Annotated in this window: 51 protein-coding genes, 1 tRNA gene and 3 pseudogenes (1 of these 55 only partly in view); 25 read left to right on the forward strand and 30 right to left on the reverse strand. The window is 70.5% G+C overall.

What is annotated here, in order from left to right; all coding sequences use genetic code 11:
• Positions 1-95: 95 nt before the first annotated feature.
• Both otsB and AB0N06_RS14835 read right to left on the reverse strand, forming a co-directional pair.
• Entirely contained in the window at positions 96-992 is an 897-nt protein-coding gene (otsB, locus tag AB0N06_RS14830) for a trehalose-phosphatase (RefSeq protein WP_366135081.1), read from the reverse strand.
• Between the two features lie 83 nt (positions 993-1,075).
• Entirely contained in the window at positions 1,076-1,369 is a 294-nt protein-coding gene (locus tag AB0N06_RS14835; protein ID WP_366135082.1) for a DUF3263 domain-containing protein, read from the reverse strand.
• Positions 1,370-1,614: 245 nt separating this feature from the next.
• Here AB0N06_RS14835 and AB0N06_RS14840 point away from each other — a divergent pair, with 245 nt between their 5' ends.
• The 4 genes from AB0N06_RS14840 (at position 1,615) to AB0N06_RS14855 (ending at position 5,801) form a co-directional block, all read left to right on the forward strand.
• Complete coding sequence (locus AB0N06_RS14840) at positions 1,615-2,547, forward strand: ROK family protein (protein ID WP_366135083.1); 933 nt, start codon at positions 1,615-1,617, stop codon at positions 2,545-2,547.
• Entirely contained in the window at positions 2,547-3,779 is a 1,233-nt protein-coding gene (gene nagA, locus AB0N06_RS14845) for an N-acetylglucosamine-6-phosphate deacetylase (protein WP_366135084.1), read from the forward strand. Before AB0N06_RS14840 ends, nagA begins: the two co-directional genes overlap by 1 nt.
• A gap of 167 nt (positions 3,780-3,946) precedes the next feature.
• Positions 3,947-4,873: a 1-phosphofructokinase family hexose kinase gene (locus AB0N06_RS14850; RefSeq protein ID WP_366135171.1), complete on the forward strand. Its 927-nt coding sequence runs from the start codon at positions 3,947-3,949 to the stop codon at positions 4,871-4,873.
• 79 nt (positions 4,874-4,952) lie between these two features.
• Positions 4,953-5,801, forward strand: coding sequence for a class II fructose-bisphosphate aldolase (locus tag AB0N06_RS14855; protein WP_366135085.1), 849 nt, complete (start codon positions 4,953-4,955; stop codon positions 5,799-5,801).
• 274 nt (positions 5,802-6,075) lie between these two features.
• Here the strand turns inward: AB0N06_RS14855 and AB0N06_RS14860 are convergent, their stop codons facing one another.
• Positions 6,076-7,056 (reverse strand): carbohydrate-binding protein, encoded by a 981-nt coding sequence (locus AB0N06_RS14860; protein ID WP_366135086.1) that lies wholly within the window; start codon positions 7,054-7,056, stop codon positions 6,076-6,078.
• 153 nt (positions 7,057-7,209) lie between these two features.
• Positions 7,210-8,871, reverse strand: coding sequence for a diguanylate cyclase CdgB (gene cdgB / locus AB0N06_RS14865; protein WP_366135087.1), 1,662 nt, complete (start codon positions 8,869-8,871; stop codon positions 7,210-7,212).
• Between the two features lie 415 nt (positions 8,872-9,286).
• On the opposite strand from cdgB, the gene AB0N06_RS14870 reads away from it, so the two are divergent.
• Positions 9,287-9,799, forward strand: a complete 513-nt coding sequence (locus AB0N06_RS14870; RefSeq protein WP_366135088.1) for a flavin reductase family protein — start codon at positions 9,287-9,289, stop codon at positions 9,797-9,799.
• 103 nt (positions 9,800-9,902) lie between these two features.
• Here the strand turns inward: AB0N06_RS14870 and arfB are convergent, their stop codons facing one another.
• Positions 9,903-10,328, reverse strand: a complete 426-nt coding sequence (arfB, locus tag AB0N06_RS14875) for an alternative ribosome rescue aminoacyl-tRNA hydrolase ArfB (protein ID WP_266983071.1) — start codon at positions 10,326-10,328, stop codon at positions 9,903-9,905.
• Between the two features lie 191 nt (positions 10,329-10,519).
• Here arfB and AB0N06_RS14880 point away from each other — a divergent pair, with 191 nt between their 5' ends.
• A complete protein-coding gene (locus AB0N06_RS14880) occupies positions 10,520-11,095 on the forward strand; it encodes a TerD family protein (RefSeq protein ID WP_366135089.1) in 576 nt (191 codons plus the stop codon).
• 304 nt (positions 11,096-11,399) lie between these two features.
• Positions 11,400-12,902, forward strand: a complete 1,503-nt coding sequence (locus AB0N06_RS14885; RefSeq protein WP_366135172.1) for a M4 family metallopeptidase — start codon at positions 11,400-11,402, stop codon at positions 12,900-12,902.
• Between the two features lie 27 nt (positions 12,903-12,929).
• On the opposite strand, the gene AB0N06_RS14890 is transcribed toward AB0N06_RS14885, so the two are convergent.
• The 3 genes from AB0N06_RS14890 to AB0N06_RS14900 form a co-directional block, all read right to left on the reverse strand.
• Positions 12,930-14,315, reverse strand: a complete 1,386-nt coding sequence (locus AB0N06_RS14890) for a M1 family metallopeptidase (protein WP_366135173.1) — start codon at positions 14,313-14,315, stop codon at positions 12,930-12,932.
• A 66-nt stretch (positions 14,316-14,381) separates the two neighbouring features.
• Entirely contained in the window at positions 14,382-14,984 is a 603-nt protein-coding gene (locus tag AB0N06_RS14895; RefSeq protein ID WP_366135090.1) for an ankyrin repeat domain-containing protein, read from the reverse strand.
• A 32-nt stretch (positions 14,985-15,016) separates the two neighbouring features.
• Positions 15,017-15,574, reverse strand: coding sequence for a heme-binding protein (locus AB0N06_RS14900; protein WP_366135091.1), 558 nt, complete (start codon positions 15,572-15,574; stop codon positions 15,017-15,019).
• Between the two features lie 300 nt (positions 15,575-15,874).
• Here AB0N06_RS14900 and AB0N06_RS14905 point away from each other — a divergent pair, with 300 nt between their 5' ends.
• From AB0N06_RS14905 to AB0N06_RS14915, 3 genes are all read left to right on the forward strand, one after another.
• Positions 15,875-17,044, forward strand: coding sequence for a sensor histidine kinase (locus AB0N06_RS14905; protein ID WP_366135174.1), 1,170 nt, complete (start codon positions 15,875-15,877; stop codon positions 17,042-17,044).
• Positions 17,041-17,667, forward strand: a complete 627-nt coding sequence (locus AB0N06_RS14910) for a response regulator transcription factor (RefSeq protein WP_366135092.1) — start codon at positions 17,041-17,043, stop codon at positions 17,665-17,667. Before AB0N06_RS14905 ends, AB0N06_RS14910 begins: the two co-directional genes overlap by 4 nt.
• Before the next feature lie 114 nt (positions 17,668-17,781).
• The gene (locus AB0N06_RS14915) at positions 17,782-18,279 is read left to right on the forward strand and encodes a hypothetical protein (protein WP_037692856.1); all 498 of its coding nucleotides are present in this window, start codon (positions 17,782-17,784) and stop codon (positions 18,277-18,279) included.
• Positions 18,280-18,301: 22 nt separating this feature from the next.
• Here AB0N06_RS14915 and AB0N06_RS14920 read toward each other — a convergent pair whose 3' ends face one another.
• A complete protein-coding gene (locus AB0N06_RS14920) occupies positions 18,302-18,988 on the reverse strand; it encodes a pentapeptide repeat-containing protein (RefSeq protein WP_366135094.1) in 687 nt (228 codons plus the stop codon).
• A 112-nt stretch (positions 18,989-19,100) separates the two neighbouring features.
• Between AB0N06_RS14920 and AB0N06_RS14925 the strand changes: the two genes are divergently transcribed.
• Both AB0N06_RS14925 and AB0N06_RS14930 read left to right on the forward strand, forming a co-directional pair.
• The gene (locus tag AB0N06_RS14925) at positions 19,101-20,327 is read left to right on the forward strand and encodes an NAD(P)-binding protein (protein ID WP_366135096.1); all 1,227 of its coding nucleotides are present in this window, start codon (positions 19,101-19,103) and stop codon (positions 20,325-20,327) included.
• 46 nt (positions 20,328-20,373) lie between these two features.
• Complete coding sequence (locus tag AB0N06_RS14930) at positions 20,374-21,375, forward strand: zinc-binding dehydrogenase (protein WP_366135097.1); 1,002 nt, start codon at positions 20,374-20,376, stop codon at positions 21,373-21,375.
• 25 nt (positions 21,376-21,400) lie between these two features.
• Here the strand turns inward: AB0N06_RS14930 and AB0N06_RS14935 are convergent, their stop codons facing one another.
• Together AB0N06_RS14935 and AB0N06_RS14940 are read right to left on the reverse strand one after the other, a co-directional pair.
• Positions 21,401-21,874: a GNAT family N-acetyltransferase gene (locus AB0N06_RS14935; protein ID WP_366135098.1), complete on the reverse strand. Its 474-nt coding sequence runs from the start codon at positions 21,872-21,874 to the stop codon at positions 21,401-21,403.
• Positions 21,875-21,912: 38 nt separating this feature from the next.
• Positions 21,913-22,433: pseudogene (locus tag AB0N06_RS14940) on the reverse strand (hypothetical protein).
• Between the two features lie 33 nt (positions 22,434-22,466).
• Between AB0N06_RS14940 and AB0N06_RS14945 the strand changes: the two are divergent.
• The 4 genes and pseudogenes from AB0N06_RS14945 to AB0N06_RS14960 all read left to right on the forward strand — a co-directional run.
• A complete protein-coding gene (locus tag AB0N06_RS14945) occupies positions 22,467-23,186 on the forward strand; it encodes a rhomboid-like protein (RefSeq protein WP_366135175.1) in 720 nt (239 codons plus the stop codon).
• On the forward strand, positions 23,183-24,583 hold the full coding sequence (locus tag AB0N06_RS14950; protein ID WP_366135099.1) for an FAD-dependent oxidoreductase: 1,401 nt from the start codon (positions 23,183-23,185) through the stop codon (positions 24,581-24,583). Before AB0N06_RS14945 ends, AB0N06_RS14950 begins: the two co-directional genes overlap by 4 nt.
• A 164-nt stretch (positions 24,584-24,747) precedes the next feature.
• A complete protein-coding gene (locus AB0N06_RS14955) occupies positions 24,748-26,016 on the forward strand; it encodes an immunity 49 family protein (protein ID WP_366135100.1) in 1,269 nt (422 codons plus the stop codon).
• A 337-nt stretch (positions 26,017-26,353) separates the two neighbouring features.
• Positions 26,354-26,602 (forward strand): annotated as a pseudogene (locus tag AB0N06_RS14960) (DUF6177 family protein); the annotation flags it as partial.
• A gap of 142 nt (positions 26,603-26,744) precedes the next feature.
• Here AB0N06_RS14960 and AB0N06_RS14965 read toward each other — a convergent pair.
• The 5 genes from AB0N06_RS14965 to AB0N06_RS14985 form a co-directional block, all read right to left on the reverse strand.
• A complete protein-coding gene (locus AB0N06_RS14965) occupies positions 26,745-27,494 on the reverse strand; it encodes a nicotinamide mononucleotide transporter family protein (RefSeq protein ID WP_366135101.1) in 750 nt (249 codons plus the stop codon).
• A gap of 115 nt (positions 27,495-27,609) precedes the next feature.
• The gene (locus AB0N06_RS14970) at positions 27,610-28,068 is read right to left on the reverse strand and encodes a riboflavin kinase (RefSeq protein WP_366135102.1); all 459 of its coding nucleotides are present in this window, start codon (positions 28,066-28,068) and stop codon (positions 27,610-27,612) included.
• Complete coding sequence (locus tag AB0N06_RS14975) at positions 28,061-28,585, reverse strand: flavin reductase family protein (protein WP_366135103.1); 525 nt, start codon at positions 28,583-28,585, stop codon at positions 28,061-28,063. The genes AB0N06_RS14970 and AB0N06_RS14975 overlap by 8 nt, the downstream gene beginning before the upstream one ends.
• 34 nt (positions 28,586-28,619) lie before the next feature.
• Entirely contained in the window at positions 28,620-29,966 is a 1,347-nt protein-coding gene (locus AB0N06_RS14980) for an NtaA/DmoA family FMN-dependent monooxygenase (protein ID WP_366135104.1), read from the reverse strand.
• 40 nt (positions 29,967-30,006) lie between these two features.
• Positions 30,007-30,927, reverse strand: a complete 921-nt coding sequence (locus AB0N06_RS14985) for a ribokinase (RefSeq protein ID WP_366135105.1) — start codon at positions 30,925-30,927, stop codon at positions 30,007-30,009.
• A gap of 128 nt (positions 30,928-31,055) precedes the next feature.
• Between AB0N06_RS14985 and AB0N06_RS14990 the strand changes: the two genes are divergently transcribed.
• On the forward strand, positions 31,056-32,090 hold the full coding sequence (locus tag AB0N06_RS14990; RefSeq protein ID WP_366135106.1) for a LacI family DNA-binding transcriptional regulator: 1,035 nt from the start codon (positions 31,056-31,058) through the stop codon (positions 32,088-32,090).
• A 213-nt stretch (positions 32,091-32,303) separates the two neighbouring features.
• Here the strand turns inward: AB0N06_RS14990 and AB0N06_RS14995 are convergent.
• Positions 32,304-32,531: pseudogene (locus AB0N06_RS14995) on the reverse strand (XRE family transcriptional regulator); the annotation flags it as partial.
• A gap of 980 nt (positions 32,532-33,511) precedes the next feature.
• Between AB0N06_RS14995 and AB0N06_RS15000 the strand changes: the two are divergent.
• Together AB0N06_RS15000 and AB0N06_RS15005 are read left to right on the forward strand one after the other, a co-directional pair.
• A complete protein-coding gene (locus AB0N06_RS15000; RefSeq protein WP_366135107.1) occupies positions 33,512-34,927 on the forward strand; it encodes an AMP-binding protein in 1,416 nt (471 codons plus the stop codon).
• Positions 34,924-35,892, forward strand: a complete 969-nt coding sequence (locus tag AB0N06_RS15005; protein ID WP_366135108.1) for a hypothetical protein — start codon at positions 34,924-34,926, stop codon at positions 35,890-35,892. Before AB0N06_RS15000 ends, AB0N06_RS15005 begins: the two co-directional genes overlap by 4 nt.
• 29 nt (positions 35,893-35,921) lie before the next feature.
• Here the strand turns inward: AB0N06_RS15005 and AB0N06_RS15010 are convergent, their stop codons facing one another.
• Both AB0N06_RS15010 and AB0N06_RS15015 read right to left on the reverse strand, forming a co-directional pair.
• A complete protein-coding gene (locus tag AB0N06_RS15010; protein ID WP_366135109.1) occupies positions 35,922-36,161 on the reverse strand; it encodes a hypothetical protein in 240 nt (79 codons plus the stop codon).
• 136 nt (positions 36,162-36,297) lie between these two features.
• Positions 36,298-36,370 (reverse strand) — tRNA-Thr (locus AB0N06_RS15015).
• 163 nt (positions 36,371-36,533) lie between these two features.
• On the opposite strand from AB0N06_RS15015, the gene AB0N06_RS15020 reads away from it, so the two are divergent.
• The 4 genes from AB0N06_RS15020 (at position 36,534) to AB0N06_RS15035 (ending at position 39,771) form a co-directional block, all read left to right on the forward strand.
• Positions 36,534-37,133: a helix-turn-helix domain-containing protein gene (locus AB0N06_RS15020; protein ID WP_366135110.1), complete on the forward strand. Its 600-nt coding sequence runs from the start codon at positions 36,534-36,536 to the stop codon at positions 37,131-37,133.
• Between the two features lie 110 nt (positions 37,134-37,243).
• Complete coding sequence (gene ugpC / locus AB0N06_RS15025) at positions 37,244-38,380, forward strand: sn-glycerol-3-phosphate ABC transporter ATP-binding protein UgpC (protein WP_366135111.1); 1,137 nt, start codon at positions 37,244-37,246, stop codon at positions 38,378-38,380.
• Positions 38,381-38,611: 231 nt separating this feature from the next.
• Positions 38,612-39,025 (forward strand): hypothetical protein, encoded by a 414-nt coding sequence (locus AB0N06_RS15030; RefSeq protein WP_366135112.1) that lies wholly within the window; start codon positions 38,612-38,614, stop codon positions 39,023-39,025.
• 35 nt (positions 39,026-39,060) lie between these two features.
• Positions 39,061-39,771: a nucleotidyltransferase family protein gene (locus AB0N06_RS15035; protein WP_366135113.1), complete on the forward strand. Its 711-nt coding sequence runs from the start codon at positions 39,061-39,063 to the stop codon at positions 39,769-39,771.
• Between the two features lie 105 nt (positions 39,772-39,876).
• Here AB0N06_RS15035 and AB0N06_RS15040 read toward each other — a convergent pair whose 3' ends face one another.
• The 10 genes from AB0N06_RS15040 to mshD form a co-directional block, all read right to left on the reverse strand.
• Entirely contained in the window at positions 39,877-41,502 is a 1,626-nt protein-coding gene (locus AB0N06_RS15040; RefSeq protein ID WP_366135114.1) for a DoxX family membrane protein, read from the reverse strand.
• A 203-nt stretch (positions 41,503-41,705) separates the two neighbouring features.
• Positions 41,706-42,662 (reverse strand): 23S rRNA (guanosine(2251)-2'-O)-methyltransferase RlmB, encoded by a 957-nt coding sequence (gene rlmB / locus AB0N06_RS15045; protein ID WP_366135115.1) that lies wholly within the window; start codon positions 42,660-42,662, stop codon positions 41,706-41,708.
• Between the two features lie 80 nt (positions 42,663-42,742).
• Positions 42,743-44,146, reverse strand: a complete 1,404-nt coding sequence (gene cysS / locus AB0N06_RS15050; RefSeq protein WP_366135116.1) for a cysteine--tRNA ligase — start codon at positions 44,144-44,146, stop codon at positions 42,743-42,745.
• 819 nt (positions 44,147-44,965) lie between these two features.
• Positions 44,966-45,370, reverse strand: a complete 405-nt coding sequence (locus tag AB0N06_RS15055) for an NUDIX hydrolase (RefSeq protein WP_366135117.1) — start codon at positions 45,368-45,370, stop codon at positions 44,966-44,968.
• A complete protein-coding gene (locus AB0N06_RS15060; RefSeq protein ID WP_366135118.1) occupies positions 45,367-46,392 on the reverse strand; it encodes a CHAD domain-containing protein in 1,026 nt (341 codons plus the stop codon). Before AB0N06_RS15060 ends, AB0N06_RS15055 begins: the two co-directional genes overlap by 4 nt.
• Entirely contained in the window at positions 46,379-48,634 is a 2,256-nt protein-coding gene (locus AB0N06_RS15065) for an RNA degradosome polyphosphate kinase (RefSeq protein ID WP_366135119.1), read from the reverse strand. Before AB0N06_RS15065 ends, AB0N06_RS15060 begins: the two co-directional genes overlap by 14 nt.
• A 268-nt stretch (positions 48,635-48,902) precedes the next feature.
• Positions 48,903-49,877: an ABC transporter permease subunit gene (locus AB0N06_RS15070; RefSeq protein ID WP_366135120.1), complete on the reverse strand. Its 975-nt coding sequence runs from the start codon at positions 49,875-49,877 to the stop codon at positions 48,903-48,905.
• On the reverse strand, positions 49,874-50,770 hold the full coding sequence (locus tag AB0N06_RS15075; RefSeq protein ID WP_366135121.1) for an ABC transporter ATP-binding protein: 897 nt from the start codon (positions 50,768-50,770) through the stop codon (positions 49,874-49,876). Before AB0N06_RS15075 ends, AB0N06_RS15070 begins: the two co-directional genes overlap by 4 nt.
• Positions 50,767-51,174 carry a GntR family transcriptional regulator gene (locus tag AB0N06_RS15080; protein ID WP_037695823.1) on the reverse strand — a complete coding sequence of 136 codons (408 nt, stop codon included), beginning with the start codon at positions 51,172-51,174 and terminating at the stop codon, positions 50,767-50,769. Before AB0N06_RS15080 ends, AB0N06_RS15075 begins: the two co-directional genes overlap by 4 nt.
• Positions 51,175-51,264: 90 nt before the next feature.
• A complete protein-coding gene (gene mshD, locus AB0N06_RS15085; protein WP_366135122.1) occupies positions 51,265-52,200 on the reverse strand; it encodes a mycothiol synthase in 936 nt (311 codons plus the stop codon).
• Positions 52,201-52,521: 321 nt separating this feature from the next.
• Between mshD and AB0N06_RS15090 the strand changes: the two genes are divergently transcribed.
• Both AB0N06_RS15090 and AB0N06_RS15095 read left to right on the forward strand, forming a co-directional pair.
• A complete protein-coding gene (locus tag AB0N06_RS15090) occupies positions 52,522-54,357 on the forward strand; it encodes a bifunctional metallophosphatase/5'-nucleotidase (RefSeq protein ID WP_366135123.1) in 1,836 nt (611 codons plus the stop codon).
• Between the two features lie 116 nt (positions 54,358-54,473).
• Positions 54,474-54,905 carry a DUF302 domain-containing protein gene (locus AB0N06_RS15095; RefSeq protein WP_366135124.1) on the forward strand — a complete coding sequence of 144 codons (432 nt, stop codon included), beginning with the start codon at positions 54,474-54,476 and terminating at the stop codon, positions 54,903-54,905.
• Positions 54,906-54,923: 18 nt separating this feature from the next.
• On the opposite strand, the gene AB0N06_RS15100 is transcribed toward AB0N06_RS15095, so the two are convergent.
• Positions 54,924-55,125, reverse strand: the end of a protein-coding gene (locus AB0N06_RS15100; RefSeq protein WP_366135125.1) for a HAMP domain-containing sensor histidine kinase. The gene runs 1,220 nt beyond the window's last position; 202 of the gene's 1,422 nt are visible here — the last part of the coding sequence; its start codon lies off the right edge, out of view; it ends in the stop codon at positions 54,924-54,926.

Raw genomic sequence — 55,125 nt, forward strand, 5'->3', positions numbered from 1 at the left:
CCCGAGGATGACGACGTAGCCGTCGCCTTGTCCGGCATTTGCCCATGTGGGGGACTCGAACACCTTCTTGGGCGAGCCAGAGGTTTTATCTCAAGCTAAGCGCTGTCCCGGCACTGGACCTGTCGCGCCAGGGTCGCCAGGAAGTCGACGACGGCTCCTGGGCCGTTCAGCAGCAGATCGGCCCGCTCGGCCAGTTCGGGCACTTCCGCGCTGCCGCTGCAGACGAGCAGGCCCGGGATGCCGTCGGGGCTCTCGGTGCGGAGCTTCTCCACGGCGGCGTACGCGGCGAGGTCGCCCAGGTCGTCACCCGCGTACAGAACGGACTCGGCGCCCAACTCCCGTACGTACTGGGTGAGCGCCATACCCTTGTCCATGCCCGGCGGGCGCAACTCCAGGACCAGACGGCCCGGTTCGACGATCAGCCCGTGCCGGGCGGCGAGCGCACCGAGCGGTCCGCGCAGCGCGTCGAACGCGGCCTGCGGGTCGGCGGCGCGGCGGGTGTGGACGGCGAGCGCCCGGCCCTTCTCCTCGATCCAGATACCGCGCCAGGAGTCGAACCGTTCGAGCAGGCCGGGGAGTTCGGCGCGGACCGCGGCGACGCCCGGGTGCGGGGCGGGCGCGTGGACGGTGCCGGAGACGGCGTCCCAGCGTTCGGCGCCGTAGTGGCCGAGAACGACGAGGTGGTCGAGGCCGGGGACCCCGGCGAAGCCGCCGTGCCGGACCGCGACGTCGGCCGGGCGGCCGGTGATCACGGCGACGGAGGCGACCTTCGGCGCGAGCGCGGCCAGGGCCGGGACGGCGCCGGGGTGGGCGCGGGCCTGTTCCGGGTCCGGGACGATCTCGGCGAGGGTGCCGTCGAAATCGAGCGCGACGACGGCACGGTCCGGGCGCGCGAGGATCGCGGCCAAGGCTTCTCGGCCGGGTGGGGTGGTGGGGGTCGGGAGCCCGGACGGGATCTCGCTCGGCGCGGGTACGTGCGGATTGCTGCCCATGGGTCGAGCCTATCGGCGTACCGCCGGGCACAGCATGGGGCGACGTGGCATACCGGCGGTGTCCGAGCGTGACGGCTGCCGGTTCAGCGACGTCCCCGCCGAGCCTCCCGGATCCGTCGCAGCCGGTTCACCGTCACCGGGTCCTCTTCCAGCGCCCGCCGGTCGTCCAGGAGCGCATTGAGCAGCTGGTAATAACGCGTCGGCGAGATGCCCAGGCCCTCCCGGATCTCCCGCTCCTTCGCCCCCGGACCGGGCCACGAGCGCCGTTCCACGGTCAGGACCGCACGCTCCCGGTCGGAGAGCCCGGAGCCAGGGCGGTCGGCGGGGCTGTCGGCAGGAGGCTCCGCTTCGGCGGAGCCGTCGTCGGGGGCGGTCATATGAGCCAACCTATCGCCCGCCCCCGAACCCGCTACCCGGCCACCCGCCACTGCGCGTGCTCCGCCTTCGACGGCGAACGCCTTGTCGAGACGGCGAAGCGTAGCCTGCTGAGCTCGGCAGAAGGCCTGGTCGAAGGCGCGGTCCAGGGCGCGCTCCAGGGCTTTGCCACCCTTTTGTATGGATCCTCAACAAACAGGAAAAGTGGACTAGACCTATTGGGGGTCCTCGGGCGAAACTGTCTCCCGTGAAACACGTCATCGCCCTCGATGTGGGCGGCACCGGAATGAAGGCCGCACTGGTCGGGGCCGACGGCACCCTGCTGCACGAGGCTCGGCGCGCAACCGGCAGGGAGCGCGGACCCGACGCCGTCGTGGAGTCGATCCTCGCCTTTGCCGCGGAACTGCGCGCCCACGGGGAGCAACACCTCGGCGAGAGCGCCGTCGCGGCCGGTGTCGCCGTGCCCGGCATCATCGACGCGGAGAACGGGATCGCCGTCTACGCCTCGAACCTGGGCTGGCGCGACGTCCCCATGCGCACCCTGCTCGGCGAACGGCTCGGCGGCGTACCGGTCGCGCTCGGCCACGACGTCAGGACCGGCGGCCTCGCCGAGGGCAGGATCGGCGCGGGCAAGGGCGCCGACCGCTTCCTGTTCGTCCCGCTCGGAACCGGCATAGCCGGGGCCATCGGCATCACGGGCACCATCGAGGCGGGCGCGCACGGGTATGCCGGCGAGATCGGGCACATCGTGGTCCGGCCGGACGGGCCGGCTTGCGGGTGCGGACAGCGCGGCTGCCTGGAGGCCCTCGCGTCCGCCTCCGCCGTCAGCCGCGCCTGGGCCGCCGCGTCGGGGGACCCGGAGGCCGACGCCGCGGACTGCGCGAAGGCCGTCGAATCGGGTGACCCCGCGGCCGTACGGGTATGGCAGGACGCGGTCGACGCGCTCGCCGCCGGGCTGGTCACCGCGCTGACCCTGCTGGACCCCCGCGCGCTCATCATCGGTGGCGGCCTCGCCGAGGCAGGGGAAACCTTGTTCGTACCACTCCGTGCGGCCGTCAAGGAGCGTGTCACGTTCCAGAAGCTGCCCGACATCGTCCCGGCGGCCCTCGGGGACACCGCCGGATGCCTGGGTGCAGGGCTGCTCGCCTGGGATCTTCTCTCCACGGAGGTATCCGCCTGATGGCCGGACGCTCAGACAGCACAGTTCTCGCCGGGGCCCGGGTGGTCCTTCCCACCGGCACCGTCGAGAACGGCCGGGTGATCGTCGAGGGCACTCGGATCGCCGGGAGTCCGGCGGAGGGCGTCGGCACCCCGTGGAAACCACCCACCGACAGCAACCGCCCACGCCCCCCGGCTGCGTCCACACCGTATCCGGATGCCCCCCGGACCATCGATCTGACCGGCCACTGGGTCGTCCCCGGCTTCGTCGACATGCACAACCATGGCGGTGGCGGTGCGTCCTTCACCTCCGGCACCGTGGACGAAGTCCTCACCGGCGTCCGCACCCACCGCGAGCACGGCACCACCACCCTGGTCGCCTCCACCGTCACCGGCGAGATGGACTTCCTCGCCGAGCGGGCCGGGATCCTCTCCGAACTGGTCGAGCAGGGCGACCTGGCCGGGATCCACTTCGAGGGCCCGTTCATCTCGCCGTGCCGCAAGGGCGCGCACAGCGAGACGCTGCTGCGCCACCCGGACCCGGCCGAGGTCCGCAAGCTGATGGACGCGGCGCGCGGCACCGCGAAGATGTTCACGCTCGCCACCGAACTGCCGGGCGGCATCGAGTCGGTGCGGCTGCTCGCCGAGCACGGGGTGATCGCCGCGATCGGGCACACCGACGCGACGTACGAGCAGACCGTCGAGGCGATCGACGCGGGCGCCACCGTCGCCACCCACCTGTTCAACGCGATGCCGCCGTTCGCCCACCGCGATCCCGGTCCGATCGCCGCGCTCCTGGAGGACGAGAGGATCACCGTCGAGCTGATCAACGACGGTACGCATCTGCACCCGGCCGCCCTGGAGCTGGCCTACCACCACGCGGGCGCCGCCCGCGTGGCGCTGATCACGGACGCGATGGACGCGGCCGGGTTCGGTGACGGCCGGTACCAGCTGGGTCCGCTCGCCGTCGAGGTCAAGGACGGCGTCGCCCGGCTCGTCGAGGGCAACTCGATCGCGGGTTCCACGCTCACCCTGGACACCGCGTTCCGCCGGGCCGTCACGCTCGACCGGATCCCGGTCGAGGACGTCGTGCGGTCCATCTCCGCCAACCCGGCACGGCTGCTCGGCGTGTACGACAAGGTCGGCTCGCTCGACCCGGGCAAGGACGCGGACCTGGTGGTCCTGGACGCGGACTTCGCGCTCAAGGGCGTCATGCGCAAGGGCGAATGGGTCATTGAGCCCGAACTCGCATGATTTCAGCCATTCTTGACAGAGAGCCGAATACGTAACGAAGAGGCAGCGGTTGACCCGGAGGTCTGGGCCGACCGCTTTCTCTTTGGCATGATCGCTTCGTCAACAGCAGGGAAAGCGCGTTCTGGCAAGGGATCCGCGCTCCGGCACGGATCGAAGGGGTGACCGAGGTGATCCTCACGGTCACGCTGAACACGGCACTCGACCTGACGTACGGCGTCCCGGCGCTGGTCCCGCACACCAGCCACCGCGTCGGTGACATATCCGAACGCCCCGGCGGCAAAGGGCTCAACGTCGCCCGGGTGCTCTCCGCACTCGGCCACGAGACCGTGGTCACGGGCTTCGCCGGAGGGGCCACCGGAGCCGTACTCCGCGAGCTCCTGGCAGACCTCCCGCCGCGCGACGCACTCGTACCCGTCGCCGGGAACACCCGCCGCACCATCGCGGTCGTCGACGCGTCCACCGGCGACACCACCCAGCTCAACGAACCCGGCCCACTCGTCAGCGCCGACGAGTGGACCACCTTCCTCACCACGTACGAGAAGCTCCTCGCCGACACGGACGCGGTCGCACTCTGCGGCAGCCTGCCGCCCGGCATCCACGTCGGCGCCTACGCCGAACTGGTCCGCATCGCCCGCGCCGCCGAGGTCCCCGTTCTCCTCGACACCAGCGGCGAACCGCTGCGCCGGGGCATAGCCGCCCGCCCCGACCTGATCAAGCCGAACGCCGACGAGCTCGCCCAGCTCACCGGCTCCCGCGACCCGCTGCGCGCCACCCATGACGCCCGCCGCCGGGGCGCGCACGGCGTGATCGCCTCGCTCGGCGCGGACGGCATGCTCGCCGTCACACCCGAGGGCACCTGGCGGGCGGCGCCGCCGGACCGGGTCGCGGGCAACCCCACCGGAGCGGGCGACTCCGCGGTGGCCGGTCTGCTGTCCGGTCTCGTCGAGGGCCTGAGCTGGCCGGACCGGCTGCGCAGGGCGGTGGCACTGTCGACGGCGACGGTGCTGGCACCGGCGGCCGGGGAGTTCGACCGGGCGGCGTACGAGGAGCTGCTGCCGCGCGTCGGCATCGAGGAACAAGCACCAGCGGTCTGAGTGGCGCGGAACCAGCCCGCATCGCGCGCCCGGCACCGTCCCGGATCATCCCGCACCACACGAAGTCCCAGGGGGCAGCATGCCGCTCGTCAGCACCGGTGAACTCGTCTCGGCCGCCCAGGCCGACGGACGCTCAGTCGCCGCCTTCAACGTCATCACACTGGAGCACGCGGAGGCCATCGCCGCGGGCGCGGAACGCGCCGGGGCACCCGCCATCCTGCAGATCTCCGAGAACGCCGTGAAGTTCCATGGCGGTCGGCTCTCCGCCATCGCCGCCGCGACCGCCGCCGTCGCCCGCGCCTCCCACGCGCCGCTCGCGCTCCACCTCGACCACGTCGAGTCCGTGGAACTGCTGCACCAGGCGCACGACGAGGGCTTCGGCTCGGTGATGTTCGACGCCTCGAAGCTGACCTACGAGGAGAACGTGCGGGCCACGGCCGACGCCGTCGCCTGGGGCCACGAGCGCGGGATCTGGATCGAGGCGGAGCTCGGCAAGGTGGGCGGCAAGGAGGGCGAGGCCCCGCTCGACGCCCACGCCCCCGGCGTCCGGACCGACCCTGCCGAGGCCGCCGCCTACGTCGCGGCGACCGGCGTCGACGCGCTGGCCGTCGCGGTCGGCTCCTCGCACGCGATGACGGAGCGCACCGCCGCCCTGGACCACGCCCTGATCGGCCTGCTGCGCGACGCGGTCCCGGTCCCGCTGGTGCTGCACGGCTCCAGCGGCGTCCCGGACGAGGAGATCCGCCAGGCGGTCGCCTCCGGCATGCGCAAGATCAATGTGGGGACGGCGCTGAACACGGCGTTCACCGGCGCGGTGCGCGCGTACCTGGCCGAGAACGCGACGGGTGTCGACCCGCGCAAGTACATCGTCCCGGGCCGCGAGGCGATGGCCACGACGGTGGCGGGGTTCCTGAGCCTGATGGGCTGAGAGGCGGTCGGGCTACCTTCGATCGGGAAGCGGGCGGGGCCTGGTGCGTGCGATCGCAAGGCGCCGGAAGGTCCTCGGATGGGGCCTCCCCTGCTCGAACGAAGCTGAGAGCTCGGGGAAGGAGCTACTAGGGCGTTTCGGCAACGCCGCGAGCGTGCGTGCCAGGGCACGACCGCCCGATCAGAGGTAGCCCGACCGCCTCTGACCGCCCGGCACAGACGGAACCGGCCCCACCGCCCTCGTCGGGTGGTGGGGCCGGACTGCGTTCCCGGGTTCAGCGCGTCTGGTGGCCGGCCTTCAGCGACAGCTGGTCCAGGTTGGCGTCGCACTGGTCGCCCTCGTTGCACGAGATCATCAGCGTGTTCGAGCCCTTGTTGAGGTTGACGTAGGCGTACGTCGTCGTCCAGCCCTTCTCCAGGTCGCCCTCCGGGGCGTGCGCGAAGTTCGTCATGTTGATCGAACGGGGGGCCTCGGCGTTCACCGTCAGCGACGTCTTGGCGTCCTTTCCGGGCACGCCGTACGTCACGAACAGCGTGTACTCGCCGGCCGCGGGCACGTCGACCGACCAGGTCGCGGACCTGCCGACCTCGTTCAGGTTGATGTACTGGCCGTTCGCGCTCTTCGCGCCCTTGACCGAGTTGTCGAGCGTGGCCGTGCCGCCGAGCTTCAGCGTCGCGGCGTCCTGCTTCGGCAGCTCCGCCGGGGCCTCGGAGGACGTCTCGGACTGCTTCGGCTTCGGGGACTCCTCGACCTGACCGGCGGGACCGGACGAGGTGGCAGCCTCGTCCTTCTTGTTGCTGTCCTTGCCGTCGTTCGTGATCATCGCGACGCCGATGCCGACGAGGACGACCGCGACGACCGCGAGCGCACCGATCAGCAGGCCCTTGGTGTTCGGACCGCCGTTGCCGGGACCGCCGCCGCGGCCGCGGCCGCCCTGCACCGGGACGTTCGCGGTGGGACCGCCGCCGGGGTACGTCTCCGGGGCGGCGTACTGGGCGTTCGGCCCGCCGTACTGCGCCTGCTGCTGCCCGCCGTACGGCTGCTGCGGCGGCACCTGCTGCCCGTACTGGCGCTCGCCGACCGTCCGCACCTGGTTGTACGAGGTCCGGGGCACGCCGGGCTGCGAGACAGGACCCGGATAGCCGTAGCCGCCCTGCCGTGGCGACTGGGCGCCGGACGCCTGCCCGTCCTCGTACAGGTAGCCGAACGGATCGTCGTCCTCGGGTGTGCTTGCGCCGTTGTTCCCGGCCGTCATCCCTGGGTCACTCCTCACCATGTCGCCAGCCGTCGCCGAATATCGCCAGCCGGCCGAGCCTACCTCGAACGGAGCACACGCAGAATTGCCGTCGGCCTTCGGGGTGCCGTGCCGGAACCGGGGCGGGTTACCGGAACGGACCTGCCGTGAACGTCAACCGGCCCTGCGGTGAACCTTCGACCGCGACCGCTTCTCCACATACATCCGCTGGTCGGCGGAGCGCAGCACCTCTTCGGCGGTCATGCCGCAGCCGGCCCAGCCGATCCCGAAACTCGCCCCGACCCGCACCGCACGGCCATCCACCCGAATGGGCGGAATGATGGCGTTGCGCAACCGTACGGCCAGGTCTGCGGCGTCCGCGGCACCGAGCCCGTCCGCGAGGACGACGAATTCGTCACCCCCGAGCCGGGCGACGGTGTCGCCGTCGCGCACACAGGTGGTGAGCCGCCGGGCGACCTCGATCAGGACGGCATCGCCGGTGTGGTGCCCGAAGCGGTCATTGATGGACTTGAAGCCGTCGAGGTCGCAGAAGAGGACCGCGAGCCCCTTCGTCCCGTCGTCCTGCTCGCTGTCGGGCGCCACCGCGTGCACATGGTGGTCGTACGGGCCGCCACCCGCCACCGCGTCCGCCTCGAAGCCGTCGGCCCGGAAGCCGTGCATCCGGGCGTCCATGTCCTCGGCGTCGCCGTACGCCGCGTCCAGCGCCTCCACGGCGGTGGTCGCCGCCGAGTACGGGCGCTCGCAGAGCCGGGCACCGAGCCGGGCGCGCAGCTCGGCGCTGTTGGGCAGGCCGGTGAGCGCGTCGTGCGAGGCGCGGTGCGCGAGGTGCAGCTCGTGGCGCTTGCGCTCCTCGATGTCCTCCACATGGGTGAGGAGGAAGCGGGGGCCGTCGGCGGTGTCCGCGACGACGGAGTTGCGCAGCGAGACCCAGAGGTAGGTGCCGTCCCGGCGCCCGAGCCGCAGCTCGGCGCGGCCGCCCTCGGCGGACGTACGCAGCAGGGTGCCGACGTCCTCGGGGTGCACGAGGTCGGCGAAGGAGTGGCGGCGCAGGACGGAGGCGGGGCGGCCGAGGAGCCGGCACAGTGCGTCGTTGGTGCGCAGCAGCCGGCCGTGCTGGTCGCCGCCCATCTCGGCGATGGCCATACCGCTGGGGGCGTACTCGAAGGCCTGGCGGAAGGATTCCTCGCTGGCCCGCAGCGCCTGCTGCTCCCGTTCGAGCCGGACCAGGGCACGCTGCATGTTTGCTCGGAGCCGGGCGTTGCTGATCGCAATGGCTGACTGGGACGCGTACATCTGGAGGGCCTCGCGACCCCAGGCACCGGGGCGGCGGCCGTTGCGCGGGCGGTCGACGGATATGACACCGAGGAGGTCCCGGCCGCCGCCGGACGCGTACATCGGGGCATAGAGCCGGTCCTGCGGATGCCACTCGTCCTCGAAGCGGGGCTCGGGACCCTCGGTGTGCCACTGCGGTACGTCGTCGTCGAGGAGGACCCAGCCGTCGGTGTGCGGTATGAAACAGAGCTCGTCCCAGCACTCACCCATGGAGAGCCTGCGCTCCCAGGAGCTGCGCGAGCCGACGCGGCCGGTGATCAGCGCTTCGGCGGCGGAGTTGCCCGCGAACGCGGCGACGACGAGGTCGCCGTCGGGGCGGACGAGATTGACGCAGGCCAGCTCGTACCCAAGACCGGTGACGATTCCGTCGGCCACGGTCTGCAGTGTGTCGGCCAGGCTCCGCGCCGTGTTGAGATCGGCGACGGCCTGATGCAGCTGCCGCATCGTCGCTAGACGAACGTACGGCTCCGACTCGGCCTCCATTGTTCGCACTCCCCGAGACCTCGACAGCACTCCAGGTTTCATATCGACGTACTTGTTCGCAGTGTCACCGCCACTGAATCACAGTGAGCTGTGCACCCGGTACACAGGGTCAACAAATATTGCCCTCTGTGACTCAAGTCACAACAGATGATAAAGGGGACCGAGTGGCCTCCGGGAGAGGCCCTTGCTTTTCTTGAACGCAAATCTGTACGTTGCGCGGCGTCGCGCCTCGTCGCATTGTGCCGTGGCGGTGCGGCCCCATGGGGCCGGAGTCCTAGGACCCGGCTGGTCCCCTGGCCCGATGCGACCGCGCGCGGGCTACGGCTAGCGTGCCGGTGTGTTGCAGACGAAACCCCCCACCCCGCGATCCGAGCCCATCCCCCACGCCTCCGAGCCCATCCCCCATGCTGAAGGGGTGAGCAACGAGGAGTTCCGCGGCGCCCTCGCCCGGCTGGCCGCAGGCGTGGTTCTGATCACCGCCCAGGAGCCGCCGCTCGACGAGAACGGGCGCGGCGAGGACGTGGGGATGACGGCAACCGCCTTCATGTCCGTGTCACTGGACCCGCCCCTGGTCCTGGTGAGCCTGCGCAACGGCTCCCGGATGGACGACCTGCTGGGCGAGCAGCCGTTGTGGGCGGTCTCCGTGCTCGCGGAGAGCCAGCGGCACATTGCGGGACGGTTCGCGATGAAGGGCCGGATCAGCGATCGGCTGCTGTTCGACGACATCCCCTATGTACGGGGAGAGGTGTCCGGCGCACCTCTGATCGGCGGCGCCCTCGCCACTCTGGAGTGCCGCACGGAGCAGCGGGTGCTCGCGGGCGACCACACCCTGGTGATCGGGCGGGTGGTGAGCGCGGCGCTGCCGAGCGCGGACGGCGGGCCGCTGACGTACTTCCGGGGGCGCTACCGGCAGCTGAGCCGACCCTGAGTTCCTCCAAGAGGAGCTGACAGAACGGCGCCCGGCTGGCCCGGGCCGGAACGGATCGCGGGCGCGGCCCGTCCGCCACCGCCGGAGCGGCCGCGGACGCCTCCTACCAGTCGCGGCCGGAGCGGCCGCGCTTCGTGTCGCCGCGCTGCTTCTTCTCGCGCAGCCGCCGCTCGTTGATCCCGCGCGGGATCCTGGTCTTGCGGCGCGGCTTGGGGGGCGGCGCGGTGGCTTCGGCCAGCAGCGCGGCGAGGCGGACGAGTGCGGTCTCACGGTTGCGCCACTGGGAGCGGTGCTCCGACGCCCGTACGGTGACCACGCCGCCCACCAGCCGGCTCTCCAGCCGCTGGAGCGCCCGCTCCTTCCACACCTCGGGAAGCGACTCGGTCGCCGCGAGGTCGAAGCGCAGCTCCACCTGGGAGTCGCTGGTGTTGACGTGCTGACCGCCGGGCCCGGAGGACCGCGAGAAACGCCACATGAGTTCGGCCTCCGGCAAGGAGACCGAACCGCGGATGACATAGGGCCCGGACATGACACCCATGTTCCCCGGCTGGAGACCCGTTCGTCACCTCCTTTTGCCGCACCGGACCGTCGGCCCGGCTGCGAATTCGGTAAAGAAAGCAAAGAGACCAGGAACCTCTCGGTCCTCCGCCTGCGTTATGACGGGTGACGGTAGCTTCGTGAACGCATGAAGCCCGCACACGACGAGGAAAGGGACTTCCCATGGCAGTAAGCCTGTCCAAGGGCGGCAACGTCTCGCTCACCAAGGAGGCCCCGGGCCTGACCGCCGTCACGGTCGGCCTCGGCTGGGACGTCCGTACCACCACCGGCACCGACTTCGACCTCGACGCCTCGGCGATCGCGGTGAACGCGGCGGGGAAGGTCGTCTCCGACGGCCACTTCGTCTTCTTCAACAACAAGTCGACGCCGGACCAGACCATCGTCCACACCGGTGACAACGTCACGGGCCAGGGCGAGGGCGACGACGAGCAGATCAACGTCAACCTGGCGGGCCTCACACCCGACGTCGACAAGATCGTCTTCCCGGTCTCCATCTACGACGCCGAGACGCGCAGCCAGAACTTCGGTCAGGTGCGCAACGCGTTCATCCGCATCCTCAACCAGGCCGGCGGCGCCGAGATCGCCCGCTACGACCTGAGTGAGGACGCCGCCACCGAGACCGCGATGGTCTTCGGCGAGCTGTACCGCAACGGCGCGGACTGGAAGTTCCGCGCGGTGGGCCAGGGATACGCCTCGGGTCTGCGCGGCATCGCGCAGGACTTCGGCGTCAACCTCTGACGCAGAGCCCAGGGGCCTGAAGGCCCGAACAACGGGAGCCCCCGGCCGATTGTTTTCGGCCAGGGGCTCCCGTTCGTGCGCCTGCCGCCGGCCACTCGCCAAGGCGCCGATGACCTTATGCCGCATATCGGATGACGTTCCCTCACAGACGGACAAGATCCGGTCAAATCCTTGACGCGCCCCTGCCAATAGCGCTGCGTCGGTGCCACTCTCACCGCAGCCCCCTCACGGAGCTCATGGATCGAGTGAAGGAGAACGAGTGAGAACCACTCTGCGTGCCGCCGCTCTTGCCGCAACCGCCGCCATGGTCGTCATCGGTGTACAAGCAGGTCCGGCCGGTGCGGCCCAGGACCGCGAGTCCGGGGCCACCGCCCTGCCTCTCAGCGCGTCCCAGCGGGTCTCGGCCCTCAAGGAGGCCCAGGCCCAGGCTGCCTCGACCGCCGCGAAGATCAAGCTCGGCAGCAAGGAAAAGCTCGTCGTCCGCGATGTGATCAAGGACGCCGACGGCACGGTTCACACCCGATACGAGCGCACCTACGACGGACTGCCGGTCCTCGGCGGCGACCTCGTCACCCACACCCGTAAGGACGGTTCGCTCAAGGGGGTCTCCAAGGCCACCGCCGCCGACATCGCCGTCCCGTCGACGACCGCCGCACTCGCCGCCAAGACCGGTGCGCGGAAGGTGATCTGGGCCGCCACCGGCAAGCCGGCGCTCGCGTACGAGAACGTGGTCAAGGGCGTCCAGGACGACGGGACTCCCAGCGAACGCCACGTCATCACCGACGCCGCGAGCGGCAAGGAGCTCTACGCGTACGAGGCCATCGACACGGGGTCCGGCACCAGCCAGTACAGCGGCACGGTGAACCTGGGCACGACGGCCTCCGGGTCCGGCTACAACCTGACCGACGGGGGTCGCGGCGGCCACAACACGTACGACCTGAACGGCGGCACCGCCGGCACCGGGACCCTCTTCACCGACGCCGACGACATCTGGGGCGACGGTCTCGCGACCAACCGCCAGACCGCCGCCGTCGACGCCCACTACGGCGCCGCCGTGACCTGGGACTTCTACAAGAACGTCCTGTCACGCAACGGCATCGCGGGCGACGGAAAGGCCGCGTACTCCCGGGTCCACTACGGCAACGCGTACGTCAACGCGTTCTGGTCGGACAGCTGCTTCTGCATGACGTACGGCGACGGCTCGGGCAACATGAAGCCGCTCACCTCGCTGGACGTCGCCGGACACGAGATGAGCCACGGTCTGACCGCGGCCACCGCGAGGCTCAACTACAGCCGCGAGTCCGGCGGTCTCAACGAGGCGACCAGCGACATCTTCGGCACCTCGGTCGAGTTCTACGCGGGCAACAGCAGCGACGTCGGCGACTACCTCATCGGCGAGAAGATCGACATCCGCGGCAACGGCACCCCGCTGCGCTACATGGACAAGCCGAGCAAGGACGGCCTCTCCGCCGACTCCTGGTCGAAGACCGTCGGCCGGCTCGACGTCCACTACTCGTCCGGGCCCGCCAACCACTTCTTCTACCTGCTGTCCGAGGGCAGCGGCGCGAAGACCATCAACGGGGTCTCCTACAACTCGCCGACCTCCAACAACTCCACGGTCACGGGGATCGGGCGCGACAAGGCCATTCAGATCTGGTACCGGGCCCTGTCCACCTACATGACGTCGACCACCGACTACGCCGGGGCGCGGACCGCGACCCTGAAGGCGGCGACCGATCTGTACGGGGCGGGGGGCGCGGAGTACGCGGCCGTCGCCGCCGCCTGGTCCGGAATCAACGTGAAGTAGCTCTGCCTCTGCGGTTCCAGGAGCCGGTCAGCCCTTCGCGGCGGGCCGGCTCCTGCCGTACAGCCAGGTGTTCCACAGGTCTGTCAGATGCAGGCCGGTCGTCTTCTCCACATAGGCGGTGAAGTCGGCCGTCGACGCGTTGCCGTGCCGGTGCGCCTTCGTCCAGCCCCTGACGAGGGCGAAGAACCGCTTGTCGTCGCCCACCGCCTGCCGGATTTTGTGGATCACCATCGCCCCGCGCCCGTACACCGGCCCCTGCGAGATGTCCGCGGCCGTCGGCGGATCGGCCGGCGGGAACGCCCAGTTGGCATCGCTCGCGAAGGCGCGGTCGAAGCTGTCCTGGACGGGGACGCCCTCCTTGTCCGCCTGCCACAGCCACTCCGCGTACGTCGCGAAGCCCTCGTTGAGCCACATGTCCCGCCAGCTCTCGGGCGTGACGGAGTTCCCGAACCACTGGTGGGACATCTCGTGGACGAGGAGCCCGACGTCCGGCGGGCCGGGGAAGAACGGCCGGTTCTGGGTCTCCAGCGCATACCCGGCGTCGTTCGCGCGGTCGACGATCGCGCCGGTCGAGGAGAACGGATACGGGCCGAAGCGCTCGGCCTCCCACCGCACGATCTCGGGGATCCGGGCCAGGGCCCGGGCGCTCGCCGCCGCCGACTTCGGGTCCACGGCCGTGAACACCTTGATGCCGTCGGGGGTCGTCGACGCCTTCGTGTCGAAGTGCCCGATGGCGAGCGTCGCGAGATAGGTCGCCATCGGGGCGGCGGTGTGCCAGTGGAACGTGGTGGTGCCACCGGAGGTCCTACGGGACGTCAGCTCGCCGTTGGACACGGCGGTCAGGCCCTTGGGCACGGTGACCGTGAGGTCGTAGGACGCCTTGTCGCTCGGGTGGTTGCTGCCGGGGAACCAGGCCATCGCCCCGACCGGCTCACCGAGCGCCACCGATCCGTCCGCCGTCCTCAGCCAGCCCTCCTTCGACCTGTCGGGGTCGGTGAGGGTCTGCGGGGAACCGGAGTAGCGGACGACCGTACGGAACGTCCTGCCCTTGTGGAGGTGGCTCTCCACCTCGGCATCGGGGCGCAGCGTCAGTTCGTGGGCCGCCCGGTTGACGGCGGCCGGCCGGCCCTCGACCGTCGCGGACTCGACGGTCAGCCCGGCCAGGTCGAGATTGAAGGCGCTGAGGTCCTGGGTGGCGCGCGCGGTGATCACGGCAGTGCCGCGCAGGTGCTGGGCGGCCGGGTCGACGTCGAGGGTGAGGTCGTAATGGATGACGTCGTACCCGCCGTTGCCGGCCTTCGGAAAGTACGGGTCGCGCAGACCGGCGGCGCCGGGGGTGCCCTCCACACCGCCGATCCCGGCGGAGCAGGCGGTACCGAGAGAAACGACGGTGGTCGTGACGAGGACCAGGATCAGAGCGGTGGGGCGCACGCAGATAATCCTATGTGCGGAATGTCGGTTTGGCGGATCGGCGAATGCTCACCTCGAATCCCGGTTCCGCAGCAGCGCCGCGATCTCCGCGAACCCGCGCCGCTCCGCGTGTTCCAGCGCCGTCACCCCGTCGCCGTCCGGCAGACCGGGGGTCGCACCCGCCGCCAGCAGCAGTTCGACGATCTCCTGGTGCGCCCGGCCACCGTCGCCCAGGATCACGGCCTCCAGCAGGGCGGTCCAGCCGAGCCGGTTGACGTGGTCGACGTCGATGTCCGTGACGCGGAGCAGCTCCCGCACGTAACCGACATGGCCGCGCTCGCTCGCCGGGATCAGCGCGATGCCGCCGAACCGGTTACGGAGCTTCAGGTCGGGACCGGCCGGCAGCAGGGTGTGCAGCATCGCGACGCTGCCGGTGACGCCGGTCGCCAGCCAGGGACTCTCCTCGCGCCGGTCCTGCGCATCGGGGTCCGCACCCGCCTCGACGAGCAGCCGGGCGAGCTCGACGTGGTCGCCGTGGACGGCGAGGAGCAGCGGGGTGCGCCGCTCCTCGTCGCGGACGTCGACGCGGGCGCCGCCCTCGATCGCGGTGCGTGCGGCATCGGTGTCACCGGTGCGCGCGGCTCGGAGCAGGTCGTGATCGAGGGCGTTCATCCGTGGTCTCTCCCGGGCTGTGGTCGGCTGTCCTACTTGGCGAGTGCGGCGACGCCCGCCTGGGCGAACTTCTCGTCGAGGTCGCCGCTGGGGGCACCGGCCACTCCGATACCGGCCACCGGTGCACCCTTGACCTGCACCGGGGCGCCGCCCGCGAGGAACAGGGTGCCAGGGATGTCCTTCAGGTTCGGAGTCTGCGCCAGACGGCCGGCGAGCACGGAGGTGGGGGCGTTCCAGGAGACGGCGGTGTACGCCTTCTTCTCGGCGGACTCGTACGCCTGCGGGCCGGAGCCGTCGCCGCGCAGCGTCACGACGGTGTTGCCGTTCCGGTCGACGACGGCGACCGCCACACGCTGGTTCTCCTTCTCTGCGGCGTCGAGGGCGGCGCGTGCGGCCTCGGTGGCGGCGGCGACGGTCAGATGGGTGGTCTGCTGGAGGTTCCGGTTCGCCGTGTCGGCCGTGACGGCGGCGGCAGGGGCAGCGGCCGGGGCGGAGGCGCTCGCGGACATGGCACCGAAGGTTCCGGCACCGAGCGCGGCGGCGGCGACGGCACCGGTGAGGACACGGGTGCGCAGCGACATCTTCTTCATGGTGGGGCTCCTCGACGATTCGATTCGACGGTGTTCCGCTCGGGCGGTGTTCGGCTCTGTGATCGATCCTCCGGCCGGATCCGGCCCCGTAACGTCGACGTACCGGCTCGACCCCGCACGCGGGACGGCTGACGGCCCCATCGGCCGATCGGTTGATGCGGAGGTGGCCCCACCGGGTCACCATGGACGTATCCACGCAGGTCAGCAGCAGCCCTTCGGCAGTCGGCAGGGAGTACGAGGTACGAGGTGGAGCACCGAACCGAAGCCGCCGACCCGGATGCCCGGTGGCTCGCTCTGCTCATGCACGCCGCGTTCTTCCTGCTGCTCGGTGCCTCCCTGGCCCGCTTCCTGCTCCGCCACCCGGGCGAGGACCGCACCCCGTGGATCATCGCGCTGTCCGGCACGCTCGCCGCGCTGTATCTGCTGGGCCCGGCGCTCGGCTCACGCCCCACCCCGCGCCGGCTGGCCCGGCTCGGCGTGCTCGTGGCCGTGTGGATGGTGCTCGTCGTCCTCGCGCCGAGCTTCGCCTGGTGCGCGGTGCCACTCTTCTACACCGGGCTGCGGCTGCTCCCACCGCGCGCCGCACTCGCCCTCGTCGCCCTGCTCACCGTGCTCGTCGTGGCCGCGCAGCTGCGGCTGGCCCACGGCTTCGACCCGAATCTGGTGCTCGCGCCCCCCGCCGTGGCGGCCATCGCGACCGCGGTCTTCGTCCACATGCAGCGCCAGGCCGTGCGCCAGCGCGAACTGATCGACGATCTGCTGCGTACCCGCCGCGAACTCGCCGCCACCGAACGCCGCGAAGGCACCCTCGCCGAACGCCAGCGGCTCTCCATGGAGATCCACGACACCCTCGCGCAGGGCCTGTCCAGCCAGCAGATGCTGCTCCAGGCCGCGGACCGCACCTGGGACGCAGACCGGGCGACCGCCCGCCGCCATGTCCGTACGGCCACAGGCATCGCCGAACGCAACCTCGCCGAAGCCCGCCGCTTCGTCCACGACCTGGCACCGGCGGATCTCGCGGAGGGCGGCGGCCTGGAAGCGGCGCTGCACGCACTGGCCGCCCGCGAAACGGTGCAGTCCCAGGGGCTGCTCACGGTCCGCTGCCATGTGGAGGGGGCACCGCACACGGCACTGCCCGACCGGGTGCAATCCGCACTGCTGCGCATCGCCCAGGGCGCGCTGGCCAATGTGAAGGAGCACGCGGACGCCACGGAGGCCGCGCTGACACTGACCCACCTGGACGACCGGACCGTCCTGGACATCGCCGACAACGGCCGTGGCTTCACCCCGCCCGCCCCGCGTCCGGCAGCGGGCGTACGCGGCCACGGGCTGCCCGCGATGCGCGCCCGGCTGCACCAGCTCGGCGGCACACTCACGATCGAATCGGTACCGGGCGAGGGAACCGTCGTCTCCGCCGCGGTCCCCATGCCCGCCCCTGCCCCGTCGCCCTCGCCGGAGGAACCCTCATGACCTCGCCCGCCGTACGGATCCTGCTCTGCGACGACCACGCCGTCGTACGCGCCGGGCTGCTCGCTCTCCTGGGCAGCGAACCGGACATCGAGGTCGTCGGCGAGGCGGGCAGCGGAGAGGAGGCCGTCGCCCTGGCCGCCCGGCTCACCCCCGACGTCGTCCTGATGGACCTCCAACTGGGCGAAGGAATCGACGGCGTCGAAGCCACCCGTCGCATCGCGGCCACCGGCGTCCACGTCCTCGTCCTCACGACGTACGACACCGACGCCGACATCACCCGCGCCATCGAGACGGGCGCCACCGGCTATCTGCTGAAGGCGGAACGCCCGGAGGAACTGTTCGCCGCGATCCGCTCGGCGTCCCAGGGCCGCACCACGCTCTCCCCACCCGTCGCCGGCCGTGTCATGGCCCGCATGCGCAGCCCCCTGCCGACGCTCACCGACCGCGAACGCGACATCCTGGGCCAGCTGTCCCAGGGCCTGGGCAACCGGGACATCGCCCGGGCCCTGTTCATCAGCGAGGCCACGGTCAAGACGCACCTGGGCCGCATCTACGACAAACTCGGCGTCGACACCCGCGCGGGCGCCGTGGCCGTGGCGAAGGAGCAACGGCTGCTGCCGTGAGCCGGAACGCCTGCGGCGAGGACCACCGCAGCGCCAGGCACTCACGGTCCCGGGGCCGTGGGGCGACTCGCCGCTCCGGCGTCGGTGCACCCCCGGGCATGACACCATCGAACCGTGCTCGACATCGGCTACTCCCTCTCCCGACGCTTCCCCGATCCCCCGCAGACCGACTACCGCCGCGCGGACGTCCACGCCCTGCGGCACGACCTGTTCTCCGGGGACGTCTACCTCGCGGACACCAAGGCGGACCGCGAGGTATCCACAGCCTGGGGATGGGTGCCCGTGCTCGACTTCGCCTGGGCGCTCTGCGACATCGTCGAGCAGATCGACCAGGACCCCCGCGGCAGCCGCTCGCACCGACGTCAGTTCGCCGAGCTGGACTTCACCGAGTCGTCCGACCGCATGCTCTTCGAACGCCGATTCGGCTGGGTCGATGTCGAAGCCGACTGGATGCCCGGCGACGAGCCCCCGCTCACCTTCAGCCACTCCCTGCTGCGCCGCGAGGCCCGCGACTTCCTGCACGACCTGATCGCGGACCTCGCCGACATGCACGAGGGGCTCGCCGACAACCCCGTGATCTGGGACCTCCAGGCCCGCTTCCCCCGGGTCTGACGAGCGGATCCCGGACAACCGGCTACGCCTCCACCCGCACCCCGATCTGCGCCGCGAACGCCGGGGCCAGTTCCATCAGCTGCACCGGACTGATCACCGCCCCCGCCAGCCGCTCCACGCCACGGGCGATGTCCAGCTCGGCGGCCGTCCGCAGGTCCACCGACTCCATCCGTACGGAACTGAAGTCGGCACGCTTCAGCACACAGTCCCGAAACTCCACCCGCACCAGCTGCGCGTCCCCGAAGTCCGGCTCGGACAGCACGCAGCCCTCGAAGACCACGTCCTTCAGCCGCGCCTTGCGCAGGTTCAGATAGTCGATCTTCCCGCCGCGCACATGGACCCGCTCCAGCACCGCGCCGTGCAGCTGCACCCCGCCCAGCCGCGCGTCCGCCACCTCCACGTCACGCAGCGACGCCCCCGCGAGATCGGTGCCCACCCCCCGCACCCCCGTCAGGACCGAGTCGATGAAGCGGGCCCTGATCAGCTCCGTACGGTCGAGCGCGCATCCCTCCAGCGCGCAGTCCATGAACCGGGCGCCCGGCCCCGACTCGTCCGAGAGGTCCGTCCCCTCGAACCGCACACCGTCGTAGTCCCCGTCCGGCTCCAGCCCCACCCCGTCGTACGGAACGAGCGGCGGCAACCGCACCTCCGGCCGTCGCGCCGCCGCCACGGCGTCCTTCCCGCCACCACTCCTGCTGTTACGCGCCATGGCCCCATCGTGACCCACACCACTGACAACGCCCCCGCACCGATGTCACACCCGGGCCCCGGCGGACGTCACCTCTTTGTCATCGTTCACGACGACGAGGAGACAGGGACGCATGCAGCGCATCCACATCATCGGCGGCGGACTCGCCGGGTTCACCGCAGCGATCACAGCCGCCGAGTCCGGCGCCCGGGTGACCGTCCACGAGGCCCACCACACGCTCGGCGGCCGCGCCAGGACCGCCGAGGGTCCGTACCCCACCAACGAAGGACCCCACGCCCTCTACCGCCACGGACCGCACTGGGCCTGGCTCGCACAGCGCGATCTCCTCGGCCCGGTCGCCACGGTGTCGCTCCTCCAAGCCACCCGGCTCCGTTTCCGGCTGGACGGCACCCTGCGCCGCACCCCGCCCCCCGGCCTCCTCCGGCTCACCCGCCGCGCCGGACACGCGCCCGTCGACACCGACTTCCGTACCTGGGCCACCGGCCAGGCCGGCGAGGAGACCGCCCGCGCGGCAGCGCACTACGCCGCCATCGCGCTCTTCCACCACGACCCCGGTTCGCTCTCCGCCGCGTTCGTCCAGGAACGACTGCGCCGCGCCGCCGCACTGCCGCCCGAGGCGCGCTACCCGGTCGGCGGCTGGGCGCAGCTCATCGACCGGATGGCCGCCCGCGCCTGGAACATGAGCGTCCGGATCGAGACGGCGACCCGGATCGACCCGGGCACCCTCGACACCCTGGCCCGGACCGGCCCGGTCGTCGTCGCCACCTCCCTCGACGCCGCCCGCAGCCTGCTCAACGACCCCACCCTGGCCTGGGACAGCGGCAGGACCGCCCTCATCGACCTCGCCCTGCGCACCCGGCGCGGCGACGCGTTCGCCGTCTCCGACCTGGACGCCCCCGGCTGGATCGAACAGGAGGTCCGGCAGCGTCCACCGGAACAACTCAGCGGCGCCCAGGACCACACCCCCGCCCCGGCAGGGGTACGGCTCTTCCAGGGCCAGTTCCCCGTCGCCCCCGGCGAGTCGAAGGCCGCCGGAATCGCCCGCGCCGAAGAGCTCCTCAACCTCGGCCACCCGGGCTGGCGCGACCGCACCGAGTGGCGGCGCGAGGCCCTTGCCGCCGGCCGTACGGGCGCGGTCGACCGGCCCGGCACCACCTGGCGGGACCGTCCCGCCATCGACCGCGGCAACGGCATCTACCTCGCGGGCGACCAGGTCGCGGCGCCCGGACTGCTCAGCGAGGTGTCGTTCAACAGCGGGCTGGAAGCGGCCCTGCTCGCCGTCGGAGCAAGCCAACGGCCCCGGACGTCCCGACCCGTCCTTGACCTCGAGCACGGTTGAGGTCGCAGGGTGATCCCCGAAAGCCAACCGACCCGGGGAGCCCACCATGCATGCCGTCCGCCTCCACACCTTCGGACCCGCCGAGAACCTCACGTACGAGACGACCGACGACCCGGTACCCGGCCCCGGCCAGGTCCGGATCGCCGTCGCCGCAGCCGGTGTACACCTCCTCGACGCCGCCCTGCGCGAGGGCATGACAGGGCCGTTCCCGGCCCCCGCCGAGCTGCCCACCATCCCCGGCCGCGAAGTCGCCGGAACGGTCGACACACTCGGTGAGGGCACCGACCCCAGCTGGCTGGGCAGGCGCGTCGTCGCCCACCTCGGCATGGCCCCCGGCGGCTACGCCGAACTCGCCGTCACCGACGCCGACAAGCTCCACCCGATCCCGCCCGGCCTCGACGACGCCGAGGCCGTCGCCATGATCGGCACCGGCCGCACCGCCCTGGGCATCCTGCAGTTCACCGAGCTCGGCCCCGACTCGGTGGCCGTCGTCCCCGCCGCGGCGGGCGGCATCGGCACCCTGCTCGTCCAGTACGCCACACACGCCGGAGCCACCGTCATCGGCCTCGCCGGCGGACCCGCCAAGGTCGCAGCAGTGAAGGCCAACGGCGCCGACCTCGCCGTCGACTACACCCTCCCCGACTGGCCGGCCCAGGTCCTCACCTACCTCGACGGCCTCGGCCGCCGCGCCACCGTCGTCTACGACTCCGTCGGCGGCGTCACCGCGCGCGCCGCCGTCGACCTCCTCGGCAAGGACGGGCAGCACATCGTCTTCGGCTGGTCCGGCGAAGGACTTCACAACGGGTCCCCGCTCACCTTCACCGACGAGGAACTCGCCGAACGCGGCATCACCTCCCAGAGCGTCCTCGGCCCGGCAATGATGCAGAAGGCGGGCGGCCTGCGCGCCCTCGAAGAACGCTCGCTCGCCGAAGCCGCCGCGGGCCGCCTGCGTCCCGCCGTCCAGCGCTTCCCGCTCGCCGAGGCGGCCGCCGCCCACCGCGCCCTGGAGACGCGCGGCACGATGGGCAAGGTCGTCCTCGTCCCCTAGGCCCTGTCCGGCCGATCTTCGTGGGTCAGCCGCCGAGCTTCACCAGCGCCCCGTCCGTCAGCCGGTACACCGTCCACTCGTCCTGCGGCCGCGCACCCAGCGACTCGTAGAACGCGATGGACGGGGCGTTCCAGTTCAGCACCGACCACTCCAGACGCTCGTACCCCCGCTCCACACAGATCCGCGCCAGCTCCGTCAGCAGCGCCTTGCCGTGCCCGCCGCCACGCCGGTCGGGCCGTACGTACAGGTCCTCCAGGTAAATGCCGTGCACCCCGCGCCACGTCGAGAAATTCAGGAACCAGAGCGCGAAGCCCACGATCTCCCCGTCCTCGTCCGACTCGGCGATGTGCGCATACGCGGCCGGCCGCTCGCCGAACAACGCCTCGTGCAGCTGCTCCTCGGTGGCGTGCACCTCGTGGAGCGCCTTCTCGTACTCCGCGAGATCGCGGACCATGGAATGGATGACAGGGACATCGGCAGCAGTAGCGGTACGAATCATGGGGGCAGCGTAAGCAGCCGCCGCCCACCGGCTTCCCTCTACCCCCGGCCCAGCAGCTGCCGGGCGATCTCCGCCTGCTCCAGCCCCAAACGGCTCTCCCCGTCCGTCACGTCCCAGATGCTGTTCTGCAGCGCCCGCCCCAGCGTCCAGGCACACGCCCGCTCCCGGTCAAGACCGAGGACCTCCGTCATCAGATCGAACCGCCACCGCACCATCGACGCGTCGAACCGGTTGTGCAGGGCGGGCATCAGATCGAAGCCGGGGTCCCCGGCCAGCGGTTCCCGGCGCCCGCCTCGCCCCACGCACGCAGAGCGACCGGCTCCCCCGCACTCTCCTCGTCCGCTGCCTGGAGCTTCAGCGCCGCGCGCCGCCCGTCCGACGCGCGGACCACCGGCAGCACCAGCGCGCACATCCCGTGCATCGCAGCCCCGTCCAGCCGCAGCCCCCACTCGCCCAGGAACCGGTCCGCGAGCCCCGGGAGCGCGGCCAGGAACGCCCGCCCGGTCTCGTCGTTGTACTTGGACCGGGTGGCGATCAGCGCGTCCGGAATGTCAATCACGCACCCGATCGTAGGCCCGTGCGTCAATCGGTTATGCCCCCCAGCAGCCCGGCCCCGCCCACGAACCCGCGCTCCCTCCCGACGCGCACCCTGCGCGCCGTCCGCTCCTGGATCCGCAGCGCGCCCGGCACGTACATCTGGCTGACGGCCCTCTTCATCACCACGGTCGTGGTGCATCAGATGTCCCCCGACTTCGAGGAGGACTTCCTGCGTCAGCACTCGACCAACATCCACGAGCTCATCCGCGACCCGGCACGTGTCCTCATCTCCAGCGCCTTCTGGATCGACAGCGGCAAGTGGCTCCCGTACGCCTTCCTCTTCACGGTCTTCCACGCCCCCGCCGAACGCTGGCTCGGCACGCTGCGCTGGCTCGCGGTTGCGGCGCTCGCCCACATCCTGGCCACCCTCGTCAGCGAGGGCGTCCTCGCCTGGGCCATCCGGCACGGAGAGGCACCCCCGTCAGCGGTCCACACCCTGGACGTCGGGGTCAGTTACGCACTCGCGGGCGTCGTCGCCGTCCTCACGTACCACGTCCCCCGGCCCTTGCGGTACGTGTACCTCTTCGCCGTCCTGGTCGTCTACGGCATCCCCCTCGCCACCGGCCCCACCTTCACCGACCTCGGCCACGCCACCGCCGTCCTCATCGGTCTCGCCTGCTATCCGCTCACCCGGGGGAGGACGAAACCGCCCCCGCGCAGTAACCTCCCGTCGCACAAGAACTCGGCTTCACACGGACAAGCAGGGGCAACATGAGCACCGTCAGCACGGTCAACGGCGGAATATCGTTCTGGTACGCGGACCACGGCACGCCCGTCCCGCGCGAGCCCCTGCCCGGCGACACCACCACGGACGTCTGCATCGTCGGCGGCGGATACACCGGACTCTGGACGGCGTACTACCTCAAGAAGGCCGTCCCCTTCCTGAACATCACCGTCCTCGAGGCGAAGTTCTGCGGTTACGGCGCCTCCGGCCGCAACGGCGGCTGGCTCTACAACGGCATCGCAGGCCGTGACCGCTACGCGAAACTCCACGGCCACGACGCAGCCGTCCGCCTCCAGAAGGCGATGAACGACACCGTCGACGAGGTCGTACGCGTCGCCGCCGAAGAGAACATCGACGCCGACATCCACCAGGGCGGCGTCCTCGAAGTGGCCTACACGCCGGCCCAGCTGGCGCGCCTCAAGGACTTCCACTCCGTCGAGATCGCCTTCGGTGAGACCGGCCGGGTCCTGCGCGGCGCCCGCGAGACCGCCGAACGCATCCGCGTCACCGGAGCCGTCGGCTCCTCCTGGACGCCGCACGGCGCCCGCCTGCACCCGGTCAAACTCGTCAAGGGGCTCGCCGACGCCGTCGAGGCGCTCGGCGTCACCATCCACGAGTCGACCCCCGTCACCGAGATCAAGCCCAAGCACGCCCACACCCCGTACGGCACAGTCCGCGCCCCGTACATCCTGCGCTGCACCGAGGGCTTCACGGCCAACCTCAAGGGCCAGAAGCGCACCTGGCTCCCGATGAACTCCTCGATGATCGCCACCGAACCGCTCCCGAAGTCGGTCTGGGACACCATCGGCTGGGACGGCCGCGAGACGCTCGGCGACATGGCCCACGCCTACATGTACGCCCAGCGCACCGCCGACGACCGCATCGCACTCGGCGGCCGGGGCGTCCCGTACCGCTTCGGCTCCGGCACCGACAACGACGGGCGCACCCAGCCCGCCACCATCGAGGCCCTCCGCGAGATCCTGGTCCGCTTCTTCCCCACCACCGCGGGCGCCCGCATCGACCACGCCTGGTCCGGCGTCCTCGGCGTCCCCCGCGACTGGTGCGCCACGGTCACCCTCGACCGCTCCACCGGACTCGGCTGGGCCGGCGGCTACGTCGGCTCCGGCGTCGCCACCACCAACCTCGCCGCCCGCACCCTGCGCGACCTGATCCAGCAGGACTCCGGCCAGTCGGGCCCCACCGACCTGACCACCCTCCCCTGGGTCAACCACAAGGTCCGCCGCTGGGAACCTGAACCCTTCCGCTGGATCGGCGTCCACGGCATGTACGCGGCCTACCGCACCGCGGACCGCCGTGAACTCACCTCGGCCGAAGCCACCACCGACCCGATCGCCAAGGCGGCGGACCGGCTGGCTGGACGGCACTGAAAACACTCGTTCGCCGATGTCCCTGTTCGGGCGCCTTGGATCCCCCGCAGATCGGTCATGTGCTGGTCACAGCGGGGCCCCTCGGTTGCACCGCCGGGCCAGGATTCGCAAGGGTGGCGCCCCACGGCGAAGTTCTTCCCGGGACGTAGCAGAGGACAGGGGCGATGAGTAACGGGGACCGGCGCAATCCGCGCTTCGAAGAAGACATGCGGTTCAAGCGCATCGCCGGGCCGCTCCGCTACAACCGTGTCGCACAAGGGCCTGTTCAGTACGTGCGGGTGGCCGCCGACAACGGTGTGGTGATCGGGTACGTCTGGGCCAACGACGAGGGAGAAGCCGCCGGCTGGGTGGTACCGCCGGGACTCGGCGCCGCCGAGATCAACGCCGGTGCCGCATGGATTCGGAAGCTGCGGGACGCGAAGGCGCGCGACATCGTCCCCACCGCCCTGCTCGCCGAGCTGATCCGGGACACGAGCGACATCCAGGGAAGCCGCGTCGTGCCCGGTTCGCCGGCCGAGTGCACGACCCTCGACGAACTCAAGGAACTGGCGGACAAGGGCGGGCAAGTGGTCACGCACGTTCCCCGCCATGACTTCCGCACGGACAACGCGGCTGAAGTCATGGCACCGGTCATCAAGGCCGGCGAAGAGGTGCTCGACGACCTTGAGTCGTCCGAGTTCGACCGCTTCGATGCCTTGGGGTACACCCTGGCTACAGCGAAATGGCGCTGCTTGACGGACCCCATGGCCACAGAGTTCCCGACATGGGAGGCGTGGGTCACGGCCATGCAGGTCGGCTCCGCCCTGTTCATCTCGGGCGCGGCTGCCGAAGGGCCCGTGCCGTGCCGTATCGGGAGCAGGGGCGAGGTGAAGAACCTGCCCGCGACCGGCCCTCAGGAGTACCTGCACGCGGGGGACTGGCTCACGTCCTTCTACCTGGCAACGATCTGCCGTGAGAACGAGCGTCTCAACAAGCTGGCCCAGGTGCCCGTCTCGTTCCTCCGCGAGTCCGGTGCGGAGTTCGACGAGTACATCTACGCGTGGGTGGAGACCCTGCAGAACGCCTGGTTCGGCCGACGGGAGACCTGGGACACCCTGGTCACCGCGGTCAATGGCACCGCCCCCGAGAGGGCACAGGCCGCCGGCAAAGAGCTGATGCTGAAAATCCTTTATCCGCCGCTGGAGCTCTTCCACCGCTACCGGCGTCAGGACGCCGAGAAGTTCAACGCGGCGCTGGTCGAGGCTCTCACCTGGCACAAGGAGTACTGGACTGCCAACGAGGCACGTTCCCTGAGTGGCGAAGGCCTGGTCGCTCTCGCCCCGCTGGCCATCGCCTGTATGGCCCATGACGCCGGCATTCCGATCGAGGTCGAGTCCGAATACCTGCCGAAGGCTCTCCTGCAGCGCAACTGGGCAGGCGAGTACGACACCTGAGCGTCGACTCGCAGTTGATGACGTTGCCTCCTGGTGGCGGCGCGGTACGGCCCCGCCGCACGGGAGCCCCGAGTTAGACCGACCGGCAATTGGGGGGCGGCGTCGGTACGAAACTCGGGTTCTGTAATCGCGCTGTTGTCCGACATGGTGAGGCAGGACCCAACTCCGCCCGCTGGGCCGAGGCTCTTGGTCAGAGCCTGGCCGGCTCCCTGGCCCGCCTCGAATCGTCGCCGACCATGATCTGCTCGCACCGCTGCGCCTGGCCGCCGAATCGCTCGTCGACGCCCCGCTGTCCGGACCCGTCGACTTCGCCGACCTGCTCGGCATCGACGACGTGGCCCGGCTCGACCCGGCGGTGCCGCCCCGCTTCGAGGGCCCCGGAGTCCCCGTGGCCGTCGTGCTGGGCGCCGCGGAGGTCCGCGAGATGCCCGGCGACCGCGCCCGCCGCACCCTCCTGTCCGAGCCCCCGGTCCAGCTCGTCCCGAAGACCCGCCCCGCGCTGTACTACCCGCTGCCGGGCGGCCCGTCGGACCTGTCGGGCCGGCAGGACTTCGACCGCCTGATGCGACACCTGAAGGGCGCCTGACCGGTCTCCGGGGCCGACGAACGGCGCAGGCCCGGGCCGGATCGGATCCGGCCCGGGCCTGCGTGACGTACTTGGCTCGCGCCGTGCCGGGTGTCGTCGGCCGATTCGTGTCCGCGACCGTGACCATCAGTCAGTCAGCAGTTCACGACCCAGTTGCTGTTTCTGTGCCCGGCCGGGTGACGTACGAAGCCGCGGCCGGTGACGTGCCGTTCTCCTTCCGACTCTCCAGGACGACAGCCGGCTCGAGCGGCGAGGCGATCTCCTGGTCCTTGCTGTGAGACGCCCAGTCGCGGATCCCGATGACGACCATGATGAAGAAGATCGCGTAGACGATCCCGGAGAAGTACAGCTGGGAATGAATGGCGAGGGGCACCCCGACGAGGTCGACGGCCAGCCAGACGAACCAGAACTCCACGTAACGCCGGGCCTGGGTGTACATCGCCAGGATCGAGCCGACGAAGATCCAGGCGTCCGCGAGGACCATCCACCAGGGAGCACCCGGGTAGAACGACGCGTCGGTCGACTTGAGCAGGGCGCCGAACGCGAACGTCCCAGCGGCCATGACAGCGATCAGCACGGCCCGCTCCCGCCACGATGCCCAGCGGACGTTGATCGCGCCTTCCTTCTCCCTGCTGCGCCGCCAAGTTGCCCAGCCCCACGACGCCGATGCTATGATCACAATCTGCCGGGCGGCGTTACCTCCGAGATGGACGTTCAGGCTCGCGATCAGCAGCAGGACCGACCCGAGGATCTGCACCGGCCAGGCCACGAGCGATCGCCGCAGCGCCAGCCAAACGGTCGCGAGCGCCAGGATGTTGCCGAGAAAGTCGGACCAATAAACGGGGACGCCGAAGAAGCTGAACTGCTCATTCAGCCACTGGAATGTGCTCATTGCTAACACCTTCGTTCGTTCGGAGCAAGGCTGAGCGTGGGCTATGGACCCGAACCGGGCCAGTCATGACGCATGGAGTCCGGCAGTGCGCGCCGAGTCCGTGCGGAGTGATATCTCAGGCGGAGACGGTTTTTTCGTACGCGGCGAGCGCGTCGGTGAGGACGCGCCGCCCGTGGTCGGAGGAGAGAAGCGCCTCGGACCGCAGGACGTCCTGCCGGGCGGCGCGCACCAGGTCGTCGGGCGACGCGAACTTCACCGTGTCTCGAATCCGTGCCACGAACCACAGTCCGACGCGCTCTCCATAGAACTCGTCCGACGTGTCGTGGCAGTACACCTCGACGTGTACATCCGCCGTGTCGCAGAAGGTCGGGTTCGACCCGATGCTGATCGTTCCACGGTGGACGGCGCCGGTCGAGTGGCGTACGACCCAGCCGCTGTAGATCGCAGACGGTGGGACCCGCGAGTCGGGATCGGCCGCGACGTTCGCGGTGGGGAACCCGAGCCCACGGCCTCGACCGGCACCGTGCACCACCGCACCCGTGAGGTGCGCGTGGACGGTCAGGGTGTCACGCATGGGGGATGAGCTCGCGGAACTGGCTGGTGTGGAAAACGAGTGGCTCCACGCCGGAGAACAGCTCAGTCGTCATCAACTCCATGAGCACGATCTCGTGATCGCCGCCGTCGTAGGTCGCCCTCACCCGAGCCGTCAGCCAGAGCGCGGCGTCCTCGATCACGACGGCGCCCTCGGGCGTCGCCTTCCACGCGACGCCCTCGAAGCGGTTGACCTCCCGGGACGCCAGACGCCGACACAGCGCACCCTGACCGCGGCTGAGCACACTCAGTCCCAGAACGGGCGCCCCCGCGAGGCGCGGCCAGGTGGTCGAGGTGCGGGCCACGCTGACCGCGACCATGGGCGGTTGGAGCGAGATCGAGACGAACGAGCTCGCCGCGAACCCGACCGGTTCGTGCCCGCGCAGCGCGCTTATCGCGACGACACCGGTCGGGTAGGCCCCGAACGTCTGTCGCAGCGTCGCCGCGTCCAGCTCCGCCGGCACGGATGCCCCGGGCGGGTTGTGGGTAGACGTGGCCATGGTCTTCGACATCCTTTCGTCGCGAGTTCTGTTTTCAGTGCCTGTACTGTGCCGCGGGGTGGCTGGCCGGCAGCGCGCGGTCGGATGCTCCGGTGAGTCGTTCGCGCAGACTCTCGCCCTCCGTGTACTCCCCGCGGAAGACTCCGCGTGCCCGCAGGATCGGCAGGACCGAATCGACGAAGTCCGTCGTCGAGGTCGGCTGGATCGTCGGGGACAGCAGGAATCCGTCGAGGTCGGCGCCTTCCGCGAGCGCGCAGATCTCGTCGGCGATCTCCTCAGCCGTGCCGACGACGGGCCGCGCTCCGACGCCGTGGGTGTGCCAGTCGGCGAGGACGTCGCCGACCGTCTTACCGGCGAAGCGGGCCACCTGGGTCTGCGACAGCTCGGTGGAGAGATCCGTCATGGGCGTCTCGGGCGCGTAGGACGAAAGATCGAGCCCGGTGAACATGGAATAGCTGGCGACGGTCACCTCGGGCCGCTGAGCGTCGAGGATCCGCTGATAGCGCCGCTCCGCATCGGATGTCGTCGCACCGACGACACACGAGAACGCTGACATCACCTTCACGTCGTCGGCTCGACGACCCGCCTTGACCGCCTCCTCACGGATGGAGGCGGTGTGCCCGGCGAGCTGCTCGACCGAGCCGCTCCCCACGAACATGCATTCGCCGTGTCGGCCGCCGACCCGGCGACCGGCGGGCGATGCCCCTGCCTGGAACAGCACGGGCGTGCCCTGCGGGGAACGCGCGGTATTGCCGTACCCCTGCGAGCGGAAGAACGGGCCCTTGTGGGTGACGAGGTGCACCTTGGCGGGGTCGGCGAACCTTCCGTCCTTGTCCTTCTCCAGCGCGTCCGGCTCCCAGGCCCCCTCCCAGTACTTGTAGACGAGGTCGAGGAAGTCCTCGGCCATCCGATAGCGGTCGTCGTGCGCCACCATCTCTATGCCGAACGCCTTGACCGCGGTGTCGGCCGTGCCGGTCGTCACGATGTTCCAGCCGATCCGGCCACCGGAGAGCTGGTCGAGCGTGGCGATGCGGCGCGCGAACGCGTACGGCGGTTCCACGAGGACGGAGCCTGTCATGACGAGACCCAGGTTGGTCGTCGTGGACAGAAGCGCGGACGCCACGACCATCGGGTCGAGCCGCGGGAGGTCGAGGGTCTCCTCCGTGGCGATGGGCGGGCGCGTGCCGTTGATCTCGGACCAGCCCCAGGCGTCGGCGAGGAACAGGAAGTCCAGCTTGGCGTCCTCGCAGATCGCGGCGAGATCGCGCCAGTACTCGAGAGTGTCGAAAAGATGGCGCTGGCTGTCGGGGTGACGCCAGGTGGCCGTGCCACTCGCATTGGTCTGCGCGTTCTCGAACACGCCGAGCTTGAGGTTCCTCATGGGTGGTTCTCCGTAGTACTGGTGGGTGACCCGCGGGGTGTCAGGAAGCAGAGGTGACTGCGGGTACGTCGAGCTGGTCCGGGTAGGGCATGGAGGCCTGTGCGCCGAGGCCGGTGACGGCGTGCGACGCCGCTTGCACGGCGCGTTCGACTGCGGCCAGAAGGTCGGTGCCGCGTCCGAGGGCGTCCGCGAGGGCACCGCAGAAGGTGTCGCCGGCACCTACGGTGTCGACGGCGTCCACGAACGGCGCGGGGATGTGCGTGGTGTTTGTGCTGTGCGCCTTCTTCAGGACGGCGCCGTCCGCCCCGAGTGTTACCACGATGGCCCGGCACGGGAGCGCGGCGCGCTCCAGCAGGCCTCGCACGTCATCGACGGTGGCGGGCCGGTCGGTGCCGAGAAGTGAGGCGAGTTCGCCGAGGTTGGGGACGAGGACGTCGACGGCGGCCAGTACCCGCGTGTCGATCGGGCGAGCGGGGGCGGGGTTGAGGACGACGACCCCGCCCTGTTCGCGGGCCCGCAGGACCGCTAGGTCGACCACGTCGGGTGCGATCTCGTTCTGGACGACGACGACCTCTCCCGTCGACCGGACGAGCCGGGACGGCAGGTCCTGGACACCAAGGTCGGCGTTGGCCCCTGGATTCACGACGATGGTGTTCTCGCCGGCGTCGTCGACGACCACCGCGGCGATTCCGGTCGTGGCCCGCTCGTCCGACCGCACGGCATCGACGTCCACGCCTTCGGACGCGAGCGCGTCGAGGATAGTGGCCGCGTCCGCGCCGACCCTGGCGACGAGACGCACCCGCGATCCGAGGCGAGCGGCCGCGACGGCCTGGTTGGCACCCTTGCCACCAACCCCCTCCACGAAGTGCCGTGCGAGCACGGTCTCGCCGGGGTGCGGCAGGCCCTTGACGGTCAGGACGAAGTCGCGGTTCACCGAACCGACGACGGTGATGGACGACATTGACACCCCCTGGGAGATCGATTTCCGACATGCTGTACCAGCGCTTACGCGCCGTCAAGTAGCCTCGTCGTACACGATTCGCCCCACCGCCATGGCGCATCCGCCCACCGACCGAGAGGGACACCTACGTGACAGCGCCCCGACTCCTCGACGTGGCCGAGGCCGCGGGCGTCTCCCGCGCGACGGCATCACGTGTTCTCGCCAGCACGCCCCGCAACGTCGATCCCGAGCTCGCGCGCCGCGTCGAAGAGGCCGCGCACCGGCTCGGCTACCAGCCCAACCACTCCGCCCGGGCGCTGCGCACCGGCACCACCGGTACCATCGGCGTCGTCGTCCCCACGCTCGCCAACCCCTATTTCGTCCAACTCGCCGATGCCATCGCACAGCACGTGCGTGCCGCCGGCGGCACGCTCGTCGTCTCCGACGCGGCGAACGACACCGCGATCGAGGCCGAGCAGATCGACACCCTGCTCGGTGGCCGGGTGGACGGCCTGCTCGTCGTCCCGGTATCAGCCAACGCGTCCGGACCCGCCATCCACAATGCCGCCAGACGTCGCCCCGTCGTCCTCTTCGACCGATGGGCCAAAGGATCCGGCACCGTCGCCGTCACGCTCGACAACGCGTCCGCGGTCGAGCTTCTCGTCGATCACCTGGAGGGCATCGGGCGGCACCGGATCGCTCTCATCGCCGCCGATCAGGCCTCCTCCTCGGGTGCCGAACGGCTCGCAGCCTTCACCGAGGCGCAAGGTCCCGACGCCACCACCATCCTCCTGCCCAGCTTCACCACCGACGCCGGACGGACGGCGGGGCGCCGCATCATCGAACAGCGCGACCAGGTAGACGCGGTCGTCTGCGGAGCAGACGTCCTCGCCGTAGGGCTCGTGAGCACGCTGCACCGTTCATCGGTCGCCGTACCCGGGCAGATCGCCGTCACCGGGTTCGACGACACCGAGATACTCGAGCTCCTCGACCCGCCTATCACGTCCATCCGTCACCCGTTGTCCGCCATGGCCGAACGCGCGCTGACTCTGCTTCAGGCACCCGGCCGCGAACGAACCGAACGGGTCGAACGGTTCCCTCCTCAGCTCGTCGTTCGCGCCTCAACCGACGTGGAACCCTCACAGCGCTCACGCAAGGAAGCCCACGGCACCCGGGCCGGGTGACCCATCATGGCCTGAGCAACAGAAAAGGCCAGGTCAGACGATGTCTGACCTGGCCTTTTTCTGAGCCCCCTGTCGGGTTCGAACCGACGACCTACGCATTACAAGGGCCTGCAAGATCATCCCGGGTGGTGCTGGACGGTACCACCGAATCCCGTTTTCCCTGGTCAGAGGCCTACAGCACTCAGCACGCGTGTCACCCAATCCACCCTGTGCCGCCCAGACGGCTTCGAAGCTCTGAGCGTAGTTATCGAACCACCCGGTGCCGTCAACCTTGTTGAGGTGGAGCAGGGGGTTTGCACTGGCTGGCTGGCCCCACACGTGAGGGTTGACCAGCAGGTTGCCGTCGTAGCGGAACAGGGAGGTGTAGAGCGTGGTGTCGTGCAGCCGCACTTCACATCCTGTCTCGGCCAGCAGGGGGCGGTAGTACGTCAGGGAGGCGCGGTCCGGATGGGGCGCTGTCCGGACACGTAGGCGATTGGCTTTCCGGTCCCGCTGTCCGCGGGGACTCCGGGGACAGCGTCCGGCTCCTGCGGGCCGGTGCAGTGCGGGCTGCTTCCGTTGGGCGCCACCGCCCTCCATGACAGCAGCGGCATCTGCCACCTCCCCCGAGGACGCTTCTCATGAGGGCCCCACCCTGTGCCAAGCGGCCTCGACTTCGCTGGTGAATGGCCGCGTCTGGCTCAGAAGCACCTCAGCGTCGGCCGACACGCTACGAATCCACATCATCTTGAAAAGCGGGCGGTAGACGTGCTGTCACGTTCAGCTGACACAGCCGATTGGCGGAGTGACCCAAGTCACCGCCGTGTTTGTCGGCGCCCTTCCCGGTGCGGCTCCCATGAGTCGAGGACGGCGCGAGGCATCGGCTGCGTCGGGAGATGGGGCACGCGAATGACACGCGCCGGAAAAGTGGTCTAGACAATAAACAAGGCCCAGGTCACTGACCTGGGCCTTCATCATGGAGCGGGTGACGAGAATCGAACTCGCGCTCTGCGCTTGGGAAGCTCAGGTGATCTAGGTCTGGCTCCCTCAGGGGCGGCGCCGAGTGCCTTGTCGATGTCCTCGTGCTCCCCGCGCCCGCGGCCCGGATTCCGCATCACGCCGTGGCGCGAACTCGCCGTAAAAACAGGCCGATTGAATGTTTGGCGGCGGAAGTTTGATCGTGTGACGACTCCTTGACAGCAGACGTTGCGCCACTTGAGGATCAGTGTGCCTTCGCTGACCGGTGGAGGCTCAGTTTTGAGCGATACAAGGGGGTTTTCGTATGTCCGCGATCGTTTCCACGCTCAAGCACACGAAGTACGTCATGGGTTCCCTGGCTGCGGTGCTGTTCACGAACTGCCCCAGCTGACGCGGGAACGGGGTGGGCGGTCACGGCCGCCCACCCCGGCATGGCGAGGGGTCGGGACGGGCGGGGGAGGACCATGTTCGACGCGGGGATACGGCAGTTTCGGATGGCGCTGGCCATGGTGCTCGGCCGTCCGATCAATGTCCGCTCTGCCGAAAGGCTCGTCGATGACGCGCTGGCGACACTTGCCGAGTTCGGCTCCCCCGGCGAGGACGTCGAACAGTTGCTGCGCGGCGCCGCCGCAGACCCGCAGATGCGTACCGACCTCACGAACAAGGCCCTGCGCCGTACCGCGAAACGCCTCGCGGCCAAGTCGCCCTTCTACGCCGACCACTTCGCGGCAGCAAGAGTCGACCCGGCCGCACTGACCGTCGAGAACATCACCGCCGTGCCCGTCACCACCAAGGCCGACCTGGTCGAGCGGGCCCGCGACTTCCTGTGCAGCGAGCCCTTCCTCGCTTCCCGGACCACCGGGACGACAGGTCGGCCCACCGAGGTCTGGTACTCCCGCTACGAGGAACGCCTGTGGCCCGCGCTCGTCGCCCTCTCCCAGGTGCTGCGCGGCACCGTCCGTACCACCGACCTGGTCCAGTTCAACATCAGCTCCCGGGCGACCGGCACGGCGTACGCGGAGATGCAGGTCGCCCGCCTGGCAGGGGCGGCGATCCGCATGGTGGGCCTGGTCCCACCGGCCGAGACGCTGGACCTCATGGCGGGAACCGGCCCATCGGCGCCGACCCTGATGGTCACCTACCCGAGCTATCTGGGACAGCTGACCCGCCTGGCCCGCGAACGGGGACTCGGCCCCGCGGACTTCCGGCTGCGCCGCATCAACGTCGGCAGCGAAGTACTCTCGCCCACCCTTGCGGAGGCCGCCGAAAAGACCTTCGGCGCCCCCGTCCACGACGGCTACGGCATGACCGAGGTGACACCGGTGGCCGGCGCGATCTGCCGACAGCGGCACCTTCACATCGACGCCGGCATCGGCCTCGTGGAGGTGTGCGACCTCGACACCGGGGCACCGGCCGCACCCGGAGCGCTCGGCACGATCGTCGCCACTCCCTTCTTCCCGTACCGGGAGTGCATGCCGCTCTTCCGCTACGACACCCGAGACCTGGTGCGGCAGTTGCCCGACGCGCCGCTCACCTGCGAGATGGCGAACGTGCCGGCGACCTCTCACATCCTCGGAAAGGCGGACCATGTGCTGCGCACCCAGGACGGCCCGGTGACCCCGCGTGAGGTCATCGAGGTCCTCGACGCGCTGCCCGGCGCGTGCTGGCCCGTGCGCCACCGCGCCGATGTGGTGGACGGGCGGCTGCATGTGGAGGTGGCCGCCTCATCCGTGCCGGAGACGAGCGACATCGCGCGTCACTTCGCCGAGGCCGGACTCGACGCCACCGTCGACGTCGTACCGGGAGAAGGACGTGAGCTGCGGCGCTACCGCTGCGATCTGGTCGAGAACAGCTTCGCCTCCGCCGGGCGGGCCGCATGACCGCCGCACAGAGCGCGTTCTTCGTCCTCGTGACCCTCGCCGTCGCCCTGGGCGTCTCGCTCGCCTCGGTCGCCTACTTCCGGCGGGTCACCCTGCCCCGGCCGGCCGTCGGCGTGTTCAACGGCAACGACATTCTCATCATGATGGGCTTCGTCGTCGTACTGCCCTTCCTGTATCTCTCCCTTCCGGGCTGGCTGCTGCCGCCCGTGCTGGGACTGACCCTGGCCGGTGGTCTCGCGGTCGGCTACGGGCCGGCCGTCCGCCGGGGACCGGTGCGCTGGTCGCTCATCGCCGGTCTGCTGGTCGCCGACTGGCTCACCGCGCGCAGCGCCGAGGACGACCCCACCCATGCCACGCCGTACTGGCTGGTCAACAGCCTGGTCATCATGCTGATGGCGGTCGGCGCCGCCAACCTCAACGCGCAGGGCGGCCTGAAGCTGCGGCACGTCTCCCGGTTCGCGCTGGCGCTCGCCGTGTACGACCTGTTCTTCGCCACCGTCGTACCCCTCACCCAGAAGCTGTTCGACGCGGTGCAGGGCTACGCCTTCGCACCGTCGGCCGGGCTGCGCGTCGGCGAGTTCGGCGCCGTCGTGGGCATGGGCGACCTCCTGGTGTACGCCCTCTTCACCACCGTGGCCTACAAGGCGTACGGACGAGCGGGGCTGACCTGGGCTCTTGGGCTGGTCGCCGTGTTCGGCGCGCTCGTCCCGACGCTGACACCCGTCACGGTCGAGGCGCTCACCGGACACCTTCCGCAGATCGTGCCCGCGCAGATCTTCTTCGGCCCGGCCGCGTTCTGCGGGTACCTCGTGCTGCGGCGGCGCGGCCCGGAGCGGCCCATGACCGACGTCCGGCCGCCCGCGCGGTTCGTGACAGCCCACGGACAGCAGGAACCCGCGAGCCCGGCCACCGCCGACGAGCCCTGGGAGCGTTCCCCAGGAGAACGCTCCCAGGTCGGTAGCTGACCGGGCCAGGTGGGCTCGCGGTGTCGGGATCAATGGTGGAGCAGTTCCTTGATCGCCGAACGGAAGGGTTCCAGCAGCTGGTTGGCCTCCTTGATGCCGTCGGGGGAACCGAGGTCCGCGATGCTGCGGTACGGCAGTGCTTCGAGTGGTCCGTCCGCACAGTCCGCGAGGCGGCCTTCGAAGAGCACCAGGGCCCGCGGTGACGGGTTGCGTTGAGAACCCCAGATCATCCCCATGGCTTCGGGTGCCTGGGCCTGGATCTCCCGCACCCAGCGCCGGCACGATGGGGCCCGTCCGAAGCCACAACTGAGACTACGGACACCCGCGCGGCCCGCTCCCGGCGTCGTCGCCACGTCCGCTCAACAAAAGAACCCCAGCTCAGAGCGCACCCGAGCTGGGGTTTTGAGCCGCCTGTCGGAATCGAACCGACGACCTGAACGTTACAAAGGTCCTGCTCTGCCAACTGAGCTAAGGCGGCAACGCACACAGCGAAACCGCGCGCGCAATTTCCCACACTCTACACAGCGGCCCACCTCCTGATCCACAAAGTTCTTCCGCACCCGTGACCACTCGACCATCCGTGCGTTAAGAGGACTGACGCGCTGTTCCGACTATCGGACGGCGAGAGCGGGGGAGCGGACATGGTGGATTCGGCAGACCAGCACATACGTATCACGGGGGAAGAGGCCCAGCGCGTCAAGCGGGAGGCACTCGGCATCCCGGACCGCCGGAAGCATCATGGCCGGGCGTCGACCCGGCTGAAGGGCCGTACCAAGGAGCCAGGCACCCAGCAGCGGGTCTACCGCTACCGCTTCTACCCTGACCCGGCGCAGGCCGAGCAGCTGGAGAAGACCTTCGGCGCCTGTCGGTGGGTCTACAACGAGGGCCTGACTCTCCGTGCCAATGCGTGGGAGCGGCACAGGCTCTCGGTGGGTTTCGCGGAGTCGTGCCGGGCGCTGATCGGAGCTGCCCGAGGTGCTGCTGGCCGCGTGAGCGGGCGCGATGTGAGTGTTACGGACCGACGGGCCGTCGGTCGACATGCCTGTGGAGCCCATGTAAGACCGGCCGGGTGTGACCGTCAGTGTTGCGTCGGATTGGCGGCGGGTGGCGAAGCAGGAAGTGCTGCATCTGTGGCAGGGGTCAAAAGTATTCCGCTCTGCCTGCATCTGCGCACGGGTCAAAAGTTCGGTGCTCTGGCTGCCCCTCCCGATGCGAGATATCAGTCGCCCTCGAACTACTGACAGATTCGACATGGCCAGGTAGCGTCGCGGCAGGTTCACCCAGGTGGACCAGACCACTCCCGTACTCGGATCGTCCGGCACGTTCCTGCCGGTGGAGGAGAAGATTCAGCATGGCCAGTGTCACGTTCGACAAGGCGTCCCGCGTCTACCCCGGCTCCACCAAGCCCGCCGTGGACCAGCTCGAGATCGACATCGCGGACGGTGAGTTCCTCGTCCTCGTCGGCCCTTCCGGTTGTGGCAAGTCGACCTCCCTGCGCATGCTCGCGGGTCTCGAGGACGTGAACGGCGGCGCGATCCGCATCGGTGACCGCGATGTCACGCACCTGCCGCCGAAGGACCGGGACATCGCCATGGTGTTCCAGAACTACGCGCTCTACCCGCACATGACCGTCGCGGACAACATGGGCTTCGCGCTGAAGATCGCCGGTGTCAACAAGACCGAGATCCGGACGAAGGTCGAAGAGGCCGCCAAGATGCTGGACCTCACCGAGTACCTGGACCGCAAGCCGAAGGCGCTCTCCGGTGGTCAGCGTCAGCGTGTCGCGATGGGCCGCGCCATCGTGCGTGAGCCGCAGGTCTTCCTGATGGACGAGCCGCTGTCGAACCTCGACGCCAAGCTCCGTGTCTCCACCCGTACGCAGATCGCGTCGCTCCAGCGCCGCCTCGGCATCACGACCGTGTACGTCACGCACGACCAGGTCGAGGCCCTCACCATGGGTGACCGCGTCGCGGTCCTCAAGGACGGTCTGCTGCAGCAGGTCGACTCGCCGCGCAACATGTACGACCGCCCGGCCAACCTCTTCGTCGCCGGCTTCATCGGCTCCCCGGCCATGAACCTGGTCGAGGTCCCGATCACCGACGGTGGCGTGAAGTTCGGCAACAGCGTCGTCCCGGTCTCCCGCGAGGCGCTCACCGCCGCCGCGGACAAGGGCGACACCACGGTCACGGTCGGCATCCGCCCGGAGCACTTCGACATCGTCGAGCACGGTGGCGCCGCCGCCAAGTCGCTCTCCAAGGACAGTGCCGACGCCCCGGCCGGTCTGGCCGTCTCGGTCAACGTCGTCGAGGAGCTCGGCGCCGACGGCTTCGTCTACGGTTCCGCGCGTGTCGGCGGTGCGGACAAGGACCTGGTCGTCCGCGTCGGCGGCCGCGCCGTGCCGGAGAAGGGCACCACGCTGCACGTCGTGCCGCGCCCGGACGAGCTGCACGTCTTCTCGACCTCGACGGGTGCGCGTCTCACCGACTGACGTCACACACGCCGTACGACGGCCCCGCGCCCCTCGTGGTGCGGGGCCGTCCGCGTACCGAAGCGCGTGTGCGGGTTTGAACCAGGACATCCGACATCTTCGACAAATACCCTGGCACTTCGGTCATTTCACCGGCGGTCGTCAACGCGAGATTCGAAAAGCAGCCTCGAACCATCCCCCGCAAGGGTGACGCAATGTCGTCACCTCGTCACCGCCCGCTACGCTCGCTGCGTGACCCACACCGCGCGCCGCATCGGCCGAACTCTCGCTCTCGTCCTGCCCGTCGTCATGGTCCTGTCCGGGACTCTCGCGGTCACCCGTGTGCCGTGGGCAGCGCACAACTCCGAGTCGCAGGTCCTCACCGCGTCGGCTCGGACCGTATCGAAGCACGCCACGTCGCACACCCCGCAGGACATCCTGCGCGACCGGCTTCTCGTGGAGCTTCAGGAGAAGGACCCAGGCGTCGCGCTGACGCACCTCCAGCGCGCCGTCGAGGGACGCCCCTCGCTCGCCCGGCACTGCATGTCGATCGCCAGGGAGCTGGGCCGCGCCGCGGTCGAGCAGTACGGTCCGACGCGGGCGCACCGGTTCTCCCGCCCGGTCTGCGACACGTCGTTCGCCTCGGGTGTCGCGCAGTTCAGCTGACCGGCCCGGTCCGGGAGCGGCCTATCGTGCCTGGCATGCATACGTATCCGACGCAGGCCGTGATCCTGGCAGGTGGCCAGGGATCGCGGCTGCGCCCGTACACCGATGACCGCCCCAAGCCGATGGTCGAGATCCCGGGCACCGGGACCCCGATCATCGGCCATCAGCTTTCCTGGCTGGCCGCCGAGGGTGTGACCGATGTCGTCGTCTCGTGCGGTCATCTGGCCGAGGTGCTCCAGGAGTGGCTCGCCGAGGCCGTCCTGCCGCTCCGGGTGACCACCGTGGTGGAGTCGGAGCCGCTGGGCCGCGGCGGCGGCCTGAGGTACGCCGCTGCCCGGCTGCCGGATCCGTCGGAGCCCTGGTATGCCACCAACGGCGACATCTGGACCCGTTTCTCGCTGCGTGAGATGGCCGCGTTCCATGCGGAGCGCGATGCGACCGCCACACTGGCTCTGGCCCGTCCCCGTATCCCGTGGGGTGCCGTGGAGACGGACGCGTTCGGGCACATCACCGACTTCATCGAGTCGCCGCCGTCCCCGTATCTGATCAACGCGGGTGTGTACGTCTTCTCGCCGGCGTTCACGGCGCTGCTGCCGGAACGCGGCGACCATGAGCGGACGACCTTCCCCCGGCTGGCCCGCGAGCGGCGGCTGGCCGGATACCCGCTGCCGCACGGCGCGTACTGGCGGGCCATCGACACGGCGAAGGACCTGGCCGAGGCGGCGAGGGAGCTGGACGGCCGGTAGCGCCGCGCCACGGCGGGCACGCCGGAGGGGCGGTCACCGGAGTTCCGGTGACCGCCCCTCCCGCGTGGCGTGCGGCTGAGACCGACCGGCAATGAGGGGCCGGTCTCAGCCGAGCAGGCCGCCGATCGGGTTGCGGCCGCCGCCCGACGTGCCGCCGGACGTCGAGCCCGTGGAGCCGCCGCCGGTCGAACCACCGCTGGTGGAGCCGCCGCCGGTGCCGGTGGAGCCGGAGGAGCTCGGTCCGGCGCTGGTCGTCGGGGGCTGCTGCGGGGTCGTCTGCTGCGGGGGCTGCTGCCCGGTGCCCTGTGTCTGGCTGGGCTGTCCGGCACCGACACCGGCGGCCCGACCGGACTCGCGGACGCTGTCCGTGCCGGGCGTGGACGCCTGTGCGGAGGGTGTGGCAGCGGCGCTGGAGCGCGCCGGGGAGGGCTTCTGGCCGGCGGGGCTGCGCGAGGCACTGCCCTTGCCCGACTTCTGCGGGAGGGGGGAGCCGGGGAGCTGGTTGGTCGGGTTGTCGTTCGGTCCGGGCACGGTGACGACCTCGGAGGAGCGGACGGCACCGCCGAGCATCGAACCGACGAGCAGGGTGAGCCCGACGACGACGGTGGCGACGACGGCACCGCGGCGCAGCACCCGGCGGCGCAGGTCCCAGATCGCGGAGCGCGGGCCGAGCCTGCGCCACGCCTCGCCGGCCAGGCGGCCGTCGACGGAGTAGACGGGGGCGCCCGCGATGACGAGCGGGCTCCACGCGGCGAGGTAGATGATGTCCGGCGCGTCGTAGACGGCGACGGTCCGCCAGCTGACGGTGACCAGCAGCGCGGCGGAGAGCAGGGCGCCGACCGAGGCGGCGACCCGCTGCCAGAGGCCGAGGACGGTGAGGACGCCGACGACGACCTGGAGGAAGGCGACGGTGAGTCCGGCCCCGACCGGGTGCGAGAGTGCGAAGTCCCGCAGCGGTTCGGCGAGTCCCCAGGGGTGCAGCGAGGTCAGCCATTTGACCATGGAGCCGCGCTCGCCGCCGTCGAAGTAGACGGGGTCGCAGAGCTTGCCCATGCCCGCGCAGATGGAGATGAAGCCGAGGAACACCCGCATCGGCAGGAGTACGACCCCGAGGTTCATCCGGCGTCCGGGGTAGTACGCGTGCCGGACGGTGTCGGCGCTGTGCCGTTGCGACCTGCTCCCGACGGTCTCGTCGAACTCGTCGTCCTCGTACGGTTCATGGTCGTACGGGCCGGGGTCGATGGTGTCGTAGGCGCCGACCGCCTGTCGCATCGGGGGCAGCAGCGGGCCTTTGCCGTGGCGGCCGCCGGACCGTTGGGGGGCGGGGATGATGGGGGTGGGCTGGGTTTCGTCCAGGCGCGGGATGACCTGGGTGGCTCCCGATCCGCCGCCGAACTCGTCGCCGTACGGGCGGTACCCGCCGTCGAGGCCGACCGCGGTGGAGTTCCGTACGGCCTGGAGGAGTCCGGTGGCGCCGGGGTCGCCGGGGGCGGACTTGCCGCTCCATACAACGGGCGAGCGCCTGCCGCGTCCCGCCCCGCTGCCGCTCATGGCGGGGACCCTGGCGGACCCCGCGGGGGCGGCACCGCGCACCCGTGCGCGCTGGCCGGGGGCGAGCTGCACCCGGAAGCTGGCGTGGTTGACGATGACCTGCGCTGGGTCGCAGTCCACCTTGGCCATGCTCAGGGCGGGTAGTTCGTCGAACCGAGGCGTTCTGGTGTCCACACTCATCTAACCGAGTGATGTGTGATTAGGACACTGCCTTGACGGCCCCGATGTGTCCGAGACCCGTCAACAGGCCCGGGCGGTGCGGTGGCCTGGGTGCGCGTGGCGGTCGGTGCCGCCGCGTCTGCCGAGGTCGGAGCCCTGCGCCGCCGTCCGGCAGCGCAGGCTCCCGGACGGCCGCTCTCGGGCCCGTCCGGGAGCCGCCCCGGTCAGACGCGGCGCCGGGCCGCCTCGTACAGCACGATGCCCGCGGCGACGCCGGCGTTCAGCGACTCCGCGCCGCCCGGCATCGGGATCCGGACGAGGTAGTCGCAGGTCTCGCCGACCAGACGGCCCAGGCCCTTGCCCTCGCTGCCGATGACGATGACGACGGGGCCGCTGAGCGCCTCCAGGTCCTGGACGGTGTGCTCGCCGTCCGCGGCGAGGCCGACGACCGTGATGCCGGCCTTCTGGTAGCCCTCCAGGGCGCGGGTCAGATTCGTCACCCGGGAGACCGGCGTACGGGCCGCCGTGCCCGCCGAGGACTTCCAGGCGCCCGCCGTCATCCCGGCCGCACGGCGCTCCGGCACGACGACGCCGTGGCCGCCGAACGCGGAGACGGAGCGGACGACCGCACCGAGGTTGCGCGGGTCGGTGACGCCGTCGAGGGCGACGATCAGCGGGTCCTCGCCGTTGTCGTACGCGGCAGCGGTGAGGTCCTCCGGGTGCGCGTACTCGTACGGCGGGACCTGCAGGACGAGGCCCTGGTGGTTCAGGCCGTTCGTCATCCGGTCGAGCTCGGGGCGCGGCGCCTCCATCAGGTTGATGTTGCCGCGCTGGGCGGCGAGCTGGAGCGCGTCGCGCACCCGCTCGTCGTTGTCGATGTACTGCTGGACGTACAGAGTGGTCGCCGGGACGCCGTCGCGCAGCGCCTCGTAGACCGGGTTGCGGCCCACGACCATCTCGGACGTGCCCTTGGCGCCACCGCGCCGCGGGGCGGGTCGGCGGGCAGCGGCCTGTCGGGCCTGGGCGTTCGCCACCCGGTTCTTCTTGTGCCCCTTGCGGGCGGAGGCGGGCGGCGTCGGCCCCTTGCCTTCCAGGCCACGGCGACGCTGCCCACCGCTGCCGACCTGCATGCCCTTCTTGTTGGACGTGCGGCGGTTCCTGCGCTGGCTGTTCCCGGCCATGACCTACCTGTTTCGTTGCTTCAGACGTGCGTACGTAATGAAAGTGTGCCGCCCGGAACGCCGGGCGGCACACGGACGGCCTACTGGCGCGGGCCGAGCGTCCACCGTGGGCCCGTCGGACTGTCCTCGATGACGAGGCCCGACTGGTTGAGCTGGTCCCGGATGGCGTCAGCGGCGGGCCAGTCCTTGCGGTCGCGAGCCGACTGGCGCTGGTCCAGGACGAGGCGTACGAGCGAGTCGACGACCCCGTGCAGATCCTCGCCGCGGTCGCTCTCCCCCGCCCAGTGTTCGTCGAGCGGGTCGAGGCCGAGGACGCCGAGCATCGCGCGGACCTCCGCGAGCCTGGCGACGGCCGCTTCCTTGTCGTCGGCGGCGAGCGCGGAGTTGCCCTGCCGGACGGTGGTGTGGACGATCGCGAGCGCCTGCGGAACGCCCAGGTCGTCGTCCATCGCCTCGGCGAACGCGGGCGGCACCTCGGAGGCGGCGACGACCTCGCCGCCGGCCTTCTCGATGACCCGCTGGATGAAGCCCTCGATCCGTGCGAACGCGGACTCCGCCTCGCGCAGCGCCTCCTCGCTGTACTCGATCATCGACCGGTAGTGCGGGGTGCCGAGGTAGTAGCGGAGCACGATGGGGCGCCACGCCTTGACCATCTCGCTGACGAGCACCGAGTTGCCGAGCGACTTCGACATCTTCTCGCCGGACATGGTGACCCAGCCGTTGTGCACCCAGTACTTCGCGAACTCGTCGCCGTAGGCCTTCGCCTGGGCGATCTCGTTCTCGTGGTGCGGGAAGATCAGGTCGATGCCGCCGCCGTGGATGTCGAAGGCGGTGCCGAGGTACTTGTGCGCCATGGCGGAGCACTCCAGGTGCCAGCCGGGGCGGCCGCGGCCCCACGGGGTCTCCCAGCTGGGCTCGCCCGGCTTGGTCGCCTTCCACATCGCGAAGTCGCGCTGGTCGCGCTTGCCGGTCTCGCCCTCGCCGGACGGCTGGCGCAGGTCGTCCAGGTCCTGGTTGGAGAGCTCCAGGTAGCCGGGGAACGACCGCACGTCGAAGTAGACGTTGCCGTCGGCCTCGTAGGCATGACCGCGCTCGATCAGGCCGCGCATCATCTCGACCATCTCGGTGATGTGGCCGGTGGCGCGCGGTTCGTAGGTGGGCGGGAGGCAGCCGAGCGCGTCGTAGCCGTCGTTGAACGCGCGCTCGTTCTCGTACCCGATCGACCACCAGGGGCGGCCCTGCTCGGACGACTTCCCGATGATCTTGTCGTCGATGTCGGTGACGTTCCGGATGAACGTGACGTCGTAGCCGCGGTAGGCGAACCAGCGGCGCATGATGTCGAAGTTCAGCCCGGACCGGATGTGCCCGATGTGCGGGGCGGCCTGGACGGTCGCGCCACAGAGGTAGATCGAGACACAGCCCGCTGTGAGCGGGACGAAGTCACGGATCTGCCGGGCGCTGGTGTCGTACAGGCGAATAGTCACCCCTCAAGGGTAGTGGGCCCGCACCTGTGCGCAGTGCCCCCTTGGGGGCAGCGAGACAACTTCGTATGGCCGGCGCCCGAAAGTGGCCGCCGTCTTTGTCCTCAAGCGCGGGGCGGGCTGGGTGTGCGGGCGTGCCGTGTCCGGCGGGTCCGGGCCCACGGGGGTGGGCGGTTCCGTCCTCAAGCGCGGGTCGGGCTGGGTGTGCGGGCGTGCCGTGTCCGGCGGGTCCGGGCCCACGGGGGTGGGCGGTTCCGTCCTCAAGCGCGGGGCGGGCTTGGGTGTGCGGGCGTGCCGTGTCCGGCGGGTCCGGGCCCACGGGGGTGGGCGGTTCCGTCCTCAAGCGCCGGACGGGCTTGGGGTGTGCGTCTGGTTCCTGGTGGTGCCGTCGCCTTGTCGGGTGGGTGGTGGTCCGGGGCCCCTCCGGGGTGTCTCCTCGGGCGACGAACGTTCGGCGGGTACGCGAGGGAGCCCGGGTCTTTGTTCGTCGCCCTGCGGGGACTCCCCTGCACGGCCCCGGACCGGCCGTCGCGCGTCTGCGGCCCGGTGTGTCTCCGGGTCGCGGGCGCGGGTGATGCCTGGGTGGGGCCGTGCAGGGGAGTCCCCGCAGGGGCTGGCGTACGTGCCGGGTTCGTCCGCGTTGCCGGCTTCCGCGCCAGTCCTGAGGAGACGCCCCGGAGGGGCCCCACCCGCCCCGCCACCGGACAGCGCGGCGGCGCCCCGGGGCACGGCGCCGAAAATCAAGCCTGTCCGGCGATTGAGGACGGAACCGGTCACCCCGGACCCGGGGACGAGAACCGCACCGCCCGCCGGGGCAACCCCTCATCCGCTGATCAGCAGCGCGTCCAGCAGGTCGCGGTCGCGGGGCTGGGTCAGGTGGGTGCGGGCCGCTTCCGGGGGGAGCCAGACAATGCGGTCCACCTCGTCGCTGGGGACGAACACGCCGTCCGTCGCCTCGGCCGCCCAGTACAGGACTTCCTTGGGGCGGCCGTTCGCGAGATACCGGACCGTGGGCAGCGGGGGCCCCGGTGCGCAGTGGTGGCCGGTCTCCTCCAGAACCTCGCGCACGGCGGCGTCGATGGCCGGCTCGCCGCGCTTGAGCTTGCCCTTCGGATGTGACCAGTCGTCGTAACGGGGCCGATGGACCAGGCAGATCTCGAGCTCCCCGGAGTGCTCCGACCGGCGCCACAGCACACACCCCGCGGCCTGGACGATCCCGCCGCTCATGGCGTGGTCACAGCCGCTGTCGTGTACGGCCAGGTCTCCCGGAACGCCCCGCGGGCCGCCTCCACCTCGTGCCGCTGGTCGGCGTGGAGCACCCCCAGGGCGTAGGCGGTGGCCGGCGCGATCCTCGGCGTACGGGCCGCCGATGCCGCTGCCGCGGCTGCCTCCGCCGCGTCCCGGTGCAGGTCGAGCGCGTGTCCGGGGGCAGCCAGGACCGGGTCGGGGGCGCCGCGTACCACCTCGTGGGCGTACCGGTGCAGTCGCAGCAGAAGGCGGGCCTGGTGCCAGGGCGCGTCGTGCGCCTCGTTGTACGGCTCGACCGTGTCGTCGGACGGGAGCGCGGCCACCGCACCGAGCAGCCGCTGCTCGGCCCGGTCCGCGGGCCCGTGCAGCATCTCGGCGGCCGGGGCCGTGGCCGCGGCGGAGAGCGGGACCTCGGAGGCGAGCAGGGCGACCGCGTCGGCGACCGCGTGGAACCGGGACGAGCCGAGCGCCTGGAGGGCCGCCGAGTGGGCGCGGGTCCTGGCGAGGGTGAGCTGCCGTTCGAGAAGCGCCCCTGCCCTGGCCGCACCGACGCCGAGTGCGGCGCGTTCCTTGGCCTGCGCGGCGTCGTGCTGGGTGAGATCGAGATCGATGCCGGAGGCGGTCCACTGGGTGCGGGGCGGCGAGGTGCCGGACAGAACGTGCAGCGCTTCGACGAGCCGGGTCAGCCGGGTCGCGTACGCGTGCTCGCGGGCCAGCGTGCCGGAGAGCCAGGCCAGTTCCGTACGGAGCTGCTCGGCCCAGCCGGGTTCGAGCGCCGACCGGAAGGTGTGCAGGGTGCCGCTGATGCGGCGGGCCGAGCGGCGCAGTGCACCGGCGGCCTGCTCGGCGGCGAGTGTCCCGGCGTCCGTGGGGGCGCTGTTCTCGCGGTGCAGGCGCAGGCTGCGAAGGAAGTTCGCGGCCTGTTCCTGCAGGTAGGGGGCGAGGACTGCGCCCGCGGACACGTCCGTCCGGGTCGTCGTCTGGTGGTCAGGGCGTCGCACGCCGGCGCCTCCGGGCGTCAATGAGCATTTCCTGTACGTGCCGCAGCGGCTGGCCGTCCGCGTCCGTGGCGTGCCGGTTCCAGTTCCCGTCGGGACCGAGGTGCCAGGAGGAGGTGGTGTCGGCCATACCGGTCTCCAGGAGTCGGCTGAGCGCGGCACGGTGGGCGGGGTCGGTGACCCGGACCAGTGCTTCGATCCGGCGGTCGAGGTTGCGGTGCATCATGTCGGCGCTGCCGAACCACACTTCGGGTTCGCCGCCGTTGCCGAACGAGAAGATTCGGGAGTGTTCGAGGAAGCGGCCCAGTATCGAGCGGACCCGGATGTTCTCGGAGAGGCCGGTGACGCCGGGGCGGATCGCGCAGATGCCGCGTACCCAGATGTCCACCGGCACGCCCGCCATCGCGGCCCGGTAGCAGGCGTCGATGATCGCTTCGTCGACCATCGAGTTGACCTTGAACCGTACGTAGGCGGGGCGTCCGGCCCGCTGGTGCGCGATTTCCTTGTTTATCCGGGAGATCAGCCCGTCGCGCAGGGACTTGGGGGCGACGAGGAGGCGGCGGTACGTCTCGCGGCGGGAGTAGCCGGAGAGCCGGTTGAAGAGGTCGGAGAGGTCCGCGCCGACTTGCGGGTCGGCGGTCAGCAGGCCGAGGTCCTCGTACAGCCGGGCCGTCTTGGGGTGGTAGTTGCCGGTGCCGACATGGGAGTAGCGGCGCAGCGTGTCGCCCTCCTGGCGGACGACGAGCGAGAGCTTGCAGTGGGTCTTCAGGCCGACGAGGCCGTACACCACATGGCAGCCGGACTCCTCCAGCTTGCGTGCCCACTTGATGTTGGCCTGCTCGTCGAAGCGGGCCTTGATCTCGACGAGTACGAGGACCTGCTTGCCGGATTCGGCGGCGTCGATCAGGGCTTCCACTATCGGGGATTCGCCCGAGGTCCGGTACAGCGTCTGCTTGATGGCGAGAACGTCGGGGTCGGCGGCGGCCTGCTCCAGGAACGCCTGCACGGAGGTGGAGAACGAGTCGTACGGGTGGTGCAGCAGTACGTCGCGTTCGCGCAGCGCGGCGAAGATGTCGGGCGCCGAGGAGGACTCGACCTCGGCGAGATCGCGGTGGGTGCCCGCGATGAACCTGGGGTACTTCAGCTCCGGGCGGTCCAGTGACGCGATGCCGAACAGCCCGGTGAGGTCGAGCGGTCCGGGCAGCGGGTAGACCTCGGCGTCGGACACCTTCAGCTCGCGGACCAGCAGGTCGAGCACGTACGGGTCGATGGACTCCTCGACCTCCAGGCGTACCGGCGGGCCGAAGCGACGCCGCATGAGTTCCTTCTCCAGGGCCTTGAGCAGGTTCTCGGCGTCGTCCTCCTCGACTTCGAGGTCCTCGTTCCGGGTGACCCGGAACATGTGGTGGTCGAGGACTTCCATGCCCGGGAAGAGCTCTTCCAGATGCGCCGCGATGACGTCCTCGATGGGCACGTAACGCTGCGGCGATGCCTCCAGGAACCGGGTCAGCAGCGGCGGCACCTTGACGCGGGCGAAGTGGCGGTGGCCGCTGACCGGGTTGCGTACGACGACCGCGAGGTTGAGCGAGAGGCCCGAGATGTACGGGAAGGGGTGCGCCGGGTCGACGGCCAGCGGTGTCAGTACGGGGAAGACCCGCTGCCGGAAGAAGGTGAACAGGCGGGCCTGTTCCTTCTCGGTCAGCTCCGGCCAGCGGATCAGCTGGATGCCCTCGTCGGTCAGTGCGGGCGCGATGTCCTGCTGGTAGCAGGCGGCGTGCCGGGCCATGAGTTCGCGGGACCGGGTCCAGATCAGGTCGAGGACCTCGCGGGGCTGCAGACCGGACGCGGAGCGGGTGGCGACGCCGGTGGCGATACGGCGCTTGAGGCCGGCCACCCGGACCATGAAGAACTCGTCCAGGTTAGAGGCGAAGATGGCGAGGAAATTCGCTCGTTCGAGGAGGGGTGTCGCCGGGTCCTCGGCGAGCTCCAGCACCCGTTCGTTGAATGCGAGCCAACTGCGCTCCCGGTCCAGGAAGCGGCCCTGCGGCAGCTCGCTGCCGTCGACGTCGGGTTCGTACACGTCCACGTCGGCGTCGAGGTCGGGATCGAGGTCGGCGGCCATGGAGAGACCGGCTCCCGCGTAATTCGGGGATGCGACGGCATGGGGCCGGTGCGCGGCGAGAGAGCCGACCGACGGCTGCGCGGCGGGCTGGACCGGGACCTCGGAGCTGGGCAACTGGCTCATGGCCCTATTGTTCCGCGCGAAAGGCTTCTGGGGCGCGTCGGAAGGGGCGGAGATCGCGGAAAACCCGGGGTCTTTGCCGGAATCTCTCCCATTGCGGGGGGTCGGCACAGCTGGCTGCATCCTGAGAGGGTCGCAAGCGCGTCTGAATGGGCGGTAACGGCGACATGACGTGCAGGAAGCGGTGTGCGGTGCGGGTTGCGGTGTCGCGCTGCGTGTGCGGGGTCCGGGCCGCCCCCTCTGCGGCCCGGACCCCGACGATCGGGGCGGATCAGCCGTGGCGTCGGCGCAGCACCCGGAAGGCGAGGGCGACGGCAGCGGCGGCGAGGACGAGCAGGATGCCCGTCTCGACCAGCTGGAGCGGCCAGAAGTGCGAGGCGGGGTGGTAGTCGATGGAGAAGTGGGTGATGTCCTTGTCGGCCAGGCATTGCTTGAGGTCGGTGAGCCCGCTCAGGCATGCCTCGTCGGGCAGCCGTTCGCCGCTGCTGGTCACCCAGCCATGTCCGGTATCGACGGCCCCGTCGGGGAACCGGTAGTCGCTTGTCGGCTTGAACGTGGCTGTCAGCGTGGGCCACAGATCCATGCGCACGGCGTTCAGGGCCACCACCAGCGCGCCGTATCCGATCACGGTCACGACCATCGCGGCGACGGTGCGCCGCAGCAGCAGCCCGGCGAGTGCGCCGAGAGCCAGCATGCACAGGGCGTAGCCGACGGGGACGGTCCCGATCGAGCCGTACACCTCACGGGAGTACCGTCCCGACGGGTGGTGTATCGCGTTCTCCCGTGTCTGCGCCCAGGCGCAGACGGCCGACAGCACGGAGACGGAGGCCAGCGTCACGACGGCGGGCACGGCGAGTTTGGCGGCGAGCCAGCGGGCGGGTGTCACGGACTGGGACCACGCCACCTGGTAGGTGCCGCTCTCCAGTTCACGGGCGATCACCGGGCCTGCCACGAAGATCCCGGTGAACGCGGGGAGGACCATCATCAGCAGGCCGGACCAGTTGAGGACGTCCCTCATCCACAATTGGCGGTCGAGGAAGTCCCTCACCGTGTCGCCGCAGCTGGGCACGGTGTGCTCGACCGAGCAGCCCGTCGCGGCGAAGGCGTCCGCGACATGGTCGGTCCACAGCCAGGTGCCGACCAGGACGGCGATGGCCAGGACGGGGAGTGCGGCGAGGATCTGCAGGGCCCGCCGGTGCTGGGTCATGACGACGCGGGCCGGTCCGCGCAGAGCGATCGTGCTCATACGGCAGCCACCTCCCGGCCGGCCTCGGCGCTCGGCGTCAGCAGAGCAGGCGCCTGTGGGGACCGCAGATGCGCCAGTAGCAGCTCCTCCAGCGAGGGCTCCGAGGCCTCCCATACGGTGGTGTCCACGGGTCCCTGCCTCCGTACCAGTGCGGTCAGCCGCCGCCCCGTCGTGCGGGACTCGACGACGGTGTGCGGTGCCAGGTCCCGTACCGGACCCGTGAGCAGGGCGTGTGCGCCGAGGACGTCCTCGGTCTCGCCGCCGAGACGGACCCGGCCGCCGTCGACGAGCAGGAGGTAGTCGCAGGCGCTCTCCAGCTCGGTGAGGATGTGCGAGGACATCACGATGGTGGTGGCGTGCTCGGCGGCCTCCGCCATCAGGACGCCCATCAGCTGGTGCCGGACGAGCGGGTCGAGGTCGGCCATCGGCTCGTCGAGCAGCAGCAGTTCGGCGCGCTTGCCGAGCGCGAGGGCGAGCGCGAGGCGGGTGCGCTGGCCGCCGGAGAGCGTACGGACCCTGGCGTCCCTCGGGAGGTCCCCGATGACGTGTTCGGCGGTGGCCGGGTCCCAGGTGGCGGGGTTCAGCTCGGCGCCCGCCCAGAGCGTCTCGGCGACCGTCAACTGCGGGTAGAGCGGCTTGTCCTGGGCCACGAAGGCCATCCGGGTCCGCGCCTCGGCGGGCGTGGCGTCCAGGATCCGCAGGGTTCCCTCGACCGGCCGCAGGAACCCCGCGGCGAGGGAGAGCAGGGTGGACTTACCGGCGCCGTTGGGCCCGACGAGCGCGCACACGCGCCCCGCGGGCAGCCGGAACGAGCAGTCGCGCAGCGCCCAGCCACCGCTTTTGCGCCCGTACGTCATGCCGAGGCCGGTCGCCTCGATCGCAGCGCCTGTCATGTGCGGTCGTCCCCCTTGTACGTGCTGTCCAGTACGGCGGTGAAGAGCGCGGCCATGTCGTCGCGCTCCAGCCCCGCCGTGCGGGCCCGGCGGGCCCAGTCGGTGAGCTCTCCCCGCAGGGGTGTGTCCGTGGTGGCCGTGGTCCCGAGGGTCCGGCGCACGAATGTGCCCATCCCGCGCCGGGCCTCGACGAGACCCTCGCGCTCCAGTTCGCGGTAGGCCTTGAGCACGGTGTTCGGATTGATGGCGGTGGCCTCGACGACCTCGCGAGCGGTGGGCAGCCGGTCGCCGGGCTCCAGCAGTCCGAGGCGGAGGGCCTGTTTGGTCTGCTGGACGATCTGGAGGTACGTGGCGACGCCGCTGCGCCGGTCGATGCGGAACTCGACCGCTGCGGACTCTGCCATGTTCACCCCTTTCACTAATTGAGTAGTGAAAGCGTGCCGGAAAGAGGGGGCGGCGTCAAGCGACGCCGCCCCGGGGGGCGTTGTGCGGGCTCAGGACTCCGCGCGGTACATCAGATCCACCTCATGGGTGGCGAAGCCCATCCGCTCGTACACGGCCAGGGCCGCCACGTTGTCCGCGTCGACGTAGAGCATCGCGGTCGGCAGCCCTTCGGCGGCGAGGTGGCGCAGCCCGATCGCGGTGAGCGCCTTGCCGAGACCGCCGCCCTGCGCGTCCGGCCGGATGCCGACGACGTACACCTCGCCGAGTTGCTCCTCGGCGTGCACCTTCGTCCAGTGGAAGCCGACCAGCTCGGTCCCGCCCTCGGTCTCGCGCTCGGCCAGGAAGAACCCCTTCGGGTCGAACCAGGGCTCGCCCTTGCGGTCGTCCAGGTCGCGCTGGGTGAGCGATCCCTGCTCGGGGTGGTGGGCAAATGCGGCACTGTTCACGGCGAGCCAGGCGGCGTCGTCCTGGCCGGGCACAAAGGTACGGACGGTGACGCCCGGCGGCAGTACGGGCTCAGGGATGTCCAGTGGGCTCAGCGTGCGGCGCAGCTGGCGGAGCTCGCGGAAGAGGGAGAGGCCCAGGACCTGGGCGAGATGGCGGGCGGCGGACTTCCCGCCGTGCGCCCATACGCGCAGCCGCTTCCCGGTCGCGGCGAGCAGCGCGGCGCCCAGCGCACGCCCGTGTCCCTGCCCGCGGTACGCGGGATGCACGACGAGCTCGGCGGCGGGCGCCTCGACGGGGTCGGTGTCCTCGAGCTGCGCGTAGCCGACGAGGGTTCCCGAGCTGGTGAGCAGAAGGTGCCGTACGCCCTCCCGGCGCCCGCCCCGCAGTTGCAGTCGCCCCTGCTCGGAGACCGCGGGCCTGCCGTCGGCGCGGGCTGCCTCGCCGAGCAGATCGAGGACGGCTCCGGCCTGGTCGGGAGAGAGCGCCTCGAGCGTCTGGATCTCGCGTCCCGGAGCGGGGAGGGGTACATCAGTCGTCATGCGTACGAGCGTACGGCGGGGAGCGGCGCCAGCGGGGCGTTGCGGCCTCGATCGGCGGTGTGCGGTGCGGGTCGGACCGCCTTCGCGGGGTGGGCGCGGCCGTCGGCCGGCCCCGGCCCGTCGGCCCTGGCGTGCCGGACTGCGGTGGCCTGTGGGCCGGGACGTTCCTGCCTGCATATGAGTGCCAGAGGGGTGAAGTGCGGTGATAGACGCCCTTACTGACCGCAAGGCAATCAGTTCGTAACTCGGGACACCTGTCGCGCTACGCGCGTTGACTCTAGGCTGCGGCCGAACCCTCCCGCTGAATTCACAAGGGGACCGATGTCAGCGACACCGCACAAGAACCGTGCGTCGAGGCGAGTGCTCGCCGCCGCGGCCGGGCTGGCCACCGTCGGGGCGCTCGTCGCCGCAATGCCGGCCGATGCCCAGAACCGCGATCAAGGCCAAGGGCACCACGAGCCCGCCCACACCGTCGACGTCCAGCTGCTCTCCTTCAACGACCTGCACGGCAACCTGGAGCCGCCGGCCGGGTCGGCCGGCACGGTCACCGAGAAGCAGGCCGACGGTACGCCGAAGGGGATTCCGGCCGGCGGTGTCGAGTACCTCGCGTCCTCGCTGCGCACCGCGCGCCAGGGCCACCCCTACTCCATCACCGCGGCCGGTGGTGACATGGTGGGCGCGAGCCCGCTGCTGTCCGGTCTCTTCCACGACGAGCCGACCATCGAGGCGCTCAACAAGATCGACCTCGACGTGACGACGGTCGGCAATCACGAGTTCGACGAGGGCGCCACCGAGCTGGCCCGTCTGCAGAACGGCGGCTGCCACCCGGTCGAGGGGTGCTACGAGAAGGGCACGACGTTCCAGGGCGCCGACTTCCCGTATCTCGCCGCCAATGTGACGGACGAGAAGACCGGCAGGCCGGTCCTCAAGCCGTACACGGTGTGGCAGAAGAACGGTGTCAAGATCGGCTTCATCGGGGTGACCCTGGAGGGCACGCCGAACATCGTCACCGCCAACGGCGTCAAGGGCCTGAAGTTCCACGACGAGATCGAGACGGTCAACAAGTACGCCAAGGAGCTCGACCGCCAGGGCGTGAAGTCCATCGTCGCGCTCATCCACGAGGGCGGGGCCCCCGCCTCCTCCTCGTACGACTACGACTGCGACAGCCCCGGCGCCGGCGACGGCATCTCCGGGCCGATCGTGGACATAGCCAAGGGCATCAGCCCGAAGGTCGACGCGCTGGTCACGGGCCACACGCACCAGGCGTACGTGTGCACCGTGCCGGACCCGGCGGGCAACCCGCGCCTGGTCACCTCGGCCTCGTCGTTCGGCAAGCTGTACACGGACACGACCCTCACGTACGACCGCCGCACCCAGGACATCGTGCGTACGTCGGTGAAGTCGTCGAACTCCTCGAACCCGACCTCGGCGAACCACATCGTCACCCGGGATCAGCCCAGGGCCACTGACATGACGGCCCTGATCGCCCGCTGGAACACCCTCGCGGCCCCCATCGCGAACAGGCCGCAGGGCTACATCTCCGCCGACATCAACGGCCGCGGCTCCACGGCCTTCGAGAAGCCGCTCGGCAACGTGATCGCGGACGCCCAGCTGGAGGGCCTGGCCCCGGAGGACAAGGGCGGGGCGGTCGTCGCCTTCATGAACCCGGGCGGTATCCGCGCGGATCTGGTGTACGCGTCCGCCGACGGCAAGTCCGACGGGGTGGTGACGTACGGGGAGGCGTTCACCGTGCAGCCCTTCACCAACATGATGAACGTCGTCGACCTGACCGGCGCCCAGCTGATCACCGCACTCCAGCAGCAGGTCAGCGGCTCCAACGAGGCCAGCCCGAAGATCCTTCAGGTGTCCAAGGGGCTCACCTACACGCTGGACATGACGAAGACCGGCGCGGCTCGCGTCGTCGTCGACACGATCAAGCTGAACGGTGCGGCGATCGACCCGGCCAAGACGTACCGCGTCGCGATGAACGAGTTCCTCGCGGGCGGCGGCGACGGCTTCGCGGCACTCGGCCAGGGCACCGACAAGCTGGTCGGCCCCTCCGACCTGGACCTGTTCAACGCGTACCTGTCGGCGCACTCGTCGGCGGCGGCGCCGCTGGCCCCGCCGGTCACGGACCGGATCACGGTCGTTCAGTAGGTCCTGACGGACACGCAGTGCCCGTACGCGGGTGAGTGAGCGCGGCGGTGGGCCGGATGGCCCACCGCCCTGGTGTCATCGGGGGATCCGAAAAAGCCTGGCCTATGGTCGCAAGAATGACTGAAGATGCAGACAAGGGCCTGGTCACCGTGGCCGGCACCAGGCCTGTCCGCGAGACGATCGACCGGCTTCAGGACGCGATCACCGCAGCGGGCTTCCATGTGTTCGCGCGGATCGACCATGCGGACCACGCCGCCCGTGCCGGGCTGGAACTCCGTCCGACGGAACTGCTCATCTTCGGCAAGCCCGAGGGCGGCACGCACCTGATGCAGGACAAGCAGACCGCCGGCATCGACCTTCCGGCGAAGGCGCTGGCCTGGCAGGACGCCAACGGGGTCACCTGGGTGACCTGGAACGACGCCTCATGGGTCGCCGCACGCCACGGGCTGGGGCCGGAGAGCCAAGCCGGTGTCGCGGCACTGGAAGCGAGCACGGTGGCCGCAGTACGCCAGGCCACGTCACCGACCCTCGACAACCCCGGGGCCTGACCGGACGCCGGGGACGGCTCAGGAGCTCTCCGGCGGCGGCTGCGGTGCGCCCGGCAGACGGATCGAGGCCTTCGTGCCGCCGCCCGGCGACGGGTGCAGCGCGACCTCGCCGCCCGCCTGCTGGACCGTGCGCGCCACGATCGACAGGCCCAGCCCCGAGCCCGGCAGCTGGCGGGCGGAGGGGGAGCGCCAGAAGCGTTCGAAGACGTACGGGAGCTCC

The sequence above is a fragment of the Streptomyces sp. NPDC051020 genome (genome assembly GCF_040683105.1).
Lineage (GTDB): Bacteria > Actinomycetota > Actinomycetes > Streptomycetales > Streptomycetaceae > Streptomyces.

What these genes read in the sequence shown, in the direction of transcription:
- otsB (WP_366135081.1), bottom strand. Translation starts at nt 992, where the DNA reads ATGGGCAGCAATCCGCACGTACCCGCGCCGAGCGAGATCCCGTCCGGG.
- AB0N06_RS14835 (WP_366135082.1), bottom strand. Translation starts at nt 1,369, where the DNA reads ATGACCGCCCCCGACGACGGCTCCGCCGAAGCGGAGCCTCCTGCCGAC.
- nagA (WP_366135084.1), top strand. Translation starts at nt 2,547, where the DNA reads ATGGCCGGACGCTCAGACAGCACAGTTCTCGCCGGGGCCCGGGTGGTC.
- AB0N06_RS14855 (WP_366135085.1), top strand. Translation starts at nt 4,953, where the DNA reads ATGCCGCTCGTCAGCACCGGTGAACTCGTCTCGGCCGCCCAGGCCGAC.
- AB0N06_RS14860 (WP_366135086.1), bottom strand. Translation starts at nt 7,056, where the DNA reads ATGACGGCCGGGAACAACGGCGCAAGCACACCCGAGGACGACGATCCG.
- cdgB (WP_366135087.1), bottom strand. Translation starts at nt 8,871, where the DNA reads ATGGAGGCCGAGTCGGAGCCGTACGTTCGTCTAGCGACGATGCGGCAG.
- arfB (WP_266983071.1), bottom strand. Translation starts at nt 10,328, where the DNA reads ATGTCCGGGCCCTATGTCATCCGCGGTTCGGTCTCCTTGCCGGAGGCC.
- AB0N06_RS14880 (WP_366135089.1), top strand. Translation starts at nt 10,520, where the DNA reads ATGGCAGTAAGCCTGTCCAAGGGCGGCAACGTCTCGCTCACCAAGGAG.
- AB0N06_RS14885 (WP_366135172.1), top strand. Translation starts at nt 11,400, where the DNA reads ATGGTCGTCATCGGTGTACAAGCAGGTCCGGCCGGTGCGGCCCAGGAC.
- AB0N06_RS14895 (WP_366135090.1), bottom strand. Translation starts at nt 14,984, where the DNA reads ATGAACGCCCTCGATCACGACCTGCTCCGAGCCGCGCGCACCGGTGAC.
- AB0N06_RS14900 (WP_366135091.1), bottom strand. Translation starts at nt 15,574, where the DNA reads ATGAAGAAGATGTCGCTGCGCACCCGTGTCCTCACCGGTGCCGTCGCC.
- AB0N06_RS14905 (WP_366135174.1), top strand. Translation starts at nt 15,875, where the DNA reads ATGCACGCCGCGTTCTTCCTGCTGCTCGGTGCCTCCCTGGCCCGCTTC.
- AB0N06_RS14910 (WP_366135092.1), top strand. Translation starts at nt 17,041, where the DNA reads ATGACCTCGCCCGCCGTACGGATCCTGCTCTGCGACGACCACGCCGTC.
- AB0N06_RS14920 (WP_366135094.1), bottom strand. Translation starts at nt 18,988, where the DNA reads ATGGCGCGTAACAGCAGGAGTGGTGGCGGGAAGGACGCCGTGGCGGCG.
- AB0N06_RS14925 (WP_366135096.1), top strand. Translation starts at nt 19,101, where the DNA reads ATGCAGCGCATCCACATCATCGGCGGCGGACTCGCCGGGTTCACCGCA.
- AB0N06_RS14930 (WP_366135097.1), top strand. Translation starts at nt 20,374, where the DNA reads ATGCATGCCGTCCGCCTCCACACCTTCGGACCCGCCGAGAACCTCACG.
- AB0N06_RS14935 (WP_366135098.1), bottom strand. Translation starts at nt 21,874, where the DNA reads ATGATTCGTACCGCTACTGCTGCCGATGTCCCTGTCATCCATTCCATG.
- AB0N06_RS14945 (WP_366135175.1), top strand. Translation starts at nt 22,467, where the DNA reads ATGCCCCCCAGCAGCCCGGCCCCGCCCACGAACCCGCGCTCCCTCCCG.
- AB0N06_RS14950 (WP_366135099.1), top strand. Translation starts at nt 23,183, where the DNA reads ATGAGCACCGTCAGCACGGTCAACGGCGGAATATCGTTCTGGTACGCG.
- AB0N06_RS14955 (WP_366135100.1), top strand. Translation starts at nt 24,748, where the DNA reads ATGAGTAACGGGGACCGGCGCAATCCGCGCTTCGAAGAAGACATGCGG.
- AB0N06_RS14965 (WP_366135101.1), bottom strand. Translation starts at nt 27,494, where the DNA reads ATGAGCACATTCCAGTGGCTGAATGAGCAGTTCAGCTTCTTCGGCGTC.
- AB0N06_RS14970 (WP_366135102.1), bottom strand. Translation starts at nt 28,068, where the DNA reads ATGCGTGACACCCTGACCGTCCACGCGCACCTCACGGGTGCGGTGGTG.
- AB0N06_RS14975 (WP_366135103.1), bottom strand. Translation starts at nt 28,585, where the DNA reads ATGGCCACGTCTACCCACAACCCGCCCGGGGCATCCGTGCCGGCGGAG.
- AB0N06_RS14980 (WP_366135104.1), bottom strand. Translation starts at nt 29,966, where the DNA reads ATGAGGAACCTCAAGCTCGGCGTGTTCGAGAACGCGCAGACCAATGCG.
- AB0N06_RS14985 (WP_366135105.1), bottom strand. Translation starts at nt 30,927, where the DNA reads ATGTCGTCCATCACCGTCGTCGGTTCGGTGAACCGCGACTTCGTCCTG.
- AB0N06_RS15000 (WP_366135107.1), top strand. Translation starts at nt 33,512, where the DNA reads ATGTTCGACGCGGGGATACGGCAGTTTCGGATGGCGCTGGCCATGGTG.
- AB0N06_RS15005 (WP_366135108.1), top strand. Translation starts at nt 34,924, where the DNA reads ATGACCGCCGCACAGAGCGCGTTCTTCGTCCTCGTGACCCTCGCCGTC.
- AB0N06_RS15020 (WP_366135110.1), top strand. Translation starts at nt 36,534, where the DNA reads ATGGTGGATTCGGCAGACCAGCACATACGTATCACGGGGGAAGAGGCC.
- ugpC (WP_366135111.1), top strand. Translation starts at nt 37,244, where the DNA reads ATGGCCAGTGTCACGTTCGACAAGGCGTCCCGCGTCTACCCCGGCTCC.
- AB0N06_RS15035 (WP_366135113.1), top strand. Translation starts at nt 39,061, where the DNA reads ATGCATACGTATCCGACGCAGGCCGTGATCCTGGCAGGTGGCCAGGGA.
- AB0N06_RS15040 (WP_366135114.1), bottom strand. Translation starts at nt 41,502, where the DNA reads ATGAGTGTGGACACCAGAACGCCTCGGTTCGACGAACTACCCGCCCTG.
- rlmB (WP_366135115.1), bottom strand. Translation starts at nt 42,662, where the DNA reads ATGGCCGGGAACAGCCAGCGCAGGAACCGCCGCACGTCCAACAAGAAG.
- AB0N06_RS15055 (WP_366135117.1), bottom strand. Translation starts at nt 45,370, where the DNA reads ATGAGCGGCGGGATCGTCCAGGCCGCGGGGTGTGTGCTGTGGCGCCGG.
- AB0N06_RS15065 (WP_366135119.1), bottom strand. Translation starts at nt 48,634, where the DNA reads ATGAGCCAGTTGCCCAGCTCCGAGGTCCCGGTCCAGCCCGCCGCGCAG.
- AB0N06_RS15070 (WP_366135120.1), bottom strand. Translation starts at nt 49,877, where the DNA reads ATGAGCACGATCGCTCTGCGCGGACCGGCCCGCGTCGTCATGACCCAG.
- AB0N06_RS15075 (WP_366135121.1), bottom strand. Translation starts at nt 50,770, where the DNA reads ATGACAGGCGCTGCGATCGAGGCGACCGGCCTCGGCATGACGTACGGG.
- AB0N06_RS15080 (WP_037695823.1), bottom strand. Translation starts at nt 51,174, where the DNA reads ATGGCAGAGTCCGCAGCGGTCGAGTTCCGCATCGACCGGCGCAGCGGC.
- mshD (WP_366135122.1), bottom strand. Translation starts at nt 52,200, where the DNA reads ATGACGACTGATGTACCCCTCCCCGCTCCGGGACGCGAGATCCAGACG.
- AB0N06_RS15090 (WP_366135123.1), top strand. Translation starts at nt 52,522, where the DNA reads ATGTCAGCGACACCGCACAAGAACCGTGCGTCGAGGCGAGTGCTCGCC.
- AB0N06_RS15095 (WP_366135124.1), top strand. Translation starts at nt 54,474, where the DNA reads ATGACTGAAGATGCAGACAAGGGCCTGGTCACCGTGGCCGGCACCAGG.